We start from the raw sequence: 57,671 nt of genomic DNA, 5'->3' as shown, positions 1-57,671 counted from the left end.
GCCCTCGCCTACTACGAGAACAACCTGCACCCGGACGAGAAGCGCCGCGCCGAGATCGCCGAGCACGTGCGCCGCAACATCGACACCGCGCAGCTGCTCGGCGTCCCGTACGTGGGCACGTTCATCGGCCGCGACCCCGGCCGGTCGGTGCGCGAGAACATCGAGCTCGGCAACCAGGTGCTGCCGCCGCTGGTCGAGTACGCGGGCGAGCGCGGCGTGAAGCTCATCATCGAGAACTGCGTGATGGAGGGGTGGCACCCCGACGGCTACCCGGGCAACCTCGCCTACTCCCCCGAGCTGTGGGAGTGGATCTTCTCGCTCGGCTTCTACCTCAACTACGACCCCTCGCACCTGATGTGGCTGGGCATCGACCCGGTCGAGGCCCTGCGCCCGTACGTGGACCGGATCCCGCACGCCCAGGCCAAGGACGCCCAGCTCGACCCGCGGGCGCGCAACCGCTACGGCTTCTTCGGCAAGGCCGCCGAACGCGACGACCCGTGGGACATGGGCTGGTGGCGCTACCGGGTGCCCGGCCTCGGCGACGTCGACTGGCGCTCGGTCGTCGACACGCTCTACGAGGGCGGCTTCACCGGAACCCTCTCCGTCGAACACGAGGACCCGGTCTGGGGCAGTGACGAGGAGAAGGTCAAGCAGGGCCTCGTCATCGCCCACCGGACCCTGCGTCCGCTCATCGTCGCCTGATCCACCCCACGAGGAGACACCCTGATGGCACGTCCCCTGTCGGTGCAGCTCTACACGGTTCGCGAGGCACTGGCCGGCGATCGCGACGGAGTGCTGCGCCGCATCGCCGGCCTCGGTTACGGAGCCGTCGAGCCGTTCCAGCCGACCGCCGACCCGAAGGGCTTCCGCACGGTCGCCGACGACCTGGGACTGACGGTCTCGAGCGTCCACGCCATGGACCTGCTCGGCGACGCCCCGGGCGAGGTGTTCGAGGCCGCGGCGACCCTCGGCACCGATCTCGTGATCCTTCCCGCCGGTATCCCGGACGAGGACTTCACCACCCGCGACGGGCCGGCCCGGGCCGCCGACCTCCTCAACGGCCTTGCCCAGCAGGCCTCTTCGTACGGTCAGCGGATCGGTTACCACAACCACTGGTGGGAGGTCGAGCCCGTCGTGGACGGCAAGCACGGCCTGGAGGCCCTCGCCGAGCTGCTGGAGCCCGAGGTGTTCCTGGAGGTCGACACCTACTGGGCGTACGTCGGCGGAGCCGACGTCCCGGCCGTCCTGGAACGGCTCGGCGACCGGGTGCTCGCCCTGCACGTCAAGGACGGGCCGGGCGTCAAGGGCGAACCGCACACCGCGGTCGGCGCCGGCACCCTCCCGGTGCCGCAGATCCTCGCCGCCCGCCCGGAGGCGTGGCGGGTCGTCGAACTGGACGAGTGCGCCACCGACATCTTCGAGGCCCTGGGCGAGAGCCGCACCTACCTCACCTCGCTGGAGGGCGCATGACGACCGGAAGCCCGGCCGCATCGGGGCCGGTGGGCGTCGCCCTGATCGGTGCCGGGGTCATCAGCGACCAGTACCTGCAGGCTCTCACTTCCTTCCCGGACGTCCGGGTGGTCGCCGTCGCCGACCTGGACAGCGCACGGGCCGAGACTCAGGCCGAGAAGTACGGGGTGGAGGTGGCCGGGGACGTCGACCGGGTGCTGTCCCTGCCCGAGGTGGAGATCGCCGTCAACCTGACGGTCCCGGCCGCGCACGGAGTCGTCGCGCAGACCGCGCTGCGCGCGGGCAAGCACGTCTACGGGGAGAAGCCGCTGGTCCTCGAGCACATCGAGGGCGAGAGCCTGCTCGCCGAGGCAGCGCAGCGCGGACTGCGGGTGGGCTGCGCGCCGGACACGTTCCTCGGCGCGGGCATCCAGTCGGCCCGCCGGGCGATCGACGCGGGTTCGATCGGCACACCGATATCCGCGGCCACCGCCACGCTCAGCCCGGGCCCGGAGAGCTGGCATCCCAGCCCGGAGTTCCTCTTCCAACGGGGAGCGGGGCCCCTGTTCGACATCGGTCCCTACTACCTGACGGCACTGGTGTCGCTGTTCGGCCCGGTCGAGCGGGTGGCGGCGACGGCTCGCCAGGGCAGGGCGCAGCGGGTCATCGGATCGGGGCCGAAGGCGGGCACCGCCTTTCCGGTCGAGGTACCGACGCACGTCACCGCGCTGCTGGACTTCGCGACAGGGGCGAGCGCGTCGTCGGCGTTCAGCTTCGACTCGGCCCTGCCCCGGACGATGATCGAGATCACCGGTACCGAGGGGACGTTGTCGGTCCCCGACCCCAACACCTTCACCGGCGCCCTGAAGATCCGCGGTCCCGGAGACGAGGACTGGCGCGACCTGCCGGTCGAGGGCACGGACGCCGGGCGCGGCATCGGTGTGCTGGACATGGCCCGGTCGTTGCGGGCCGGTACCGGTCACCGGGCGTCGGGCGACATGGCGCTGCACGTGCTCGACACCATGTCGGCGATCGAGGCGTCGGCGGAGTCGGGCGAGTTCTGGGCGGTCGCCTCGCCCTGCGACACCCCGGAGCCGCTGCCCGCGGACTGGGACCCGCACGCGAAGACGCTGTGAGCAGACGGCGGGGCCACAGTCCTGGTGGCCCCGCCGGAGCCGGCTCCGGCTTTCTCGCCCTGATGTGCCCTCGGTCTGGTGGAGTCAGCTCAACAAGTCCGACTGCGGGGGTTCGGCAGCCGGGCTGTCAGCCGGCTTTCGGAGCGGTGCCCGGTCGGTGCATGGTCCGGACCGGGGTGCTCAGGTGCATGACGATCGTGAGCGCCGCGGCCAGGGCGGCGAAGAGGAGGAACGTCGGCGCCTGCCCGGCGTTGTCGAGCAGCAGCCCGGCGAGCGGCGGCCCGGCGGGCCCGGCGACCCCGGCCGCGAGCATCGCCGCGCTGACGACCCGGCCTTGCAACTCGGGCGGCGTGATGTCGATCTGCGCCGCGAAGAGCGTCGCGTTGGCCGGCGTGGCGACGAAGAACATCAAGGCCAGCAACGCGCCGATCACATAGGTGTCCTGGACCTGTCCGAGCAGCACGAGCGCGACGCAACAGGTCCAGCCGAACACATACACCAGCACGGCAGGAGTCAGGCGCTTGGTCAGTTGGGGCGAGGCCCACGCCCCGAGGATCCCACCGAGCGCCCCCATGCTGAGCGCCGCGCCGACGTGGAACGCGGCGTCACCGCCGGTGCCCTGCAGGGCGATGACGGCGATGGTGAGGCCGGCGAAGACGACACTGAAGCCGACGGCACACGCCAGGGTGACGCGCAGGAACGGGGACGACGCCACGTACCGCAGCCCGACGGGGATGTCACGCCAGAGCGTACGGAGACGCTCCGGCGCCTGGCTGCTCCGCATCGGGCTGCGCACCAGCGAGGTCAGACCCGCGCACGCGAGGTAGGAGACGGCATCCGCCAGGACCGGCACGGCGGCGCCGACGCCGTACAGATACCCGCCCGACGGCTGCCCCGCGAGACCGGCGAGGTGACCCCGGGCCTCGTTGTACGCAAGCGCGTTCGGCAGCTGCTCGGCCGGGACGACGTGACGGACCGCGACGGCCTGCGCCGAGTCGAAGAGCGCGCCGCAGACCGAACCGAGCACGGCGGCGACGAGCAGGTGCGCCAGGGTGACGTGCCCGGTCAGGATCACGACCACGATCGACAGGGTGGTGGCCGCGCGCGCGAGGTCGGGCACGACCATCAGCGGCTTGAGGGGGTACCGGTCCGCCAGGACCCCCGCCGGCAGCCGCATCAGCGCGGCGGCGGCCATGCCCGCGAAGCCGACCACCCCGGCCATCGTCGCCGAGTGGGTCGCGCCCAGGGCGAGCAGCGGATACACGACCGTGGTCATGCTCGATCCCAACGAGGACAGGGCCTGCCCGGTCCACAGCAGCCTGAAGTCCCGATTGCGCCGTAGTGGGCGCGCTTCTCCGAGCGCACCCGGCGACGTCGCGGGCTGCGACACCACGTCACCTTGCCCGGGCATCGGCCGCCTTCCCACCATGTCCTGATATCGAGGCCGTCCCCGCAAACCTGTGTGGTCCCGGCCGAGGCTCGGCCGGGGACCGCGCCGCCGGGAACGTGTTCGGGCGCGCCAGGCCCGTGCTCGCCACGATCCGGTCCCGAACGGCAGGGTCGGCGGGCAGGCCGCCCTCGGCCAGGGCGTCAAGCAACGCCCCTGCCACCGGCGGCAGTTGGGCCCGGTGCACGACGGCATGCGGCACGCACTCGCCCAGGTGCTCCAGCAGCGCGGTCACCACCGGCGAGCCCGGGGCCTGGAGCACCGAGCCTGCGAGCACGACACCAACCGCCTGGCCCGTGTCCAGCAGACCGACCTGACGGGCCGCGACCCTCGCGTAGCGGGCGAAACGTCTCCCCTGTTCGCCCACGATCGCCCGGGCCACCGGGTCACCGGCCGTCGCCGCATCGGTGACGGCCGGCGCGCAGCGCACTCGCTCCGCGAACCCGGGCGAGCCGACCCGGCGGGTGAACCAGTGCATCAGCTCGCGCACCGACTCCAGACCGTAGAAGGCCGGCAGGTCCTGCGTCAGCCGGGTGGCCGGGGCTTCGCCGAGCTCCGCCAGCGCGATCGCCCGGACCGCCTCGTGGGCCAGCCCCATGGCGCCCATCGCGTGCTGGCTCCACATGCCGAGGTCCCACAGCCGGCCGTCGTCCCCGCGGGCGGCGACGGCCGCGGCGGTGCCACCGACGAGCGCGACACCCCGGCCCGACGGCTCGCCGCAACGGATGGCGGCATAGCCGTCGTTGAGGATCGAGCAGGGCAGCCTGCACCGCCAGCGTTCCGCCAGCGCTGCCTGCCAGAACTCGCGGTCCTCAGGCCAGTCCACGCCCGCCAGCCGCAGCGCCGCTCCCGCCAACCGGTCCGGCCCCGCTCCCGCTTCGGCGAGGGCGTCGCCGACGGCTGCCAGCACCGCGGCGACCGCTGCCTGCGGGGTCTCGGCGCCGTAGATGTCGCCGCAGCCGGCCCGGCCCGCTCCCACTATCTCGCCCGTCGCGTCGCAGACCAGGGCCGCGGTCTTGCTGTTCCCGGCGTCGACGCCGAGGTAGAGGCGCGTCATCGGGAGGGGTGGAGCCGCTGCGGGAGCCAGGCGGCCTGAGCGGCGGCCATCTCGTCGTAGAGCGCCTCGGCGACGGGCAGCGACGGGACGAGCGGGTGCGCGGCCATGGCCCGTACGGCGTCCGTCCGGTCGCCGTCCCATGCGGCGTCGGCGGCGAGCATCTGGTACTGGGCGAGCTGCTGGGTCAGACCGAGGCCGGAACGCGGCAGCGGCTTCTGCGGTTCCGGGTGGAAACCCTTCGCGTCGACCGTGCCCCAGAGTTCGACCACGGTTCGCTCCTCGAACCCGGGGAGGACGCCACCGGTGTTGGGGACGTTGAACGGCAACCGTGCGCCGGTGTCGTTGTAGAAGGCGTTCATCGCGTCGATGGCCAGCTCCAGCTCGTGGATGCCCCCGCGGGAGCGGGCCGGGTCGAGCTGCGGCGCGGCGGAGGCGGCCTGGTCACGGTAGTGCGTCCAGTAGTCCGGGAGCTCGGCCATGATGTCCTCGGACCGGGTGGTGGGCGCGAGTTGGAGCTGCCGCAGGATCTCGTCCCGGTAGTAGTAGTAGCCGAAGTAGTCGGCGGGGATGGCGTTCATGGCGACGGCGAGGTGCAGCACGCGCTTGAGGAAGGGCTCGGCGGCCGGGTCGTCCTTGAGGGCCTGCCAGCGCTCGCGCAGGATCGGGAAGGCGTCCTCGCCGTCGTAGCTGGCCTCGGCGGCCCAGCAGTTGTGGTTGAGGCCGGCCATGGTGGCCTTCAGGCGGTCCGGTTCCAGTCCGGCGGCCCGCGCGACCGAGTGCGGGAAGAAGATCGGCCCCTCGCAGAACGACACCACGGGGATGTCCGTGTGGTCGGACACGGCCTGCGAGACGATGTTGACCGGGTTGGTGTAGTTGAAGATGCGGGCGCGGGGGGCGACGTCGGCAAGGTCCTCGCACAGGCCCTTCATCACCTGGACCGAGCGCAGGGCCATCATCATGCCGCCGGGACCCTGGGTCTCCTGGCCGATCACGCCGTACTTGAGCGGGATGCGCTCGTCGAGAGCCCGCGCCTCGAAGCCGCCGGGGCGGAAGCTGGAGAGCACGGCGTCGACGTCGCGTACGCCCTCCCGCCGGTCGGTCGTGGCGGTGACGGTGATGTCCAGTCCGGCGTGGGCGGCCATCTTCTCGGTCATCGTCCGCACCACCTCCAGACGGTCGGGGTCCAGGTCGATCAGGACGAACTCCGAGCCGTCGAACTCCTCCCCGTGGTGGACGAACGAGGCCATGGTGCCGGGCGCGCGCGAGGAACCGCCGCCGAGATATGCGATCTTGATGCGGGCCATGATTCTCCTTGGGGCTGCGATCTGCGGGGTCAGGAGCGGGCGGCGGCGAGGTCGACGTACAGCAGGGGGTCGGCGCACTCGGTGACGACGGTGGCGGGCCAGTCGGGTTCGTAGTGCTCGGCCGCGGTGAGCCGCCGCACCGCTTCGGCCTTGTGTGCGCCGTGCGCCACCATCACGACGCTGTGCGACTGCGCGCGGATGGTTCCGGTGCCGACGGTGACGCCGTGGCGCGGCACGTTCTCCAGCCGGCCGCCGAAGCCGGCGAAGGTGGCCAGGTTGTCCCGGCGGGTCTGCTCGGCGAGCGCGACCACGCGGGTGGGGGCGTCGCGATGGGTTCCGGCCGGGTTGAAGGCGATGTGTCCGTCGCCTGCTCCCGAGGCGAGCAGGAACAGCTCGACGCCGCCGAGTTCGGCGATGCGCCGGTCGAACGCGGCGGGATCGGCCGGATCGGGCACCAGGAAACGGTCGGGGTTGATGCCGGTGCCGAGCGCCGCGGCGTTGAGGCGCCGGAGGATCTCGTCGCGGCCGAAGCGCACGCAACTGTGCGCCGCGGACGGGTCGACGTGCCGGAACGTGCCGTCGGGCTGCGGCTCGGCGTACTCGTCCATCATCGCGACCACCAGGTGTCCGAGGGGCAGCCGCCGGGCTCGCACCTCGTCGGCCAGGGCGTGGTAGGTGGTCAGCAGACTGCGGCCGCCGGGGCAGCCCAGCACGTAAGGGCGGCGGCCGGCCGATGCGGCGGCGATGCCGTCGGCGATTCGTGCGGCGAGCGCGGCTCCCAGGCTCTCCGGGTCGGGGAACACGGTCGGGGTCACACGCACGGCAACTCCTTTGCGAACCAGTTGTCAACGGGAACACTGTCGGTCTGACCGGTCTGGTCACGGGCTGCGGGCGCCGGAGCTCGGGCAGTCGGCCTCCGACATCCCGGCATGTTCCGGTGCCGCCCTGCGCGGACCGTCTCCTGCCCGGCCGAGCCGCGGCCCCGGGCGCCCCGTTCGTCCGTCAGGTCACGAGCGGGGAGCCCGGGCGGTTCAGGAGGAGCGCGGGTCGTGCTTCGCGCGGTCGTTCCCGTCCTCAGCGGTCTCGGCGGCGTAGACGAAGTCGGGGAAGGTGCTGCCGATCTCGACGACGCGCCCCTCGGCCGCCGACCGCTGGGCAGCCAGCATCACTTCGAGCGCGTGGTAGGCGTGCTCGGGGCGGGTTACGGTCGGCGTGCCGTTCTCGATGCACTCCACGAGGTGACGCAGACCGTCGGTCCACGGCCACTGCGGGTTCGACTCGGGGACGATCTCCCACGAGCCGCGCTCGTTGGACCACTGCTCGAACCCGTCGGGCGCCCAGTCGTCGCCCAGCATCTGCAGCGTCCCCCGGGAGCCGTACAACTCCACGGCCGGCGACTTGTACTTCTGCATGGTGAAGCCCGTGGCGATCGAGGCGAAGCGGGCGTCGCCGAAGTCCAGCACGACGTGGGCGTTGTCGTCCGCCCGGACCGGGACCATCTCGCCCTCGGCCTCGCGCTTGGCGACGGCCGTGCCCACCATGGCGGTCACGCGCCGCACCGGGCCGAAGAACCCGCACAGGCTGGTGAGGTTGTAGACGCCGAGGTCGAACAGCGCGCCGCCGCCGGACTCGTAGAACCAGCGCCCCCACCACGGGCCCGACCAGCCGTACCGGGACCGGCCCAGGTGGAGATCGCCGATCTCCCCGTTCCGCACCCGCTTGTGCATCTCCTGGTAGGTGGGCGACAGGGCGACGTGCGGGGCGCAGACGAGCAGCCCCGGTGCGGTCTCGGCGGCCTTCATCAGCTCGGCGGCCTCCTCGAGGGAGGTGGACATCGGCTTCTCGACCAGGACGTGCTTGCCCGCCTCGAGCGCGGCGCGGGCCAGCGCCCCGTGCTCGTTCATGCTGGTGAGGACGAGCACGATGTCGACGTCGTCGCGGTCGATCAGGCCCTGGGGACCATCGATCGAGGTGTCCATCCCGAACCGGTCCGCCGCCGCCTCCCGCTTGGCGGGATCCGGGTCGTAGCCGGCGACCAGGCGTACCCGGTTCTCCTGGGAGAGACGGGTGATCAGTGCTGCGTACGGACCGGAGAACACGCTGCCGAGTCCGAGCACACCGAGGCTCAGGGTCATGGCGTCAACTTCCTTCCAGGGGTGGGGTGCCGGGGCGTGGGGTGGTGACGTTCAGGACGACCACTCGGGACGCTGCCAGGGGAAACTGCGGGGCTCGTCGAGCGGTTCGGACGGACACGCGAAGGACATGATCAACGCGCGTCTCGGCTCACTCGTGGCGTTCGGCCCGGCGTAGTGCAGGGTGCGGGCGTCATGGACCGTGGCGCCGCCCGGCTGCAGCGGGCAGACGACCGGCCCCGTGACCGCACCGGTGTCGGCGAGGACCAGCCCGTGCGCGTCCGGATGGATCAACCGGTGCTCCAGCACGGGCAACCGGTGGCTGCCGGGCTGGAACTCCATGCAGCCGTTGTCCTCGGTGGCTTCCTGGAGCGGCATCCAGATGCTGAGGGCCCGGTGGCGTCGGGCCGGGTCCCAGTACGCCTCGTCCTGGTGCCACGGGGTCTCCACGCCGTGGTGCGCGGGCTTGCGGATGGCATGCATCCCGGTCGGGACGGCCTCGGGGCCGAGCAGACTCCGCGCCACGAGAGCGGCGTTGCGGTACGCCTCGGTCTCGCGGAGTTCGGTGGCGTAGCTGTCGGGGCTCAGGATCTGCGGCAGCAGGGGCGCGCCGTCCGGGTCGCCGGCGAGTTCGAGGTGGTCCCGCTCGGCGATTCCCGAGCCGGGCTCGAACAGCCGGTCGTAGACGTCCTGGAGCGACGCGGCCTCCGCCGCGGAGGTCAGGCTCTCCAGGACGAGGAAGCCGTCCCGCAGGTACGCCTCGCGCTGCACGTCGTTCACCGGCGCGGCATCGTGCACGGTCATCGACCGCTCCTTCCTGCGTGGACTCGGGGGCGAGGACTCCACCGTCGCCGACCGGGGGCCCGCCGGTCTTGTCCCGGAGGCTCATCCCGTTGCCTGCAAGGAGGACTCCTGGGCCGGCCGGCCATAGGCGGGCGCGCCGCTCGACGAAGCCGACAGCCTGCGGAAATGGGTGGGGGTGAGGCCGTAGGTGCGCTTGAAGGCGCGCGAGAAGTGGGCGGCGTCGGCGAAGCCGTGCTCGACCGCGATGGCCGTCGCGGTGCCCCGGGTGGTGGCCAGCGCCGCGCGGGCGCGGCTGAGCCGCAGCGCCTGCAGGTAGGCCATCGGCGGGACGCCGACGACGTCCTTGAAACAGCGGGCGAAGTGCTTGGGCGACAGGTTCGCCGAGCGGGCCAGGGTGGCGATGTCGAGATCCTCGGACAGGTCCCGCTCCATCAGCCCGAGTGCCGCCTCGATCTCCGGACGCCGACTGCCGGGTACGGTGCCCACGTCGCCGTGCCGGTCGACGAGTTCGGCGGTCGCGAGTTCCGCGTGGCCCCGGGCCCGCAGCGCGGACCCGGGGCTCGGGGACCGGCCGCTGCGGACCGCCTCGTGCAGGAGGCGGACCGCGGCGCCGTCGGGGGCGGCGATACGGATCGGGAGACCGAGCAGACCCGAGAGCTCGACGGCGCCGAACAGTTCGACGCGGAAGCCGAACCCGGCGAAGCGCAGCGGCTCCCCGCCGACCGCGATCGTGGACCGGGCTACCCCGGGGAGCAGGATGCCCAGCTCCCCGGGGCCGACGTCGGCCGACTGCTCGCCCAGGACGAACCGGCAGCAGCCGGAGAGGACCTGGACGATCTCGCCGTACGGCTGCACGTCCAGGTCGATCCGCCAGTCCGCGCCGACCGTCACGTCGTAGGTCTCGACGAGCCGGAACGACGCCTCGTGCCAGGTACCGACGTGGTCGACATGCGCCATCGGTTCTCCTCCTCCCCAGGGCCGGGGCACTTCCGCAACCGCCCCGGCCACCGCCCCCGCACGGTCAGTTGAGCCGGATCCGCAGCCGTGCGCCGTCCTCGCCGCCCGGCCAGGTCACCAGCCGTCGGCCGTTCTCCGCCTCGCTCACCTCGGCGCCACTGCCCTCGTCGACCAGAACCTCCCGGCCGGTCTCGAGCAGCGCGCTGCCGGGGCCCTCGTCACGGCGCAGCAGGATCGTCGAACCGTCGCCGGCACCGTCCGGTTCGGCGGTCGCCCACCGCAGGACGGCGCCGTCCAGGGGGATGTCGAGCGGCAGCATCCGTCCGCTGCGCACCGGCAGTTCCAGCTGGGCACCGCCGGCGAAGGGCACGCCGTCCACGTCCAGCGTGAATTTCTGCGGGACCTGGGCGACGTTGACGAGGTGGACGATGCGCCGGCCGTGCGCGTCCGCCGTGCTGGTGACGACCAGGCCCGGTGCCTCGCCGCGCGCGACCAGGCGTCGCTGCACGCCGAGCCGGCCGACCAGGGCTCGCCAGAAGTCGAGGTGGCACGGGTAGTCGCAGGCCATGACGATCGCGTGGCCGCCGTCCTCGGTCCGCACCTCGAGGGCTACCGGGGAACCGTCGGTGACGTCGACGGCGAGCGGCTGCGCGTCGGTCGCCCCGGTGGCGCGCAGTCGCTGGAGCACGCCGACGCGGACCTCGGGCTGGGGGCCGGCCCAGTCGGTGGCGCGCACGGACGGGAAGTAGTGGACCGTGCCGTCGACTGTCCCGGTGACGGCTACGCCGAGGGCGTCGGCGAGCACCGTGCACGGCGTCCCGTCGTCGTCCAGGACCGGCAGCACACCGTGCAACAGCAGGCGTCCGCCACCCCGGAGGAACGCGGCGAGCCGTTCCTGCACGGCCCGGCCGAGGACGGGCGGTGTGGCGAGGGCCAGCGCCGGTCCGTCCGGGTCGAGGTCGGCGCCGGCCGACGTGGGGGCAGCGGACAGGTCGACGGAGGCGAAGGAGTGGCCGCCGAGCAGCAGGGAACGGGCCAGGATGTCGCGCGGGCCCATGCCGCGGTAGCGCTCGATCTCGTGCACCAGCTCGCGCCGGCGTGCGGCGTCGGGATGGGCGTACTCGGTGAGGTAGTGGTCCTGGACGTAGCCGAGGACGATGTCGTCGTGCTCCTCGTCCATGTCCGCGAGGAGGTGCTCGGCGCCGTGGACGGCACGGACCACGTTCCGGACGGCCGGGTAGGTGGGGCTGAGCCGGCCCTCGGGGTCGACCGGGGCGGCGAAGCCGTGGCGCTCCCCGGTGAAGGCGATCCGGTCGTTGCCGTCCCCGACCGGTTCGTCCAGCGGCGGGTTGTGTCCGCCGGCGAAGAGGTAGTAGCTGATCAGGCGGTTGCCCTGGGCGACGCACAGCCGGGTCTTCAGCTCGGTGGCCTGCGGGCTGGCCTCCCGGCTGAGGTCCTCGCCGTAGTTGCCGGTGCCGGACTCGAACTCCAGGGAGGTCAGGGGCTGGTCGGCGTCGTGGACGGCTGCCATGAACGCGTTCATGACGTACAGGTCCGGCACGTTCTCGACGGTCAGTTCGTGGATGTAGTGGTCGGAGCCCGAGGTGGTCTGGGGCACGCCCGCGTACGACTTGGAGAGCTGGCTGATGCCGATCGGGAAGGTGCGGCCGCGGCCCTCGGACGTTCCGTGCAGGTTGATCAGGAACGGGACGTCCCGGATGCCGTGCTGGACGGAGACCTCGCGCAGTCGCAGCAGATAGCGGGCGTACCGGTCGCGGTGGTGGGCGCCGAGGTCGTGGTGCAGAGCGAGTTGCTGTGCCTCGGTGCCTCCCCGGGTTCCTCCGGAGCGCCAGTGGGCGGCCCAAGATGGGGTGTCGCGTGGGTCGGCACCGTACCGCTGCTGCGCGCCGTCGGCTCCGAACTGCTCGACGGCCCAGGAGGCGAGGTCGTCGAGGGTGGGATCGGTCAGCTCCGGGGTGTTGGTGACCCAGGAGAGCATGCCGACCTCGTTGTCCAGCTGCACCGCGGCGACGGGCCCGCCACGGGTGACCAGGTGGTCGGCGAGAACGGGCATGATCTGCGCGAACCAGCGCTCGCACTGGGCGAGATAGCCGGGTTCGAGGTAGTCGAGGGTCTGTGTGGGGCCGCGCTCGCCCTCCCAGCCGAGGGGGAGGGCTTCGGGGTGCTCGCGGTAGATGCGGAAGGGTATGCCCTCGTTCTTCAGCTCGGCCATGACGAACGGGCCGGGGCGGGCGATGACCAGCAGATTGCGCTCGGCCGCCAGCTCGAGGAACCCGACCAGGTCGCGGTACTCGCTGGTGGCGCCGGTCAGGTCGACCTCGCCGGAGGCCGTCTCGTGGACGAGCCACGGCATGTAGCCGGCGACGGCGGTGCATCCGGCGGCGACGAGCTTGTCGAGCCGGTCGGCCCAGTCGCGGCGGTGGAGGCGGAAGTAGTGCACTTCGCCGGCCATCAGGACCCGCGGAACACCGTCGACGAGGAGCCGGCGCCGCTCCAGGCGTACACCTCCGGCGGGCTGTTCGGGGTCGTTCAGGTGGCCGGAAATCGTCGTCGGCGTCGGGTTGTCTGCAGGGGATGTGCTCACGGGAGAGTCCTCACCGGGTGATCGTCAGGGGGCATCGGCTGGACGGCCACGGGCCGTTGGCTCACCGCCGAGGGGGCGTTGACGCGGGTATTGCCACCGATGAAGTCATCTGGTTAGGGTCGTGAAACCGGTCTCTTGAAACCGGTTTCAGGAACATATCGGGAGCCGAGCCAATGGGCAACAGTCGCGTAACCGTTCGATGGGTGGCCGAAAAGGCCGGTGTTTCGCCCGCCACCGTTTCCCGGGTCTCACGCGGTTCCACGCAGGTTTCACCGGAGCTGCGGGACCGCGTGCTGCGCGTCATCGAGGAACACGGCTACCGGCCCAGCCACTTCGGGCGCGCCCTCGCCGAAAAGCGGCACGGCGCACTGGGCCTGGTGTTTCCCGGGCTGTCCGGGCCGTACTTCTCCGAGCTGATCCAGGGATTCGAGTCCGAGGCGCTGGAGACGGGCGACCAGGTGTTTCTGCTGGCCTCCCACTACCGCGCCGACACCGACGCGAAGGTCCTCGACCTCGCCGCCCGGGTCGACGGAATGGCGATTCACGCCGGAACCGTCTCCGAGGCTGCGGTCGAGGAGGTGGCCCGCCAGATCCGGGTGGTGATCATGGCCGGGGAGGCGGGCCCCGCGCAGGCATCCGTGAGCACCGACAACAGCACCGTCGGCGACCTCACCCGGCATCTGATCGTGGACCACGGCTACCGCCGGCTCGCCTTCGTCGGGCATCCCGAGGGCTCCCCCGACGTGACCGCCCGCTGGCTGGCGTTCCTCGCCGCGCACCGGGAAGCCGGGGTGGAACCCCCGGCCGACCCGGTCCGCCTGGGTCTCGCCCAGTCCGACGGCGCGATCGCCGCCCGCATGCTCCTGGACGAGGGCCGTCCGCCCGAGGCCGTGGTGTGCGCCAACGACGAGACGGCCCTCGGCCTCACCCTCGGCGCGCTCGGCCGGGGGCTGCGGGTCCCGGAGGACATCGCGATCACGGGCTTCGACGACATGCCGATGGCGGCGCTCGTCCGGCCCGGCCTGACCACCGTGCGGCAGCCGGTCCGTGAACTGGCCACGACCACCGCCCGGTTGCTCCACGCCCCACTGACCCAGAAGGACGGCGACACCGTCCTCGACACCGAGCCGGTGCTGCGCGGATCGTGCGGCTGCCCCGACGGCGCGACCCGCCCGACGGCACGTACCGGCGGCGACGGCTGACCGTCACCGCTCATCCGGGGGGTCCCGGGCACCGCCGCCCACAACCTGCGGCGCGCCCGGCACGTATGTGACCAATCACCGAACACCGGCATGCCTGCCGGGCCGCACCCATGGAGACCTCAATGATGAGACGACCCCGGAGCACGACCGCCCTCGTGGCGGGTATGGCAAGCCTGAGCCTGTTCCTCACGGGCTGCACGGGCACGGAGAACGCGGACGCCTCCGCAGGCTCCGACGGAATGATCAACTACCTCAACTTCGGCGACTTCGGCGGTGGTACGGCCCCGAAGGCCAACTACAACCCGTACCTTCCGGCCTTCAAACTCAGCGCCACGGACTACGTCCACGAGCGCCTCATGATCGTCGAGGGCACGAAGTGCCGCGAGGTCCCCTGGCTGGCGACGTCCTACGAGTGGACCGACCCCAAAACGCTGGTGTTCGACGTCCGCCAGGGCGTGAAGTGGAACGACGGCAAGCCCTTCACCGCCGAGGACGTCGCGTTCAGCTTCAACCTGCTCAAGAAGCACAGCGCTCTCGACTCCGTCGGCGTCTGGGACTCCGATCTGACGTCGGTGAAGGCCACCGGCGGCAACAAGAAGGTCACCTTCTCCTTCGACAAGCCCGGTGCCACCGCGTTCACCAGAATCACCGAGACGGCGATCGTCCCCGAGCACATATGGTCGAAGGTCAAGGACCCCACGACCTTCACCAACGCCAAGAACCCCGTCGGCACCGGCCCGTTCACCGTCAAGTCGCTGAACCCGCGCCGCCTCGTCATCGAGCGCAACCCGGACTACTGGCAGGCCGACAAGGTCAAGGTCAAGGAGATCCGGTTCAACAAGGCCGACGCCGGAGGCCAGGTCGAGCAACTCAAGCTCAGCCGCGGCGAGTACGACCAGCAGGGCATGTTCATCCCGGACATCAAGAAGTCCTACGTCGCCCGCGACCCGGAGCACCACAAGTACTGGTACGCCCCGGGCGGTTCGATCAGCGTCTACATGAACCTCACCGAGAAGCCCTTCGACGACGTGAAGTTCCGCCGCGCCCTGACCACGGCCTTCGACGACAAGACGGTGATCCGCAAGGCGCAGCTCGGCTACGTCAAGGAGGCCAGCCAGACCGGGCTCGTCGTCCCGGGCCAGGAGAAGTGGCTGCCGAAGGGCATCGAGGACCAGGGCCGTATCGCCTACGACCCGAAGGCCGCCGACAAGGCGCTCACCAAGGCCGGTTACGAGAAGGACTCGCAGGGCCGGCGCCTGGGCAAGGACGGAAAGCCGATCTCGTTCAGCTTCAAGGTCCCCGGCGAATGGACCGACTGGGTCGCCTCCGCCGACATCGTCATCAAGAACCTGAAGTCCCTCGGCTTCGAGGTCGAGAAGGAGACGCCGAGCCCGGACGCCGCCATCGAGGACCGCCAGACCGGCCGCTACGACATGACGTTCGGCGTCCACGGCGGCAGCTGCAACATGTACAACAACTTCTCCGACCCGCTGAACAGCGACCGCACCGCGCCCATCGGCAAGAAGGCCATGAGCAACGAGGTCCGGTGGAAGGACGCGAAGACCGACGAGCTGCTCGCCGACCTGAAGTCCGCCACCAGCGAGAAGGACCAGAAGAAGGCGGTCGCCGGACTCACCCGCGTCATGACGGACGAGGTCCCGATGATCCCGATCTGGTACGGCGCCAAGTGGTTCCAGTACAAGACCACGAAGGCCGTCGGCTGGCCGAACGCGGAGAACCCGTACGCCTCGGCTGCCGACCCGCTGCTGTGGATGACCCACCTCAAGCCGGCCAAGGACTGACCCATGACCTATTTCGTCCGGCGTGCCGGCTTCTTCCTGGCCACTCTGTGGGCGGCGGTCACGCTGAACTTCCTGATCCCCCGGCTCCAGCCGGGGGACCCGGCCCAGGCGATCCTGTCCCGTCTGACGGGCAAGTCGCAGGCGGTGGATCCGGCTCAGCTGGAGGCCGTCCGCAAGATGCTCGGCGCGCCGGACGGAAACCTGCTGGCCCAGTACGGGGACTACCTCGGGGCGCTCGCCCACGGCCAGTTCGGCATCTCCTACACCTACTACCCGTACACCGTGACCGACGTGATCGGCGACGCGATCCCCTGGACCCTGGTCCTGGTCGGCGTCACCCAGATCCTGTCGTTCTTCATCGGCACCGTGCTCGGCGCCTGGGCCGCCTACCGGCGCAACACCCGGGCCGACTCCTGGATCACCCTCGGATCCACCTTCGTCGGCACCCTCCCGTTCTTCTGGCTCGCACTGCTGCTGATCTTCGTCTTCGCGATCACGCTGCGCTGGTTCCCCGACGGCGGCGGCTACGGCGGCGGCAGCCAACCCGGCTGGAACTGGCTGTTCTTCTCCGACGCCTTCCAGCACAGCGTGCTGCCCGGCCTGTCGCTGCTGATCACCGGGCCCATCGGCTGGATCCTCGGCATGCGCAACAACATGGTCCAGACCCTCGGTGAGGACTACGCGCGCCTCGCCCGCGCCAAGGGCCTCTCCCGCCGCCGGATCGCCCTCACCTACGGGGCACGGATCGCGATCCTGCCCAACGTGACCGGCTTCGCCATCGCGCTGGGGAGCATCCTCGGCGGCACGGTCCTCGTCGAAACCATCTTCAACTACCCCGGGATGGGGCGGCTGTTGCTGGAAGCCGTGTCCAACAAGGACTTCCCGCTGATGCAGACCCTGTTCCTGTTCACGACCGTCGGCGTGCTCATCGCCAACTTCCTCGCCGATGTGGCGTACGGATTCCTCGACCCCCGGGTCCGGCGGACGGAGGCAGCATGACCACCCCGAGCAGTACGTCCATGACCGCGCCGGCACCCACGGGGGCCGGCGACACCGAAGGCGTGCGCGTCGCCGCGATCGCCGCCGGCCGGTCGAACCGCCTTCCCGGCTGGTTCGTCATCCTCTGGCGCAACGGCAAGTGCCGGTTCGGGCTGTGGATGCTCCTGGCCTTCGTCCTCGTCGCCGTGTTCGCCCCGGTCATCGCGCCGTACGGCCCGCGGGTGGACGACTTCGGCCTCTCGGAGGGCCCCACGGGCGCCCACTGGCTCGGCACCACCGCGCGCGGCGAGGACGTGTTCTCGCAGATCGTCTACGGTGCCCGCACCTCCCTGCTGGTGGGAACGGTCGCCGGGGTGCTCAGCACGATCGTCGCCACGGCCGTCGGCCTGACCGCCGGCTACCTCCAGGGGACGGTGGACGAGGTCCTGTCGTTCTTCATCAACCTCGGTCTCGTGGTGCCCGTCCTGCCCCTGATGATCACCCTCGCCGCGTACTCGCCGGTGAAGGGACTCGGACTCATCATCGCGGTGATCACGGTCACCGGCTGGGCGTTCGGCGCCCGCATCAAGCGGGCCCAGATCATCACGCTGCGCACCCGCGACTACGTCACCGCCGCCAAGTTCGCCGGTGACGGCACCGCGCGGATCATCGCCTACGAGATAGCACCCAACATGATGTCGCTGATCGTCGTCGGCTTCATGGGCTCCGCGCTCGGAGCGATCGGCGCCGAGGCCGGTCTGGCCTTCCTCGGCCTCGGCGACCCCGCGACGACGAGCTGGGGCACCATGCTCAACCAGGCCAGCATGGGCGGTGCCATGACGACCGGTCAGTGGGCGTGGCTGGTGGCCCCGGGAATCGTCCTGGCGCTGCTCATCACCGCTTTCACGCTGATCAATTTCGGCGTCGACGCGCTGAGCAACCCGCACCTGAGGGAGGACTGAGATGACACTGCTCGAGGTCGAGAACCTGAGCGTCACGTACAGTCCGCGCGACTCGGCGGCCGTCCGCGCGGTCGACAAGGTCGACTTCGGGATCGAGGAGGGTGAGTTCGTCGGCCTGCTCGGCGAGTCCGGCTGCGGCAAGTCCACCCTCGGACACGCGATCCTGCGGCTGCTGGAGAAGCCGGCCGCGATCACCGGCGGCTCGATCACCTTCGACGGCCGCGACATCACGCACCTCGACGAGGACGAACTGCGCCCGCTGCGCTGGGCCGACCTGTCCACCGTCTTCCAGTCCAGCATGAACTCGCTCAACCCGGTGATCACCGTCCGAGAACAGTTCGCCGACACCTTCGCGGCCCACCCCGAAGCGGCGGGCGACCGGCCCGACGTGGACGCGCGGGCCGGGGAGCTTCTGGAGATGGTCTCGCTCGGCCGCGACGTGCTGCGCCGCTACCCGCACGAGCTGTCGGGAGGCATGAAGCAGCGGGTCGCCCTCGCCCTGGCCCTCGCGCTGCGGCCGCGGTTCGTGCTGCTCGACGAGCCGACGACCGGCCTCGACGTCGTCGTCCAGCGCGACATCCTGGACCGGCTGCGGGAGCTCCAGCGCAAGCTCGGGTTCGCCGTGCTGTTCATCAGCCACGACCTCGGCACGGTCATGGAGATGGCCGACCGGGTGATGGTGATGTACGCGGGCGAGATCGTCGAGGATCAGCCGGCCGGCGACATGATCGAGTCCCAGCTGCACCCCTACAGCGCCGGGCTGCTCGGCAGTTATGCCGACCCGCGGGACGAGGTCGTGCAGGTGGCGTTCGTTCCGGGCCGGCCGCCGGACCTCTCCCGCGAGCACGCCGGCTGCCTGTTCGAGCCGCGCTGTCCGGTGTCGGTCGACGCCTGCCGGACCGAGCACCCCGAACTGCTGCCCGCAGGCCGCGGGCAGGCCCGCTGCCTGCTCGTCGAACAGTCCCCGGACGACGGCGCCCTGCTGCGGGATGTGGCTCCGACCGACCGGCTCGGCGGGGTGTTCTCCGCGGACTCCGAACCCCGCGCCCGCGGGGCCGCCGACACTGAGCCCGTGATGGTGGTCGACGGGGTCGGCAAGACGTACCGGACCAAGCGGGGCGTGCGCACCACGACCACCCGGGCCGTGGACGACGTCTCGTTCGCGCTGCGCCCGGGCCGGGTCAGTGCGCTGGTCGGCCAGAGCGGCTCCGGCAAGACCACCATCGCCCGGCTGATCACCGGCGTGGAACGGCCGAGCAGCGGCACCATCCGGTTCAAGGACACCCGGGTGGACACGTTGCGGCGACGCGCCATGCGGCGTTACCGGCGCCACGTCCAACTGGTCTTCCAGGACCCGTTCTCGGCGCTCAACCCGACCCGGACCATCGCCTATGCGCTCGGCCGCCCGCTGCGCAACCATCTGGGCATGACCGGCGAGCAGGCCCGTCAGCGGGCGGCCGAACTGCTGGAGACGGTGGGCCTGAGCCCGGCGGAGCAGTACCTCGACAAACTCCCGGGCCAGCTCTCGGGCGGGCAGCGCCAGCGCGTGGTGATCGCCCGGGCACTGGCCCCCCAGCCCGAGGTCATCGTCGCCGACGAGCCGATCTCGATGCTCGACGTGTCCATCCGCGCCGAGATCGTCGAACTGCTCGACCGGCTGGTGCGCGAGCGCGGCATCGCCATGCTCTACATCACCCACGACCTGCTGAGCGCCCGGCTCCTGGCCGACGAGGTCATGGTGCTCAACCAGGGCGTGATGGTGGAACACGGTCCCACGCTCGAGGTGATCGGGCAGGCCAGGGATGCGTACACCCGCAGGCTGCTGGCCGCGATCCCCCGGCCGGGACGGTCCCGGGAGTCCTGGCCGGACGAGCCCCCGAACGAGGCGGAACGGGTGCCCGCCGGGAGCTGATCCTCCGGCGGAGCCCCGCCGGCATGGGTTCTGTCCGGTGCGCGCCCGGACAGAACGGCGGGGACCGGCAGGCCCGGTGGCGTTCGCGACGTCACCGGTCCTCCCGGTGTTCCGGCCACCGCACCCGGTGGTGTCCCGGGCGGCCCGCCGGCCGCCGCCCGGCACGCGACGGACCGCCGCAGCCCCTCGGCCGCGGCGGTCCGTCGTCGAGCGGTGGGAACGCGCGTGCGCTCAGCCGGTCGCGCTGAACCGCGCGACCACCGTGTGGTTGGTGTCCATGGTGATCTGGTACTGCGGCGTGGTGCCCTCCTGAAGGACCCCGTCGACCGTCCAGCCGTCGAACTGGAACCCCTCGGACGACGTGGCCGTGAGGGTGACCTGCGTGTTGGGGTCGTACGGGCCGAACAGGCTGGGCCTGACGGTCCCTCCCCCGGCAGGGTCGGCGGAGTACGTGAGCGAGGTCCGGTTCGTCACCTGGGAAGCACGGTATCCGGCCACGATCTCGGTGCTCTCCCGCGCGACGGCGGCATTGTTGTTGTCCTCGTCGCCGAGCGGCTGGCCGTCGAACGTGTTCTCCGTGTTGGAGTACTGGTTGACGACCTTGCAGTTCTGGGGCCGGCAGGGAGTGTCGTAGGCCATGATCGTGTGGTTCTGCAGGTTGGGCGTGATCCAGCCGTAGTGGATGGTGTTCGGCGGAGGCGTTCCGCCGTTGTTCACCACGGTCTGCCGGTCGTGCCACAGTCCGAAGTTGTGGCCGATCTCGTGTGCGAGGTTCTCCCACCCGGTCACCGAGTAGATGCTGGTGACCGAGAAGGCCTGGCTGTCGGTCGTCGCGGTGGCCGGCGTGGGCAGATCGGCCTTGCCCGAGCTGTCCTCCGCGGGGATGGAGGCGAGGAGCGCCACCAGGTCGGCGCTGTACGTCTGCCGCGCTGTGGCAGCCTCGGCGCCGAGCGTCTGGTTCGCGGGGTCCTTGATCATGTCCAGCAGGCTGCCGGCGCTCTCACGGGGGATACCGGTCGGCTCGGTCTGGTAGGTGTTCACCACGTGCACGCTGGCCGGCACATTGCTGCTGGCGAAGGCCCTGTTGAGCTGGTTCACGCCGTACTCGATGCGGGACTGGACGGCTGCGACGCTGCCGAGTTCGGTGACGGTGGCCGGGGTGTAGGCGACGACGATGTCGATGCCCGCGGGGTTCTCGGGAGTGGCGACCTGCAGGGCCCGCTTCGAGTCCTTCGGAGGCTTCGGCGGCTTCGGGTGCTTCTTCTTCTCGGTGAGGGTGTCGATGCCCTGTCCGTTGGGCGGCAGCTTGAGGGAGTCGATCTCCTGCAGGCTGTACCAGCCGGGCCGCTTGCTCAGGGGGTCGTACTGGTACTGGCGGAACCCCATCTGGGCGACACCGGACAGGGTGACCGGCCCGCGGCCGCAGGCTCCGAGGACGGACGCGGCGATGGAGGTCCCGGGATGCTTCGGGTCGTGGCCGCTCCAGTACACGGTGCCGTTCTCGTCCCTGCGCAGCACGTCCTGCACGACCTTGATCTTCTTGCCGTCGAAGAGGGGGAACGTCCGGACCGCAGCCTTCCCGTCCTTCTCCTTGCACAGGGAGCGGTAGTCCTTGGCATCGGCGCGCATGACGCCCTCGCGCACGACCCAGGGCTCGCCCTTCCCGCCGTGCGATCCAGTGGCCGCTGCGGGCATCGCCAGGCCCAGTGACAGGGTGGCAAGGGCGGTCGCCGCAGTGCCGGCGGCGAGCAGAGATCTTCGCATGAGGGATGACAGCCTCTCTGGTGTGGGAGTCGCCCAGATCGCACCACGACCTGCCACCGCACGCACGCCGGGCCGGGCAATCGGGGATCACCCGGATACCGCCGTGGCCAGGACTTCGCCCGGCGCACGCTCCCTCGGCGGCCTTACCGCCGGGGCCTCGAGGACATGGCGGGACGCCCCTGCATCCGGCCCGCCCGATGGTCTGCCACCCCGGCTCACGGCAGCCCTCCGGCAGACCCCACCATCCCGGGCGGCCCCTGGGTCTCTGCGGACTGCTCGGGCATCGCCGAGGGCCGGGACCACCCGCGGGCGTGTGCCTGCCCGGCGCTCGGCGCCGGTCCACCGTCACGGGCTGCCGGCCAGGGGCGAGGCAGCACCCGGGGCTCGGCTCGGGGGGGCCGGCGACCGTCCCCGCCCTACGGAACCCGCGGCTCGCCGTGCCAGGAACGCCACAGTGCCGCGTAGGCACCGCCGGCGGCCACCAGGTCGTCGTGCGCGCCGAGTTCGGTGAGCCGCCCGCCCTCCATCACGCCCACCCGGTCCGCGTCGTGTGCGGTGTGCAGACGGTGGGCGATGGCGATGACGGTCCGCCCTTCGAGGACAGCGGCGAGCGCGCGTTCGGTGCGCCGCGCCGTGCCCGGGTCCAGGAGCGCCGTGGCCTCGTCGAGGATCAGTGTGTGCGGGTCGGCCAGCACGACCCGGGCCAGGGCCAGTTGCTGGGCCTGGGCGCCGTCCGTCGGATGGCCCCGGGCTCCAAGCTCGGTCTCCAGGCCGTCCGGCAGCTCGTCGGCCCAGTCCGCACCGACGGCCGCGAGAGCCGCGCGCAGTTGCACATCTGAGGCGCCGGGCGCAGCGATCAGCAGGTTGTCCCGCAGGGTGCCGAGGAAGACGTGGTGTTCCTGGGTGACGAGCACGATCTGGCGCCGCAGCTGTTCCGGGCCCAGCTCGGCGACCGGGACTCCCCCGACGGTGATCGTTCCGGTTCGGGGCGCGTCGACGCCGGCGAGCAGCCTGCCCAGGGTCGTCTTCCCGGCGCCCGAGGGCCCGACGAGCGCCAGCCGTTCGCCCGGCCGGAGGGCCAGCCCGACCCCGTGCAGCACGTCAGGACCGCCGTCGTAGGCGAAGTGCACACCGTCGACCTCGATCCGGTCGTCCGCCGGCGCCGGAGAGCCGGCCGGTGCGGATTCCGGGGCGGCCCGCGACAGGCCCTCGACGCGTGCGAAGGACGCGCCGCTGCTCTGCAGTTGCTCGATCCCCATGAGGACGGTGTCGAGCGGCTCGGCCAGCTGCTGGAGATACAGGGCCGCGGCCACGACGGCGCCCAGGGTCACCGCACCGTGTCCGTGCAGCACACTGCCGACGAGGAGCACACCCGCCACCGGGGCGATGGAGGAGATCCCCACGGCGGTGAAGAACACGCTGCGCAGGAACAGCGTCCAGGTGCGGGTCCGCCGGGACTCCTCGATGGCCTCCCGGCTCGCCGCGATGCGGCGCTGCTGGAGCCCGAAGGCGTCGACGGTGCGTGCCCCGGTGGCGGTGGCCGTGAGGATCTCGGCGAGCGCCGAGGTGGCGGCGCCCTCGGCGAGGTAGCCGGCCGGTGCGCGGCGCATGTACCAGCGCAAAGCGACATGGACGCCGGTCAGGCCGAGCACTCCGCAGACGCCGAGCAGCGGGTCGAGCACGAACAGCGCACCCAGGATGAACAGCACCTGAACCGACGCGATGAGCACTTTCGGGCCCACGTCCCGCAACGTGGTGCCGACGGCGGCGACGTCGGCGGTGCCACGGGCCGTCAGGTCGCCCGTACCGGCGCGCTCCACGACCGGGGCGGGCAGGGCGAGCGCCCGGTCGACGAACTGCTCGCGCACCCGGGCCAGCGTCCGTTCCCCGAAGCGGTGCCCGAGGAGGCGTGCCCAGCGGGTCAGCAGCAGCTGTCCCAGCGCGCAGACCAGCAGGACCGCCGCGAGCCGGTCGACGGCTCCGACGCCTCCACCGGTGCGGACCGTGTCGATGATGCGGCCGAGCAGCCACGGTCCGGCCAGCCCGGCGCCCGCGGCCAGCCCGTTGAGGGCGAGTACGGCGGCGAAGGCGCGGCCGTCGGCCCGGACCAGGCCGAGGGCCGCGCGGCGTACCCGGGCCGGCTCGGCGACGGGCAGTGGGTACGCGGTCATCGGACGGCCTCCTTCGACGAGCGTGCCCCGCCGTCCCCGGCGGGTGTGGCGTCGCCCTCCGCCTCGTCGCCGGTGTCGTCGTCCCTGTCCCGGATGACGAGGCGCCGGTATGCGGGATCGTTGCGCAGGAGTTCGGCGTGGCTGCCGACTGCGGACACCTTGCCGTCGGACAGGTGGTACACCGTGTCGGCCTGTTCCAGCACGAGCGGTGAGGTGGTGGTCAGCACGGTCGTGCGCCCGGAGCGCGCGGCGCGCAGTCGCTCCGCGACGGCGGCCTCGGTGTGGGCGTCGAGTGCGGAGGTGGGGTCGACGGCCAGCAGCACCTCCGGGTCGGCCAGCAGAGCCCGCACCAGGCGGATGCGCTGGCGCTGGCCGCCGGAGAGGTTCCGGCCCTGCGCTTCGAGAGCCGAGTCCAGTCCGTCCGGGAGGGCGTCGACGATGTCCTGGGCGACGGCCGTGTGCAGGGCCCGGCCGATGGCCGTGTCGTCCCGGTCCTGACGCCCGCAGACCGCCTCCCTCAGGGTGCCGGCGAACAGGTCGGCCTCCTGGTCGGCGACCAGGATCCGGGCCCGGATCTGCGGCAGCGGGATCTCGTCGAGCGGTGCCGGGCCCCAGGTGGCCGTCGAGTCGGCGAGCCGCCCCAGGCGGTCGACGACGGCCGCGGTATCCGCCGGCCGGGCGCCGGCCAGGGCCGTCAGCCGGCGGGGGATCACCTCGACGCCGGATTCCGGATCGCGCAGGGTGGAGGGCTCACCGGGCGCGTCGCGTGCTTCCTGGCCTCGGGATTCGGGTTCCAGGACGAGGAAGGCGACGATCCGCCGGGCCACGACCAGGCCGCGGCTGATCTGGTAGCTGCATTCGATGAAGAACGACACGGGCACCACGAGCACGGCAACGTATCCGTAGACGGAGACCAACTCGCCTGTACTGATGGTGCCTTGGGCGGTCATCCGCGCGCCCAGCCAGGTCACCGCGGCGAGGAACAGCGTGGGCAGGCCGACGCCGAACGACTGGATCCAGCTGGTCACGGTGCCCACTCGGTAGCCCTCCGCCCGGAGCATGCCGGACTCACGGCGGAAGTTGCCGGCGTACAGCTCCTTGCCGCCCAGACCGTTGAGGACGCGCAGACCGCCGCCGAGGTCCCCGATCCGTGCGGTGAGCGCCGACTGCCGTTCGCGGTAGGCCGACTCGGCGCCCTGCAGTCGCCCCAGCATCGGGCCCACGAGGAGCACGATCAGTGGCACCCCGAGCAGCACGACGGCCGAGAGCAGCGGCGAGACGGCCAGCAGCTGGAAGGCCACGACCGCGTAGGCGATGGCTCCGCCCACCCCGGGCCCGGTGACGGTCAGGGCGGCGGCGATCTGCTGGACGTCGCTGACTCCGATGGTGACGACCTCTCCGGCGCCGGTGCGGCGCGGCAGGGCGGCGCCGAGCCGGGTGGCCTGCCCCATCACGACCTTGACGGTGCGGAAGTTGGCGTCCATCCGGATCCGGGTCATCGTCCGGTGCCGCATGGTTCCCACCCAGGCGTTGAGCACCCCGGCCCCCAACAGGGCGGCGGCCCAGCCGGTGAGCGCGGTGGTGTCCCCGGGCACCAGCCCGTCGTCGATGGCCCGGGACAGCAGGTAGGGCGTGAGCGCCAGGAGGAGCATCCACACCGTGCCCAGCAGCGCACCGGCGACGGCCCGGTGCGTCTGCCGGGTCAGCAGCCACCACAGGTACCGGCCTGCGCTGCGGTGGTCCGGGGTGCCGGGGTCTCCGTACGCGTCGATCACCCCGACAGTATTCCGGCCGGGTGTGACAGTGTCCCCGGTCTCCGGAAGTTCGCCGGCCGTCGACCGGAAAGCACCCGTGTGCGACGAGGGCACCGGACCGGCCCCCGAGTCCCGGCCCGCCAACAGGTCCGGATCAAATGCCAGTTGGTGCTGCTTCCTGATAACCATGACGGATGCCCGAGCCCCGCATCCGTGTCGCCGCCTATGCCGTCCGGTCGGAACCCGTTCCCGAACTGCTCGTGTTCGATCACGTCGGCATGCCGGAGGCGGGTACCCGGATCCCGGCCGGTGGTGTGCAACCGGGAGTGGACCTGGAGCGAGCGGTCCTGCGCGAGTTGGCCGAGGAGACCGGGGTGACGGACGCCGTCGTGGTCCGGCCGGTCGCGCTGGACCGCAGTCCGCACCCCACGACGGGTATGCCCCGGAGGACCACCTTCTTCCTGCACCGGGTGCCGGCGAGCATCCCGTCCGACTGGACTCACCGGGTACGGAGCGACGGTGAGGACGACGGGCTGACGTTCGCCTGCCGCTTCGAGCCGCTGCCGCTGACAGTGCCGCCGGCGGACGGCCAGCACGCCTGGCTGGGACAGGCGGACCCGAGCTGGGCGACGGCCGCCGGACGGACCCGGAGCGAGATGTCACCTGACACCCGATCGAGGCCGAGAAGTTGACCACAGCACACCCCGTCGACCACGAACTGATCCAGGCTGCGGCTCACCTCGCTCGCACCCGCTGCCGGGGCGACAACCACACCATGGCAGCCGCAGCCCGCGCCCGGGACGGCCGGATCATCACCGCGGTGAACGCCTACCACTTCTCAGGAGGCCCCTGTGCCGAACTGGTCCTCATCGGCGCGGCAGCCGCCCAGGGCGCCTACGAGCTGGACACCGTCGTCGCCGTGGGCGACCGCGATCGCGGGGTGGTCCCGCCCTGCGGCCGGTGCCGTCAGGTCCTTCTCGACTACTTCCCCACCCTCAAGGTCATCGTCGGCAACGAGGACCGCACCCGGGCCGTTCCCGTCGCCGACCTGCTGCCCGAAAGCTACGTGTGGGCCGACCACCAACTCGAGGCCGGGTAGACGCGCCATCTGTCGCGTGGCCGCCGGGCAGCCGGCGTCTTGCGCGTCACCGATCGGCGGGACAGGTACCCGCCGAAATCTGCTGTCCCAGGGGCGGCCGAGGCGGAAAGACTGTCAGGTATGGAGTTCTTCTGCTACCACCGTGATCGGTCCGGTTCGCCGGCGCTGCGCCAAGAGTTGCTCGAAGAGCACTGGTCCTACATGGATCGCTATGCGTCGGAGATGATCGCCCGGGGGCCGACGTTTTCCGGCAGCGACGGGGTGCCCACCGGCAGCCTGCATATCGTCGACCTGGCCGACCCGGCAGCCGCCCGTGCGTTCGTCTTCGACGAGCCGGGCTACCAGGCCGGTGTGTACCGGGATGTGCTGTTGCGGCGGTGGCGCAACATGCTGGGGCGCACGATGTGGGAATTCCCAGGAGGACGAACCGGTGGCGATCGATTCCTGGTGCTCGGCATGGGCTCGGGTGAGGCCGCCGACGTCACCCTGCCGCCCGATCACGAGTTGATCGCCTACGGGCCACTGCTGTCCGACGACGGCAGCATCTGGCTGGGCACAGCGGCACTGGTACGAGCGCAGAACCCGGAGACTGCACGCGCAGTCCTGATCTCGGACCGGTACGCGCACATCGAGGTCCACAGTTGGCAGTTCGGCGGGCGGCCCTCATGAGCCGCCCGCGTTGTCGACGGAAGCGGCCCGAGGTGTTCTCCGTATGAGGTGGCGGTTGCCCGGCGAGCGATCTCGGGGGACTGATGCACCCGGGGTCGCTGAGTTCCGAGTCGCCGAGCCGATTTCACCGATTGGCGTCCATCACTGCCGCGAGGCCATCCTGCAGGTCTTTGACGAAATACTCGGGAACCTCCAGCGACGGGAAATGTCCCCCGGCCTCGGGTGACCTCCATCGGACGATTTGTCGGTACCGCTCCTGCGCCCAGGGGCGCGGACACTTCTCGATGTCACGGGGATACATACTGATTGCCGACGGGACGTCGACCCGTAGTTCCGGGTCCAGCGAGTTGTGGCTTTCGTAGTAAATGCGGGCCGCCGATGCGCCGGTCCGCGTCAGCCAGTACAGGGTGACGTCGTCGAGAATGCGGTCTCTGGAAATCGTCTCGAACGGGCTGTCTTCGGTGTCCGACCACTCGGCGAACTTGTCGAGGATCCAGGCGAGAAGCCCGACCGGCGAGTCGACGAGCGAGTAGCCGATGGTCTGCGGCCGGGTCGCCTGCTGCTTCGCGTACGCCGCGCGGTGGCGCCAGAAATCGCGGGTCTCCTCGGCCCATTTGTGCTCGACCGTCGTCAGCCCGTCCGTTGTCAACCCGGGCGGCGCCTCCGCGAACAATGTGTGGATGCCGAGAACGTGCGCGGGGAACCTGCCGCCGAGAACCGTGGTGATGTTCCCTCCCCAGTCACCGCCGTGGGCTACGAACTTGCTGTAGCCGAGCCTTTCCATCAGATCGACCCATGCGGCCGCGATCTTCTCGGTTCCCCACCCGGTGGTGGCCGGCTTGTCGCTGTAACCAAAACCTGGCAGCGACGGGGCCACGACGTGGAACGCCGGCGCGTCCGCCTCCTTCGGATCCGCCAGCTCGTCCACTACATCGACGAACTCGGCAATGCTGCCCGGCCAGCCGTGCGTCATGATCAGAGGAGTGGCATCTGCACGTGTGGATCGGCGGTGCAGGAAGTGGATTCCCAGATCGTCAATGGTCGTGCGGAACTGGCCGATCCGGTTGAGGCGCTCCTCGAACGGCCGCCAGTTGTACCCGGTGCGCCAGTAGTTCACGACATCGACGAGGTCGGCGAGGGGAACGCCCTGTTCCCATCGGCGAGGGCCGGGTGCGGCGCGATGAATCGTCTCGGCCTCCGGCAGCCGCGCCGCTGCCAGTCGCGCGCGCAGATCGTCGAGGTCGGCGTCGGTTGCGTGGGCTTCGAATGCCTGCACGTCGCCGGCTGGACGGGGCATGAGACCTCCTGGCCATCGCGGAACCGGCTACGACCGTGAACCGGCTGTGGCGGTTCTACTATGCCTTCATGCTGCGCGCAACCAGCTAAGGTGGTTCCATGCGTACCGCATTCCCTGACTTTCGCCTCGGTGCCGTGCTGGCGACCAGTTTCACGGGGACTTTGTCGGAGCGTCATGGCGACGCTGTGGAGCGCATCCCCACGCCGCACCGACTCGTCGACTGGCTGGCGGTGTACGGCCTCACCGTGGAGTCCTGCACCACTGCCCAGCTCGACCTCGCGCGGGAACTGAGGGAGTCGATTCACACCGCCGCGACAGCGGCCGCGATCCAGGACGCTCTCCCTGCGTCCGCCGTCCAAGCCATCAATGACTGCAGCGTTCAGGGTCAGGCGGCGGTGATCCTGACGCCCGAGGGCAAGCGGCAATGGAGGCTCAGCTCGGCTTCCTGCGTGGAAGATGCCCTCGGCGTGATCGCCGCCGACGCGATCAGCATCATCGCGGGCGAACGAGACGGAAGCTTGGCCTTGTGTGCATCACCAACCTGCCGAGCCGCCTTCTTCGACACCAGCCGAAGTCGCACCCGCAGATGGTGCGATATGAACACGTGCGGGAATCGTCAGAAGAAGGCGCGTTTCGCTGCCAACCAGCGCAAGAACGCCGGGTCATCGGAGTGATCGTTACGCTCGGTACATCCAAATTGGCCCCACGCCTGCGACACATCTGTCACGTGGGGTGCACCCCAACCGGCACCACCGGGGCCTGTATCGAAAGTGGCTGGTTGTGACTTGTGGTCTGTGTTCCCATGCCCCAGTGAACATCGAAAGCTCCGGGGTGCCGGACGAGAGGCCGAGCCGCTGGGTCCGGCAGAGGTCTCATGGCTACGTTGAGGAGTGCGTGCGGGTCCTCGCGGAGGTCCATGCGCGCGACGGCTGTCCAGTGAACTGGCCGGATCAGCCCGGCGAGTGGCTGTCACGCGGTCCCCTGCTGGGCTCCTGGGTAGCGCCTCCACCCTCCTACCGGACCCTGTCGAACGTCCGGGATCCGCGTATCGGTGGCTGCCCGACCCCCGCGTCCTCGTGCCACTGGGCCGGGCATCGCCTGCGCCGCCCCTACCGCAGCCAGGCGGTACCCGGGCCAGGCAGTCGCCCCTGTCCGTCCAACGCGCGGCTGGAGCAGAGCAGTTCGGAGCCGTAGCCGTCCAGGTCCAGCGGCCTGTCACCGGTGTTCAGCACACAGGTGACGTCTCCCCGGCGGAAGGCGAGGACGCCGTCCTCGATGGGCAGCCACTGCGGCCACGGGGCGTCGCGCAGATCCTTCCGGGCCGCGATCGCCGCCCGCACGGTGTGCAGGGGTGAGACCGGATCGGCGCACTGTGCCTCGACGGCGAGATCTCCCCAGCCGGGTGGCTGCGGCAGCCAGGCGGGGCTGTTCGACCCGGCTGGGGAGAAACCATGGCTGCCGTCCCGGCTCCGGGCCCAGGGCAGCGGGACGCGCGCGCCGTCCCGGCCGCGCTCGGCGCCGCCGGAACGCCACCAGGTGGGATCACACAGATCCTCTTCGGCGAGCTCGACCTCCGGCAGAGCAAGTTCGTCACCCGCGTAGAGGTAGGTCGCGCCGGGCAGGGCGAGCAGCAGGAACAGCACCGCCAGGGAACCCTCGCGCCCCCAGCGGGTGGCGGCGCGGGTGACGTCGTGGTTGCCGTGCGGCCAGGCCGGCCGCCGCCCCTGCCGGGCCGCGGCGTCCAGGTAGTCGCGGACCACCAGGCCCATCGCCCCGGCGTCGAGCCGGGTGAACACCAGGTCCATGGCGAACGCCTGCTGAAGTTCGTCCGGGCGAATGTAGGGCTCGCCGATCCAGGCCGGGCCCCAGGTCTCGGCGACACCGAACCGATCCGGGTACTCGGCGAGCAGCCGGGCGAACCGCCGGTGGATCTCGTGCACTTCGGGACGGTCGCTGTAGGGGTGGTCGTCGCCCGGGTGACGCTCCCCCGGTGGCAGCGGCGGGTAGCCGGAGGCCTTGGCGAAGGCTCCGGCCGCGTCGAAGCGCAGCCCGTCGAAACCCCGGTCGAGCCAGAAGCGGACGGTCCGCTCGATGTCGGCGATCACCTCGGGGTGGTCCCAGTTGAGGTCGGGCTGCTCGACGTCGAAGAGGTGCAGGTACCACTCGCCGTCGCCGAACGGCTCCCAGGCGGGCCCGCCGAACAGCGACGGCCAGTCCGAGGGCGGTCCGCCGTCCCGGCCGGGCGCCACGTGGTAGCGGGCGCGGGCCGGATGCCCGGGGCCGCCGCACCGGGCCTCCTCGAACCACGGGTGGTGTGCGGAGGTGTGGTTGGCGACCACGTCACCGACCACCCGCAGGCCGCGGGCGTGTGCCTCGGCCAGCAGTTCGTCGACGTCGCCGAGGGTGCCCATGGCGGGGTCGACGGCCCGGTGGTCGATGACGTCGTACCCGGCGTCCGCCTCGCCGCTGACGTAGAACGGGTTGAGCCACAGCGCGTCGACGCCGAGCTCGACGAGGTGGTCCAAGCCCGCGATCACACCGCGCAGATCACCGGTTCCGGTTCCGTCGGAGTCGGCGAAGCTGCGCAGGTACACCTGGTAGATCACCGCGTCGCGCCACCAGGGCGCGGTTCCGCTCATGCCGTCGCCTCCGGGTCGACGGGGATCAGCTCGATGAGGCTGAGGGCGCTGGTCGGCAGGTCCAGCTCCAGCATCGCGGTCCCGTCGGAAGCAACCTCCACGGGCTCGTGCGGAAGTTCGGCCATGACGTCGCGTGCGACCAGTTCCTTCCACTGCTGCTCGTCCGGCCACTGCTCCACCCCGAGGTCGGCGGCGTGCCGGGCGAGGTGCGAGTGGTCGGGGTCGACGCGGCGGTGGCGCACGGCGTACCGGCCCGCGGGCAGGCCCGCCGCCTCGATGCGGACGACGCGGCGAAGGTCGTCGCGTTCCTCGGCCCAGTCGTGCTGCTGGAGGGTGCCGTTCCAGACGGTGACCGCCAGCCGGCCGGTGCCGTCCGCGGCGGCCGGATCCGCACCGGCCCAGCCCTGCACCAGCGAGTCGGCGCCGTCACCTGAGACCCGCACCCCGATCTCCTCGTCGCCCAGCTGCTCCAGCGCGTAGAGCGCCCAGAAGCGGGGCTTGGCGAGGTTGCCGACGCTGAGCAGGCCGAACCCTCCGTGCACCAGGCCCGGCGGGCGGCCCAGCTCCTCGAAGTGGTCACTGGAGACCCAGCAGGCCACGGACGCCCCGGTGCGGGCGGCGGTCAGCATGCCGCGGGCGGTGAACGGCACGGTCCAGGGGTGGTCGTTGACGGGTGCGAAGTGGGTCGGGGTCGGTCCCCATTCGGTCCACCACACGGCGGTGTCCGGCTTGCCGTGTCGCTCCAGGACGGGCCGCAAGTCCAGCGGCGGGATGCCGTAGGCGTGCGGGGTGACGATGTCGAGGTCCGCGCCGGAGTTCCCGACGTGCTCCAGGACGGCGTCGAGCCAGCCGACCGCCGCGGTCGCCGGACCGGCGAGGGGCAGCGTCGGGTGGGCCCGGCGCACGGCGGCGGCGGTCGCGTCGTACAGGCGCAGGTAGTCGTCCTGGTCACCGGCCCAGAAGCAGCCGAGATTCGGCTCGTTCCAGACCTCGAGCACCCAGCCGCGGGCGAGTTCCTCGTCGCCGTACCTCTCCCGGAGGTGGGTGACGAAGGCCTCCACGAGGCCGGTCCAGTGCTCCAGGTCGCGGGGAGGGTTCGAGAGTCCCGCCGCGGTGATCTCGTGGTGCGGCCGGTCGGCCAGCGCCCGTGGTGTGAAGCCGAGTTCGAGAACGGGCCGCATGCCGGTGGAGAGCACGGTGTCCAGCACCGTGTCGAGGCCGGTGAAGTCGTGGAGCGGCGTGCCGTCCGTGTCCTCGCGATAGACACCCATGTCGTCACCGAGGGTGCCGTGCGCCCGCACCCGGCGGACCCCGAGCTCACCGTGCACCCGGACGAGCGCAGCGACGGACTCCGCGCCGATCGGGCGCCCGCCGCTCTCCTCCTCGCACAGCAGGTGGCTCAGGTGCTCGCTGCCGATGCAGGTCCGCCAGGGACGCGGCAGCTCGCCGCGGCGGTCGGCGACGTCCACCCGGACGACCACCTCGGGGGCGGGCCCGGACGGATCACGGGGCAGCGGCTCGGCGAACACGGGCTCCCCCGGCGCACCGCAGCCCTCCTCGATGCTGCGGACACTCGCCACCGCGTACCAGCCACCCGCCGTGCGGCGGGCGTCGGCATACGGCCGGCACGGGACGACCAGCAGGTCACCGCCCCCGTGGTCGAGGGGCGCCAGCGTGTCGGGGCTCTCGCCGTGGTGCACGACGTAGCCCACCGCGTCGTCGGCGGCCGGCCAGGTCAGCGTGACCTGGCCGACGCCGGAGACGACGTGCACGGAGGCCGGCGGTATGGCGCCCCCGGACATCAGACGCTCACCCTCACCAGCACCGCCGAGGGCTGGGCCAGGGCGACCTCGATGACGGCCGCGCCATCGGCCTGCTCGAGGGCCGCCGGCTCGGCCGTCAGCGTGTCGGCGGCGCGCAGGGCGTCCCACTGCTCGTCGGTCGGCCAGTCGCCGACACCGAGCCGTGCGGCGAGGGTGGTGACGTCGCCGTGGTCGGCATCGAGCCGGGTGACCTCGGCGGTGGCGCCGGCACCGAGCCCGTCCAGCCGCAGCCGGACCGTGCGGGCGAGGGCGGCGTCGCCGGCGGACTTGCCCTGGTCGAGGGTGTGGTTCCAGAGCAGGACGGTCAGCGAGCCGTCGTCGTGGCGGGAGGCCCAGCTCTGCACGAGCCCGTCCGCGCCGTCGCCCTCAGCGGTCACCGGAAGCTGGGTCTCGCCGAGCCGGGACAGCAGGTACAGCGCGTGGTAGCGGGACTTGGCGATGCCGCCCACGGTGATCAGGCCGAAGCCGCCGTGCAGCATCCGCGGCGGACGGCCCAGCTCCTCGAAGTGGTCGCTGGCCACCCAGTACGACAGGGCGTCGAGCCTTCCCGCAGCCGAGCGCATGCCGTGCAGCAGGAACGTCGCGGAGGACACGCTGTCGTTGACCGGGTTGAAGTGGGTGGGCGTGACGCCCCACTCGGTCCACAGGATCCGCGCGGTGCTGCCGTAGCGCGCCAGGGTGGGCCGCAGGTCCAGCGGGGCGTTGCCGTAGGTGTGCGTGGTGACGAAGTCGACGGGCGAGCCGGAGCGGCTGGTGTGCTCGAGGAGTTCGTCGACCCAGCCGGCCGCGGCCGAGGACGGTCCGCCGACCGCGAGCCGCGGGTCGACGGCCTTCACCGCGGCGGCGGTGACGTCGTACAGCTTCATCCACTCGTCGCGGGTGCTGGACCAGAACACCTCGAGGTTGGCCTCGTTCCAGACCTCGAAGTCCCAGCCGAGCACCTCCTCCTCGCCGTAGCGGTCCATCAGGTGCCGCACCAGGGCGCTGATCAGGCCGGCCCAGCGATCCCAGTCCTTGGGCGGGGAGATGAGGCCGCCGTACTCGAAGACGATGCGCTCGGGGTCGCTCGCCAGGTCGCGCGGCATGAAGCCGAGTTCGACGCACGGGCGCAGGCCGATCTCCATGAGCTTGTCGTAGACCTGGTCGATCCGCGTGAAGTCGTGGACGGGCTCGCCGTCGACCTCGCGGTAGACACCGAGGTCGTCGTGGAGGATCGCGTGCGCGCGAACGGTGCCGACACCGATCTCGTCGTGCACCCGGCGCAGCGCGGCCTCGAGTTCGGCGCCGATCTCCCGGCCACCGGACAGATCCGTGCACAGCAGCTGGCTGAGCCGCTCGCTGCCGATCATCGGCTGCCACGGGCGGGGAAGCGGCTCGCCCGCGGCGCTGGTGTCGACGCCGAGCACGACCTGCGGGGCGTCCCCCTCCGCCTTGAGGGAGGCGCCGTTCACCGTCTCGCCGACGGCGCAGGTCACGGTGACGGTGGGCACCGAGGCGACGGCGTAGTCGTAGGAGACGCCCGGCTCGCCCGTGGTGTCGACGTACCAGGTCTCGGGGACGGAGAGCACGTCGCCGCCGAGGTGGTCGACGGGCTTGAGGTCTTCACGCGGCGACCCGGCCGGGGCCCGGTGCACCATGTAGCCGACCGCGCCCTCGACGGGTTCCCAGCGCAGGGTGACATGGCCGGTTCCCGGAACGAGCGCCAGCCCGCCGGGAGGTGGCAGGTCGGGGATGGGTGCGGTCTCGCGGAGGTCGGACCGGGTGGAGATCCGCTGCTCCCAGTCCTCGCGGGCGGTCGGCCGGTTCCCGTCGTCCGCTCCGGTCTCGGCGGTGTGCTCGGTGCTGGTGCCCATCGGTCCTCCAGGGGTCGTTCACAGACGTCTTCCTCGGTCCCGGACGCTCACGAAGGCCAGCTGTTTCCTGCCGTGAAACCGGTTTCTGGAGTACCCCACCCCACCGCAGGCGGCGTGTCAAGAGAGCTGCGCGGGGCAGATGTTGCGGTTCGGAGGGCGGCTCCCGTCCCGGGAGAGGACCGGCAGAAGCCCTCAGGACCTGCGGTATTCGCGCGGAGGGACACCGAAGTGCGCCCGGAACCTGCGGGAGAGGTGGAACTCGTCGGCGAATCCGAGGGTTCGTGCGATTTCGCGGTGGGTCATGTCGGTGAGCCGGAGCAGTGTGGCCGCCGTCTCGAGCCGGCGCGCGCTGCGGAACGCGGACGGCGTCTGACCGACCTCGGCGGCGAACCGGCGCCGGAAGCTGTCATAGGTCAGGCCCGCTGCGGCCGCGAGATCCCGCAGGCCCACGCTGCCGGTCAGGTCGTCCGCCAGCCGGCCGACGGCTTCCTCGATCTCCGGGCTGAACCGGCCGCCGGAGGGGCCCTCGCCGGCGTCCTCGGTGTCCAGCAGCCAGTCGGTGAGCGCGAGAAGCTGGTGCTCGGCCGCCCGCCGCGAGCGGGGCGGCGTCCGCAGCACGCCGCGCAGCGCCTCGATCGGGGGAACCGGGCGCGGGTAGCGGGGGCCGGCGACGTCGAGCCCGGCCGCACCGGCCAGGGAGTCGAACAGCGGCCCGGTGAACACCACGAACAACTCCGTCCACCGCTGCCCGGGAGCCGTCCCGTAGGTGTGCGGGACACCGGGCGGAACGATCGTGTGCGCCCCGGGCCCGATCCGCTCGTCGCGGCCCTCGGCATCGCGGTACCGGCCCTCCCCGGCGAGCAGCACGGACAGGACGTAGGCGTCCATCACGCGCAGGCTCGACGGCATGATCGGCTCGTCGTCGACCACCTCGCCGGCCAGGACGAGCCGGCCGAGTCTCGTCACCGGCCCGTCGGACACGGCGACCACCGTCCGGTTGCTCACACGACCGACCCTACCCGCGCCACAACGTTCATGCCCGAGCCGCAAACGTCCATTCCGACTGCCCCGGAGCCGCAATAACGTCCATCCCGACCGAAGGAAACCCGCGGGTCCGACCCCGCTCCCGCCCCTGCACCGGAGGACCCCCATGGCACCCACCGAGACCGACCGCGCGTCGCTCGTCACGCCGGAAATGCGCGAACAGTACGAGAAGGAGGGCTACTTCGTCCTCGAGCGCGTCCTCACCGACGAGCAGCTCGAACTGCTCCGCGGCGGCGCGCAGTACTCCATCGACAAGCTCGACGCCGCCATGGACGCGGCGGGCGTCGACACGATCGGCATCAACCACCGCGGCAAGCGCTACTTCAGCAACATGATCTACGAGGACCGCCCGGAGCTGCGGTCCTTCCTGTTCAGCGACACGACGGCGCAGATCTGCAAGGCCACCCTCGGCGAGGACGCCTACCTGTTCTGGGAGCAGTACGTCATCAAGGCGGGCGACCCGGACACCGCGTTCGCCTGGCACCAGGACTCCGGTTACGTCCACGAGGACCACGACCCGTACGTCACCATCTGGATCGCGCTCGATGACGTCACGCTGGACAACGGGCCGGTCCACCTGCTGCCCTACTCGCGGTCCGGCATCAAGTCGTACGTCAAGCACATCACCGACCCCGTCACCAACGACCGGGTCTGCTACTTCGGTTCGGACCCGGGCGTCCCGATGACCGCGCCAGCGGGCTCCATCGTCGTGTTCTCCAGCGTGGTGATGCACCGCAGCGGGCCCAACCTGACCGACCGCAACCGACGGGTCTACATCGCGCAGTACTCGCAGGAGGTCATCAACGCGAAGAACGACACCGCCCCGGCAGGCTCGTTCGAACACTTCCTCGACGGCGGCCGGATCGTGGCCGAGGTCTGAGCGCTCCTCCGCCCCCACCCCTGCACGGGCACGATTCCGAGAGGTTCCCCATGAGTTCGGTGCGACGGCCGACACCGCGCCCCACCTACGACCACCCGACCGTCATCCGGCACCAGGACGCCGCCCGGCACCTGTGGGGCGACCCGGGGGGATCCGGATACGTCAGCGACCAGGTCTACGTCTCCTCGGCGGACCTGCACGTCCTGCAGTTCACCCTCACCCCGCGCGGACGTTACGTCCACTCCGAGATGAACCCCACCGTGTTCGCCGCCGACGTCGCCTACGTCGTGCTGTCCGGAGAGCTGATCCTCATCGACCCGGAGCACGGCGAGGTGCGCCCGCTCACGGCCGGTGAGGTCGGCTTCTTCCGGCGGGACACCTGGAACCACGCCGTCAATCCCGGCCACGAGCCGGTACGCGTCCTGGAGTTCTTCTCCCCTCCGCCGTCGCGCAACACCGCCTCCCCCTACGCCCGCAGCAAGCCGCTGTTGCAGGAGACGCACTACCGCGACGAGCGCTGGACCGGCCGGTGGCCCGAGGCGCGCGCCGAGCGGGACGCGACGGCGCGGATCCACGTGGCACGCGAGGGAGATCTGCTCCACTGGCTCCCCGAGGAGGACGGCGGGCATCTGGCGGGCACGGCCGTCGACACCGAGTATCTGACCGTCACCCGGGGGCGCATCTCCCCCGGGCACGCCGGAACCGTGCACACCGCCCAGGACGAGACGGTCGTCTACGTCACCGAGGGCAGCCTGTATCTGCACCTGCCCTCCTTCGAGGGCCCGGCCTGGCACCGGGTCGAGCCGGACGACGCGGCCTACCTGCCCGAGGGCACCGACTACCGACTGGTCGACGTGGAGGGCAAGGGCGCCCGCTACTGGTCCGGGGCGGGACGGGTCCCGGAGGGATGGCAGCCGTGAGCGACCGGGCGGTGGTGGCCCTCGACGTCGGGGGCACCACCATCCGTTCCGGACTGATCGCCGAGGACGGCACCGTCCTGCATGCGGCCGCACGCCCCACCGTTCGCGACGGCCGGCGCGACCCGGGGCTCACCGGGACCGCGTCGGCGGTGCGCGACGTGCTCGAGGCCGCCCGTGAACGGGACGTCCGGGTGACGGGCATCGGCGCCGGGTTCCCCGAATACGTCGACGTCACGGGGCGGTTGACCAGCAGCGAGGTGCTGGAGCGCACCGGGCAGCCGGCCGACCTGCTCGCCTCGCTGGCACCCGGACTTCCGCTGGCCGTCGAGTCCGACGTCCGCTGCGCGGCCCTTGCCGAGGCCCGGCTCGGCCGGGGCCGCGGGCTCGGTTCGTTCCTCTACGTCTCCCTGGGGACGGGCCTGTCCGCCGCATTCGTGCAGGACGGGACCGTCTGGCGTGGGCACCGCGGCGAGGCGATCGCGCTGGGCAACCTCGAAGTGCCGGCCTCCGTCGACCCCGGGTTCTCCGCCGGTACGGCCGGCGGACCGCCGGGGACCCTCGAGGAGTACTCCTCCGGCGCGGGCATCGCCGCCCGTTACACCCAGGGCACTGGCATCAAGGTGAGCGAGACCCGCGATGTCGTGCGCAGGGCCACCGACGGGGATCCGACCGCGCTCCGGCTGCTCACCGGCGCCGGACGCGCCCTCGGCACCGCACTCGGCTGGACGGTGTCGCTGCTGGACCCGGAAGCGGTCGTCGTCGGCGGCGGACTCGGCGTCTCCGGGGGGCTGCTGCACGAGGAGTTGCGCAGCGCCTACGCCGCGGCGTGCCTGCGCCCCTCGCCGCCACCGGTGCGGTACGCCCAACTCGGCCAGCGGTCCGGGCTGTTGGGGGCTGCGCTGGCCGTCCGGCATTGACGCGGCCCACACGAGACAGAGTCCGGGATTCCGCCGTCGGGCGGTGAACACGGCCCATACACTCCCGAATCATGAATACCGCACCAGCCGCCATCACCGGTGACCTGGCGCCGAGCGGCGTGCTGCGCGCCGCGATCAACCTGGGCAATCCGGTCCTGACCCAGGGCACGCCGACGGCGCCGGCCGGCGTCACGGTCGACATCGCACGGCAGCTCGGCGCGCGGCTCGGCATCCCCGTGGAGTTCCTCTGCTTCGATGCCGCCCGCAAGTCCTACGAGGCGATGGCGGCGGGCCGCGCGGACGTCTGCTTCCCGCCGTCGAGCCCGCACGCGAGGCCGAGGTCGCCTTCACTGCCCCGTACGTCGTCATCGAGGGCGTGTTCGCGGTCCCTCGCGGATCGGCCCTCACCGCACCGGCGGACGTCGACCGGGCCGGCGTGCGGATCGGCGTGAAGCGCGGTTCCGCGTACGACCTGTTCCTCTCCCGCACGCTGCGTCACGCGAGTGTGGTCCGGGGAGAGGAGGGGGCCGCCGTCTTTCTCGACCAGGGCCTGGAGGTCGCGGCCGGCATCCGGCAGCCGCTCACCGAGTTCGTCGCCCACCGTCCTCGACTCCGCCTGATCGAGGACCCGTTCATGCAGATCCGGCAGGCGGTCGGTACGACCAGGAGCCGGAAGCCGGCAACCGTCCGGTACCTCCGCGACCTCATGGAGGAGCTGAAGGCCGGCGGCTTCGTCGCGGAAGGCCTCCGGCGGTCGGGCCGGCCCGCCTCACTCGTCGCCCCGCCCGAGCAGCCGGGTTCCTGACTCCTCCCGGCAGCAGGGGGGCTGAGTCCAGGCCGGACATATGCGGACTGAGCAGCGGTTTGTCCCCGACTCGCGGGTAACCGGATCGTCAAATCCGCGCTGCTGATCTTTCCCGGCGGGCCTTTCAGTGGGAATCTCTCCACCAGCTCTTCTCGCGCCACGGGGAGGGCCTGTGCGCATGTCCGCTTGTTGCACCGACTCCCCCCGTACATGCATCACTTCAGCTCTGCCAGGGCGAGTCGTCCCGACCGTCCGTCAGCCGGGCCGCTCCCCCGCGGCCCCGATCGAGGAGAGACCGCGTGACTTCTCCCAGCATGCACCGCCGCTCCACTCTTCGTGCCGCCGCACTCGTCGCCTCGGCGGCCATGGTGGTCGTCAGCGTCCAGGCCGGTTCGGCCAGCGCGGGCAGCGAGCGGTCGAGAGCCTCCGCCGTGCCCCTGAGCGCAGGTGAGTACCGTACGGCCGTCGAGGACGCTCAGGAGCTCGTCTCCGCCACCGCCGACTCGCTCGGGCTCGGAGGCCTGGAGAAGCTGGTCGTCCGCGACGTGATCAAGGACGCCGACGGCACCGTGCACACCCGCTACGAGCGCACCTACGCCGGGATGCCGGTGCTCGGCGGTGACCTGGTCGTCCACGAGAAGAAGGACGGCGCCCGCTCCACCACCAAGGCGACGAACGCCCGAATAGCCGTGGCCTCCACCACGGCCGAACTGCCCGCGGCGAGCGCGAAGAAGAGCGCCCTGAAGGCCGCCGAGGGCAAGAAGACCCGTAAGGCGGAGGCCGGCAAGGCCCCCCGCAAGGTGATCTGGGCCGCCGACGGCAAGCCCACCCTCGCCTGGGAGACGGTCGTCACCGGTGTGCAGCACGACGGCACGCCCAGCCGGCTGCACGTCGTCACCGACGCGAAGACCGGTGAGACGCTCTTCGAGCACGAGGCCATCGAGGCCGGCACCGGCACGGGTGACTACAACGGCACCGTCACCCTGGGCACCAGCCCCGGGGGCAGCGGGTACACGATGACCGACAGCGGTCGCGGCGGCCACAAGACCTACGACCTCAACGGCGGCACCTCCGGGACCGGAACCCTGTTCACCGACGCCGACGACGTCTGGGGCGGCGGACGGCAGAGCGCCGCCGTCGACGCCCACTACGGCGCGGCCCTCACCTGGGACTACTACAAGAACGTCCACGGCCGCTCGGGAATCCGCGGCGACGGTGCCGCCGCCTACTCGCGCGTCCACTACGGCGACAACTACGTCAACGCCTTCTGGGACGACGACTGCTTCTGCATGACCTACGGCGACGGTGAGGGCAACTCCAACCCGCTCACCTCGATCGACGTCGCCGGCCACGAGATGAGCCACGGCGTCACGTCCAACACCGCAGGCCTGGTCTACAGCGGAGAGTCCGGCGGCCTGAACGAGGCCACCTCGGACATCTTCGGCACCTCCGTGGAGTTCTACGCGAACAACACCGCGGACAAGGGCGACTACCTCATCGGCGAGAAGATCGACATCAACGGCGACGGCACCCCGCTGCGCTACATGGACAAGCCCAGCAAGGACGGCAACTCCGCCGACTCCTGGTCGCTGCTGGTCGGCCTGAAGGACGTCCACTACTCCTCGGGTGTCGCGAACCACTTCTTCTACCTGCTCTCCGAGGGCAGCGGCGCCAAGACCATCAACGGCGTGAACTACAACAGCCCGACGTCCGACGGCTCCACGGTCACGGGAATCGGCCGCGGCAAGGCCGAGAAGATCTGGTTCCGGGCGCTGGCCACCTACATGACGTCCACCACCAACTACCAGGGCGCCCGTACGGCCACCCTCAACGCGGCGGCCGACCTCTACGGCAGCTCCAGCACCGAGTACCAGACCGTGAACGCGGCCTGGAAGGCCGTCAACGTCAAGTAACCCGGCATCCCGTCAGCGGGCCGTCCCACCGTTCCTCCGGCGGGACGGCCCGTTCCGTTTCCGGCACTGCTGCGCGGGCCGCCGGTCCGGCGGCCCCCCGCGCCTGCTGCGGTGCGACAGGCGAGACTGCCCGGCCGTTGCCCCGGCGCCGGGCGGAGCGTAGGGACAGTGAGTGGGCCCCTCTCCGCGGAGAGGGGCCCACTCACTGTCCGTACGCCGGGTTCGCGCGCCGGGAATCAGCCGAGGGCGGCGAGCGCCTCGTTGAAGATCTTCGACGGACGCATGACCGCCGCGGCCTTCTCGGGGTCGGGCTGGTAGTACCCGCCGATGTCGACCGAGGAGCCCTGCACCGCGATCAGCTCGTCGACGATGGCCTGCTCCTGCTCGGACAGCGTCCGGGCGAGGCCGGCGAAGGTCTCGGCGAGCGCGGCGTCGTCGGTCTGCTCGGCCAGCTCCCGGGCCCAGTAGAGGGCGAGGTAGAAGTGGCTGCCGCGGTTGTCGATACCGCCGAGCTTGCGGCTCGGGGACTTGTTCTCCTCGAGGAACGTCGCCGTCGCGCGGTCCAGGGTGTCAGCGAGGACCTGGGCACGCGGGTTCGCGGTGGTCTGCGCCAGGTGCTCGAAGCTGACCGCGAGCGCGAGGAACTCGCCCAGGCTGTCCCAGCGCAGGTAGTTCTCCTTGACCAGCTGCTGGACGTGCTTCGGCGCGGAGCCGCCGGCGCCCGTCTCGAACAACCCGCCGCCGTTCATGAGCGGCACGACCGACAGCATCTTGGCGCTCGTGCCGAGCTCGAGGATCGGGAACAGGTCGGTGAGGTAGTCACGCAGGACGTTGCCGGTGACGGAGATGGTGTTCTCGCCGCGGCGGATGCGTTCGAGGGAGAACGCGATCGCGTCGACCGGCGCCATGATCTCGAGCTGCAGGCCCTCGGTGTCGTGCTCCGGGAGGTACTGCTTGACCTTGGCGATGAGGTTGGCGTCGTGCGCGCGGCCCTCGTCGAGCCAGAACACGGCCGGGTCGCCGGTGGCGCGGGCACGGGTGACGGCGAGCTTGACCCAGTCCCTGACCGGCGCGTCCTTGGTCTGGCACATGCGGAAGATGTCGCCGGCGCTCACGGTCTGCTCGAGCACGAGGCTGCCGTTGCCGTCGGTGACCCGCACGTTGCCGGTGACCGGGATCTCGAAGGTCTTGTCGTGGCTGCCGTACTCCTCGGCCTTCTGCGCCATGAGGCCGACGTTCGGCACCGAGCCCATGGTGGAGGGGTCGTAGGCGCCGTTCGCACGGCAGTCGTCGATGACGACCTGGTAGATGCCGGCGTAGCTGCTGTCCGGGATGACGGCGAGGGTGTCGGCCTCGTTGCCGTCCGGGCCCCACATGTGGCCGGAGGTGCGGATCATGGCCGGCATGGAGGCGTCGACGATGACGTCGCTCGGCACGTGCAGGTTGGTGATGCCGCGGTCGGAGTCGACCATCGCGAGCTCGGGGCCCTCGGCGAGCTCGGCCTCGAACGACGCCTTGATCTTCTCGCCCTCGGGCAGCGAGTCGAGGCCCTTGAGAATGCCGCCGAGACCGTCGTTCGGGGTGAGTCCGGCGGTGGCGAGCGCGTCACCGTACTCGGCGAAGGTCTTCGGGAAGAAGGCGCGCACCACGTGGCCGAAGATGATCGGGTCGGAGACCTTCATCATCGTGGCCTTCAGGTGCACGGAGAACAGCACGCCCTCGGCCTTGGCACGGGCGACCTGCTCCTTGAGGAACTCGCGCAGCACCGCGACGCGCATGACGGACGCGTCCACGACCTCACCGGCGAGCACCGGCACCGACTCGCGCAGCACCGTGGTGCTGCCGTCGTCGCCGGCCAGCTCGATGCGCAGGGAGTCGTCCTGCTCGATGACCACGGACTTCTCGGTGGAGCGGAAGTCGTCGCCGGTCATGTGTGTGACGTTGGTCTTCGAGTCCGGCGTCCAGGCGCCCATGCGGTGCGGGTAGGACCGGGCGTAGTTCTTGACCGAGGCGGGGGCACGCCGGTCGGAGTTGCCCTCGCGCAGGACCGGGTTGACCGCGCTGCCCTTGACCTTGTCGTAGCGGGCGCGGACGTCGCGCTCCTCGTCGGTCTTCGGGTCGTCCGGGTAGTCCGGGAGCGCGTAGCCCTGCTGCTGCAGCTCGGCGATCGCGGCCTTGAGCTGCGGGGTCGAAGCCGAGATGTTGGGGAGCTTGATGATGTTGGCCTCGGGCCTCTTGGCCAGCTCACCGAGAGCGGCGAGCTCGTCGTCGATGCGCTGCCCCTCCTGGAGATGCTCCGGGAACTGGGCGATGATGCGCCCGGCCAGGGAGATGTCGCGGTACTCGACGCCGACCCCGGCCGTCGACGCGTAGGCCTTGACCACAGGCAGGAACGAGTACGTTGCCAAGGCCGGGGCCTCGTCGGTCTGCGTATAGATGATGGTCGAGTCAGTCACCGCTACTCCTGCTTCACGTCTACATCGTCTCGATATCAAGATATCTCGTGTCCGTGCCCCTCCGACACCGCCCCCCGCAGCGGATCGCGTCGCAGGCCGGGCCCCGTCGGCGGCGGACACGCAACCGCTATCGGCAACCGGCATCAGCGGCCCGGCCCGCCCCGCGCACCGGCACCCCCGCCCGGTTCGGAGCCGGGACAGGCGGACGACGGCCGAGAAGCCACGCCACGGCTTCCGACGGTACCCGCAGGCCGGTCCGCCTGCCCGGGGCCCGGTACCGGACGCGACCACGGGTGCCCGGTGCGTGACCCCGGAGAAAAGGGCTCGCCGCGGAGGCCGTGGGCGACGACGATGAGCGCGTGCGCATCCGACCCGTCCGCAGCGAGGACATCCCGGCCCTGCAGCAGATCGAGCGGGCCGCCGGGCAGCAGTTCGACGAGGTCGGCATGCCGGAGATCGCTGCGGACGAACCTTTTTCCGCGGCGGAGTTCTTGCCCTACCTGCGTGCCGGGCTGGGCTGGGCAGTCGTGGACGGACGCGACGTCCCGGTGGCCTACGCCGTGGCGGAGCCCGTCGACGGCAACCTGCACGTCGAGCAGGTGTCGGTGCATCCGGACCGTGCCCGCCGCGGCATCGGACGGGCGCTGCTGGACCACGTGGCCGAACACGCCGCGGCGTCGGGCATGCCCGCGCTGACCCTGACCTCGTTCGCCGACGTGCCGTGGAACGCGCCGTACTACGCTCGCTGCGGCTTCCGGGTTCTCGGCGAGAGCGCGATCGGGCCGGGGCTGCGTGCCGTCCGCCGGCGGGAGGCGGATCGTGGGCTGGACCGATGGCCGCGTGTGTGCATGCGCCGGGAGGTGTGACGGCCGTCCGGCTGTCCGTAACGCCCGACGGAGGCGCGATCACGTCCAGCGGCCGAGGTCCGAAGCATCGTGGCGCGGGAATGCGGGTTCGGTGGAGCACGGCGAGACCATCGGTGGGCCCCGGCCGTCGATGCACCTTTGTACAGGTGGCGGGACACGATGGAGGCACCGTCCGGCCGGAGCAGTGGTCGGGGACTGAGAGACTGCCCGGCATGGATATCGTCCGCAGGAACAACGTCACCGTCACCGGTAACCCGCACGGGCCGTCGGTGGTGCTGGCTCACGGGTTCGGCTGCGACCAGAACATGTGGCGGCTGACGGTGCCGGCCCTGGCCGAGGACTACCGGGTCGTGATGTTCGACTACGTGGGTTCGGGCCGATCGGACGCCTCCGCATTCTCGGAGGATCGTTACTCCTCCCTGGACGGCTATGCGCGCGATGCGGTGGAGGTGTGTGACGCGCTCGACCTGCGCGACGCGGTCTTCGTCGGCCATTCCGTGAGCGCGATGATCGGTGCACTGGCCGCCGACGCGGCCCCGGAGCGCATCGGCGCACTGGTGATGGTCGCCCCGTCTCCGCGCTACGTGGACGACGACGGCTACCGGGGCGGGTTCGGCGCCGACGACATCGACGAGCTGCTGGCATCGCTGGAGTCGAACTACCTGGGCTGGTCGGCGGCGATGGCTCCGGCGATCATGGGCAACGCGGAGCGGCCCGAACTCGGCGAGGAGCTGAAGAACAGTTTCTGCGCCACCGATCCGGACATGGCGCGAGTCTTCGCCCGGACGACGTTCCTGTCGGATTCCCGGGAGGATCTGAAGAGGGTGCGGGTGCCGACGCTGGTGCTGGAATGCACCCAGGACGTCATCGCTCCCCAGGGTGTCGGAGCCTTCGTCCACGAGGCGATTCCCGGCTCCGTGCTGATCACTCTGGAGGCGAGCGGGCACTGCCCGCATCTGTCCGCGCCCGCAGCCACCAACCAGGCACTCGTGGAGTTCCTGGCGGGTCTGCGATGATGTGCCGCGCCGACCAGCAGCCCGACCCGCACCGTGCCGGCGACGAGACGTCGGACGCGGTATTCGCCGCACTGTTGGAGGACAGCGCCGAGGAACTGTACGAGTCCGCGCCGTGCGGCTATCTGTCCACGCTGATGGACGGCACCATCGCGAAGATCAACGGCACGCTGCTGGGCTGGCTCGGCCTGGAACGCGAGGCGGTCGTGGGCCGGATGCGGTTCACCGACCTGCTGACCGTGGGCGGCAAGCTCTACCACGAAACCCACTTCGCGCCGTTGCTCCGGATGCAGGGCGAGATCAGCGGGATCGCCCTGGAGATCAAGCAGACCGGCGGCGGCCGGATACCGGTGCTGGTCTCCTCGGTGGTCAAGCACGGCAGTACCGGCGAGCCGCTGCTGATCCGCGCCACCGTCTTCGACGCCCGGGACCGCCGCTCCTACGAGGAGGAACTCCTGCGGCGCCGGAAGGCGGCCGAAGAGGCACGCAAACAGGCCGAAGCCGACCGCGCCCGGCTGCAGAATGCCCTCGCGGTGCTCCAGCAGTCACTGCTGCCCGACATCCTGCCGTCGATCCCGGGCATGGAAGCGGCCGCCCATTACCACGCCGCCTCGCCCGACCGGCTCGGCGGCGATTTCTACGACGTGTTCCCCCTCGACGGCAACCGCTTCGCGTTCTTCCTCGGCGACGTGTGCGGCAAGGGGCCGCAGGCCGCAGCGCTCACGTCACTGACCCGCTACACCCTGCGTGCCGCCGCCCTGCACGACCCCGATCCCGTATGCGCCCTGAGCACACTCAACAGCGTGCTCCACGAGCGCTACACCGGCAGCGGCGACCCGCGCTACTGCACCGCCGTCTTCGGCACGCTCGAACCGGACCCCGCGACCGGGCAAGTCACCGTCCACCTCGCCGCAGGCGGTCATCCTCCGGCCCTGGTGCTGCGCGCCGACGGCACGGCGGACTACTTGCCCACGCCCGGCGGCCTCTTCGTCGGCATCCTGCCGGACGCACACTTCGCCACCGCCACCACCACCCTCGACGCCGGCGACACCCTCCTGCTCTACACCGACGGGCTCACCGAGGCCCGCACCGGCGAAGACCGCACCGCGCTGTTCGGGGAGGACAGCCTGCTCGCCTTCGCCGCCCACCAGGCCGGCCGATCCCCGCAGGCCGTCATCCATGCCCTGACGGGTCTGCTGAACGGCTTCGGCGACGGCCTCGACGACGACACCGCCCTGCTCGCTCTCGGCGTCCCCGTACGCCCCGCCACCTCCCCTGCGACGAGAAACCCGGAATGAGCCCGCTGAAGATCACAGCCCGAGACGCCATGACCGGTCCCGTTCTGGAGGTCATCGGCGCACTCGACTATGCCAACGCCACCGAACTGCGCGAGCAGGTCACCACGCTCGCCTTCCGGCCGGGCCAGCGCCTCGTACTCGACCTGGCCGGCATGGAATTCTGCGACTCCAGCGGCATCACCGCCCTCATCGCAGCCCGCAACCACGCGTACTCCGCCGAGGCCGACATCGCACTGGCCGCGGTACCGGCCCACACCCTGCGCGTTCTGCGCATGATCGGCCTCGACCAGATCCTGCCTCTCTATCCGGACAGCGAGACGGCCGTCCGGTCCTGACGTATCCGGCGGAATTCCTTTGGACACCTCCCGGCCGACGGCCGGTGGAGCACCACTGGTCGCGCCGACCACATGGCCCGGGCCGACCTCGCAGAACGACGGCCCGGGGCACGCCCAGACCCGTGGCCGCACTGCAGCGGAGGGCGGTCGGGAGCACGAGCCCGGCCACGTCGAACCGAGGCCGAGCTCGCTCGATCACGGCTCGTTCACGGCCGAGCAGCGGACGCCTTCACCGGGACCTGCAGCGCGACGGGGGTCTGCTGTCCGTCCCAGCTGGCCAGAAGTTCCTGTTCCAGCGGCTTGTCGACCGAGCCGGCCATCACGAAGTCGATGGTCTCGTCGCGCTGCAGACTCACCTCGCCGGCGGCCCGGACGAGGAAGACGGCAGGCAGCCGCTCCTCGTCGAAGACGATGTTCACGGCCGGCACGCTGCCGTTGTTCCTCAGACGGTAGAGGTCGTTCTCGACGTGCTGCACGTCGAGCTCCACACCTTCCTGCGCAGGATCCCCGTCGGCGGGCCCCGTCTCGCCGCCTGCGGCAGGCCGCGCGCCCTCGGCCGCCGCCGTCACCGCTTCGGTCTCCGCAGCCTCCGGCGCGCCGGGCCGCTGCGACTCGGAGGACTTCTCGGGCAACGTTCTCGGGCGTTTCGCGTCCGCAAGGGCCTTGATGCTGATCACCAGTGCCAGAAGGGACAGACCGAGCGCCGCCGCGCATCCCCAGTTCATGGGCCACCTCTCGTAGACAAGGGCCACACCGTACGAAATCCGATCGGCATCTCGGCACTTCCACACAAGATCGACAAGACCCCGTCACATCCCCCGCAAGTCCGGTGCCGAGGGCCGGCCACGACGCCCGCCGGGGCGGCGGTCAGACCGGGCTGTCCGGGTCGCGATGACGCAGACAGGAGGCGACGACGGCGAAGGGCCACAGCGACTGAGCCGTCGTCAGGGCGCGTTCGGCGAGGCCGGCCGCCCCGTGAAGCTGCAGTTCCAGCAGGAACCACGCTCCGCCGGCCCCCATCAGGACGCTCACCGTGACCGACACCGCGGGACGGAGTCCCCACGGCGCCGAGCCTCTGCGCACAGCGGCCATGACCGGCCACACCGCGAGGAGCGTGAAGCCGATCGTCACCACCGTGCCGTGCCACAGGGAGCCGCCGCTGCTCGGCGCCGGGGAGAAGGCCAGCACCACCGCCGTCACTCCCCCGGCGCCCAGAGCAACCCGCCCGGCGACCGCCGCCGGACGCAGCCCCCAGGCCGTGAGGAGGTGGCAGGCGCCCAGGGCGATCAGCACTCCGGTCATCACCCAGTAGCCGGGAGCGCCGACGACCGCCAGGAGGCTGATCGTCTGGGTGGTGGGCTCGTAGCCGGGCCCATGGAGCAGCGTGGCGGTCATCCAGCCGCTAACCAAGAGGAGAGGCGCACACCCGGACGAGAGCAACGCCCACCAGGGGACAAGTCGCATCCGAACACCGTAGAGCGGCATTCGTGGAGCAGGCGGGCGAACCGCCGACACGCTGGGAACGCGGCGCGTGGGCCTCCCTTCGGCAGAAGGAAGGCCCCCGCAGGTTCCGGCGCCGGGCGGTCCGGGCCCGGCACGGACTCAGTCGAGCTCGACGATGAGGTCGCCGCCCTCCACCTGCTGGATGGAGTTGATGGCGATCCGGGCCACGGTCCCGCCGGTCTGAGCGGTGATGGTGGCTTCCATCTTCATGGCCTCGATGGTGGCCACGGTTGCGCCGGTCTCCACGTGGTCCCCCTCGGAGACCGTCAGCGTCACGACTCCGGCGAACGGCGCGGCGACATGGGCGGGGTTGGTCCTGTCCGCCTTCTCCGTCGCCGGGATGTCGGACGCCACCGACCTGTCGCGCACCTGGATCGGCCGCAGCTGCCCGTTCAGCTTGGCCATCACGGTGCGCATCCCGCGTTCGTCGGCCTCTCCGACGGCCTCCAGCTCGAAGAGCAGCCGGACGCCGGGCTCGAGGTCGACCGGGTACTCCTTGCCGGGATTGAGCCCGTAGAAGAAGCCCTTGCTCTCCAGGACGCTGGTGTCGCCGAACTCCTGTCGATGCGTCTCGAACTCCTTCGTGGGACCGGGGAACAGCAGCCGGTTGAGCGTGGCCCGCGGCTCCGTCCGCAGCTGTTCGCGGTCCTCCGCCGACAGTTCCGACATCGGCTTGGCATCGGCGCGGCCCTCCAGCGCCCTGGTGCGGAACGGCTCCGGCCATCCGCCCGGCGGAGTTCCCAGCTCACCGCGCAGGAAACCGATCACCGAGTCGGGGAGGTCGAATTTGTTCGGCTCGTTCTCGAAGTCCTCCGGGGAGGCTCCGGCACCGACCAGGTGCAGCGCGAGGTCACCCACCACCTTCGAGGAGGGGGTGACCTTCACCAGGTGGCCGAGGATGCCGTCGGCGGCGGCATACATCGCCTCGATCTCCTCGAAGCGGTCGCCGAGGCCGAGTGCGATCGCCTGCGTGCGCAGATTGGAGAGCTGCCCGCCGGGGATCTCGTGGTGGTACACGCGTCCCGTCGGCGAGGAGAGGCCGGCCTCGAAGGGCGCGTAGATCTTGCGCACGCTCTCCCAGTACGGCTCCAGGTCGCCGACCGCCCGGAGATCGAGCCCGGTGGGCCGCTCGGAGTGGTCGGTGGCGGCGACGAGTGCCGACAGCGACGGCTGCGAGGTGGTGCCCGCCATCGAGGCGACCGCGGCGTCCACCGCGTCGGCCCCGGCCTGGACGGCCGCGAGGTAGGTGGCGAGCTGGCCGCCTGCCGTGTCGTGGGTGTGGAGGTGCACCGGCAGGTCGAACTCCCGGCGCAGTGCGGAGACGAGCTTGACCGCGGCCGGAGCACGCAGCAGGCCGGCCATGTCCTTGACCGCCAGAACGTGCGCCCCGGCGTCCACGATCTGTTCGGCCAGCCGGAGGTAGTAGTCCAGCGTGTACAGGTCCTCCGACGGGTCCATGAGGTCGGAGGTGTAGCAGAGAGCGACCTCGGCGACCGCGGATCCGGTCTCGCGCACGGCGTCGATGGCGGGCCGCATCTGCCCGATGTCGTTGAGCGCGTCGAAGATCCGGAAGATGTCGATGCCGGTGGCGGTGGCCTCCTGCACGAAGGCGCTGGTCACCTCGGTCGGGTACGGCGTGTAGCCGACGGTGTTGCGTCCGCGCAGCAGCATCTGCAGGCAGATGTTCGGCACGGCTTCGCGCAGGGCGGCCAGGCGCTCCCAGGGATCCTCGGCGAGGAAGCGCAGCGCGACGTCGTAGGTGGCGCCGCCCCAGCACTCCAGGGACAGCAGTTCGGGCGTGGTCCGCGCCACCACCGGGGCGACGGCGAGCAGGTCCTTGGTGCGGACGCGGGTCGCGAGGAGCGACTGGTGCGCGTCGCGGAAGGTGGTGTCGGTGACGCCGATGGTGGGCGATTCACGGAGCCTGCGGGCGAACCCGTCCGGGCCGAGTTCGGTGAGCAGCTGCTTGGAGCCGGCCGGCGGCTCGCTGCCGTCGATCCGCGGCAGCTTGTCGGTCGGGTCGATCACCTGGGGGCGCTCGCCGTTGGGCTTGTTCACCGTGACGTCGGCGAGGTAGGTGAGCAGCTTCGTACCGCGGTCGGCGGAGTGCCGGGCGGTCAGCAGGTGCGGCCGTTGCTCGATGAACGAGGTGGTGACCCGCCCGGCCTGGAAGTCCGGGTCGTCCAGCACGGCCTGGAGGAAGGGGATGTTGGTCGACACACCGCGGATCCGGAACTCGGCCACGGCGCGCCGGGCGCGGCCGATGGCGCCCGCGAAGTCCCGGCCGCGGCAGGTCAGCTTGACCAGCATGGAGTCGAAGTGGGCGCTGATCTCGGTCCCGGCGTGGGTGGTGCCGCCGTCGAGGCGGATCCCGGAGCCGCCGGGGGATCGGTAGGCGCTGATCATGCCGGTGTCGGGGCGGAAGCCGTTCGCCGGGTCCTCGGTGGTGATCCGGCACTGCAGGGCGGCGCCGCGTACGTAGACGGCGTCCTGCGTGAGTCCGAGACCGCTCAGGGTCTCGCCGCCGGCGATGCGCAGCTGGGACTGGACGAGGTCGACATCGGTGATCTCCTCGGTCACCGTGTGCTCGACCTGGATGCGCGGGTTCATCTCGATGAAGACGTGGTTGCCGTCGCGGTCGAGCAGGAACTCGACCGTTCCCGCGTTGCGGTAACCGATCTGCCGGGCGAACTTGACGGCGTCGTTGCAGATCCGCTCGCGCAGCTCGGGGTCGAGGTTGGGGGCCGGGGCGAGTTCGATGACCTTCTGGTGGCGTCGCTGCACCGAGCAGTCGCGCTCGAACAAGTGGATGACGTTGCCCTCGGCATCGGCGAGGATCTGCACCTCGATGTGCCGGGGTTCGACGACGGCCTTCTCCAGGAAGACGGTCGGGTCGCCGAACGCGGACTCCGCCTCGCGGGTCGCCGCCTCGATGGACTCGCGCAGTGCCGCGCGGTCCTCGACCCGCCGCATGCCGCGGCCGCCGCCGCCGGCGACGGCCTTGACGAAAACCGGGAAGCCCAGGTCGTCCGCGGCCCGGACCAGCTCATCGATATCGGTGGACGGCTCCGAGGAACCGAGGACGGGGACACCGGCCTCACGGGCCGCGGCCACGGCGCGGGCCTTGTTGCCGGTCAGTTCGAGGATGTCCGCGCTGGGGCCGACGAACGTGATGCCGGCCTCCTCGCACGCCCGCGCCAGGTCGGGGTTCTCGGAAAGGAACCCGTAACCGGGGTAGACCGCGTCCGCGCCCGCCTGCCGCGCGGCGTTGACGATCTCCTCGACCGAGAGGTAGGCACGCACCGGGTGGCCCGGCTCGCCGATCTCGTACGCCTCGTCGGCCTTGAGCCGGTGCAGCGAGTTGCGATCCTCGTGCGGGAACACGGCCACGGTCCGCGCGCCCATTTCATAGGCGGCGCGGAACGCCCGGATGGCGATCTCCCCACGGTTGGCGACTAGCACTTTGCGGAACATGCCCGATCCCTTCCATGTGCCCGGCACCGAGACGCCAGGTCTCCGACGTCACTGCTGTGCAGTTCAAGTGCTGTGCACCGGTTGTCCGATTCGATTGGAGCCTCCGGAAAACGCGCTCCGCGACCCCCTCGTCCGGCCCGATGACACGGCTGGAAGCGGGATGCCGGCGCAGCTGGCGAGCACCGGGCCGGTGGAACTGCAAACCGGTGCCGGACGACCACCTCGGTTAGGACTACCCGAGGACGGCGGCTGATCACCTGTGCCGGTCGTCACGTAGGGAGCCCGCCCACGCCATACCGTCCGCCCTTCCGTCGCGAGCGGCATCCGTGGTGGGCGCCGCAGCCGGTGATCGGGCGGTCCTGCCGCGAGAAACGGCGAGGTGACGCAGAGCGCGCCCGGCACGCGTGCAGAGGCGAGAGGGAGCAGGACGTCACCCACGCACCGGGCGGGACGCGGATCCGCCACCGCTCCCCACCCCGGGAATTCACCCGGCGGGAAGTTGCCCGTCGGTTTCCGTCCCTCCGCCTCGCGCAGGATGCCCGAGGCCCGTACCGCGCTACCAGGAGTCTTCGCCATGCGTACTCGTCTCGCGCTCGCCGCGACGCTTTCCCTCGCCGTGATCGGGGGCACGACCGCGATCGCCACGGCGACCCCGCCCACGCCGTACCGTGACGGCAACAAGCTCACGCCCGCTGCCCAGTCCTTCACGAAGGTCACCAGGGACACTCAGTGGAAGCTCACCCGCAAGGTGCGGCTCGACTTCCCGACGTATCACCCTCAGGGGTTCGCCCTTGCCGGCGACCTGATCTTCATGTCCAGCGTGCAGATCGACGAGAAGCCGGAGAAGTACCCCGAGCCCGTCGACGGCTACGACCGCAGCACCGGCAAGGGTGTCGGACACGTCTTGGTGATGACCAGAGAAGGCAAGCTGGTCAAGGACATCGTGGTCGGCGAGGGCACGATGTACCATCCCGGCGGCATCGACTTCGACGGCGAGTCCGTCTGGGTGCCCGTCGCCGAGTACCGGCCGAACAGCCAGTCGATCATGTACCGGATCGACGCGAAGTCCCTCCAGGTCAGGGAGGCGTTCCGGCATCGCGATCACGTCGGCGGCGCGGTGTTCGACCGCTCCTCGGGCAAGGTGCACGGAGTCGGATGGGGTTCCCGGAAGTTCTTCACCTGGACGCAGAAAGGTGACTTGCTCAGGTCGGCGGCCAACCCGAGCCATCTGATCGACCATCAGGACTGCGACTACGCGGGCGCCGGCAACCAGCTCTGCTCGGGTGTCACCGAGCTGCCGACCGCAGACGGCGGGAAGTACGAGCTCGGCGGCCTGGCACTGATCGATCCGGCAACCGACAGGATCAGGCACGAGGTGCCGTTCCCGCACTTCTCCGCCGCGGGCCACGCCGTGACGAGGAACCCTGTGGCGCTGGAAACCCAGGGTTCGACCCTGCGGCTGCTCGCAGCACCGGACGACGCCGAGGAGGCTTCCGGCACCGATCTGCTCGTCTACGAGGCCACCCCGTAACGACCGGTGGGGCGGCCGGGCGTCCGCGAGCGAGCGAACACCGCCCAGCCGGCCATCGGGTCGTTCCATCACGAGCGGTTCGCGGCTGGAAACCGGGGCCCGGGCGGCAGGTCGGTGCGGCGGCGGCCCGTCCTCAGCGGCTGCGGGCCGGTCGGATCGCGCCGGGCCTGGGCGAGCCGAAGCGCGCCAGGCAGTGCCAGACCTTCTTCAGCGCCTGAGGGTCGTGGCGGCCGGCTCGGGCCGCGTCCCCGATGGCCCGCGGATCGAGGATCCTGCCGACGGCGATGGCGGCGCCGAGGTCGACGTACTCCTGCCCGCGGTAGCCGGCGTGGCGGCGCAGACCCTCGACACTGATCCGGAAACCGCCGTGCCACGCGACCGGACAGGGCAGGCTCCGTGCCGCCGCCTCCACGTCGGAGCCCCGGTAGGCGGGGTCGAGAACGAGGGCTTCCACATCCCGGTCGAACCGGGATCGAGCGGCCCGCCGGACGACAGGGCGGCGACGTGGCGCAGAGCTCGCTCTCCGCGGGCGTGCAGGAGGGGGAGGGCATCGGTGCTCACCCGCACAGTGTGCCGGTGTACGGCCCGCTTCCACGTCTCTCCCGGAGAATCGGCCGGCGGCGCGACTCAGTGGTTCGACGGGGAAGCACCCGGCACGCGTGCACGTCGGTGAACCCGAGACGACATCCGGTCCCGTGCCGGACACGTCATCAGCCGCCTTCCTGCTCGGGCAGCCCGCCCGGCCCGGCCCCACGGCGCAGCCGGACGGGTCGCTCGGTCGTCGCCGCACCTCAGCGTGCTGTCCCCTCCTCGGCTCCGGCGCCGGCACCGGCACCGCGCTCGTACTCCGCGCGCACCGACGGGTCCTTCAGGGCGGCCAGTTGGTCGGGCACCACCATCCGCTGCCACCAGGGACGCAGCCGGGCCGGCAGCAGCGCCGAGACGAGCGGAACCAGCCCGACCTGCCGGGGCAGAGACACCTCGGGCCGGGGCCGGCGGACGACGCTCAGGACAGTGTCGGCGACGTCCTGCGGGGCCAGACGGCGGATCAACCCTGCGCTGGTACCGACCGCCAGCTCGGTGTCCACGACGCCCGGCATGACGACGGAGACGTGGACACCGGTGCCGCGCAGCTCGGCCCGCACGGCGGTGCTGTAGCCGTGGACGGCGTGCTTGCCGGCGGCGTACGTCGCCTCCCCCGCGGGGGCCAGCTTGCTGGCCGCGGAGGCGATGTTGACGATGTGCCCGGCCCCGCGGGCGCGCATCCGGGGCGCTGCGAGCTTCATGCCGCGCAGCACCCCGTGCACGTTCACGTCGAACTGCCGCAGAGCTGTCTGTTCCGTCTCGTCCGCGAACGGACCGACCCACATGATCCCGGCGTTGTTGACCAGGACGTCGAGCGGGCCGAACCGTTGCTCGGCCCGGTCCAGGAATCGCTCGAACGAGGCAGCGTCGGTGACGTCCAGGGCGAAGCCCGCGGCCCGGCCGTCCGTCGAACGGGAGATCTCGTCCGCGGCGGAGCGGGCCGCCGCCCCGTCGAGGTCTCCGAGGGCGACCAGGCCTCCGGCCCGTGCAAGGGTCTCCGCGACGGCACGGCCGATGCCACGCCCGGCACCGGTCACCGCGATCACGCGGCCGGCAAGCGTCGATCCGGCCGAGGGCGCCGCCTGCCTGTTCGCCGAGGGGGTTGCGGGTTCGTCCGTCATGCGTCTCCGTCCTTGCGCGTGCCGCTCGGTGGGCCGGCCGCCGATTGCAGAAGTGACAGGTGGAGACTCGGATCGGGGCGGCACGCAGTCAAGGCCTCCGACAAGGAATCTGCGGGCGGCCGGCGGAACCCGCGGCGCTCCGGCACAGCGGGCGTGAGGTGCAACTCCGCTGCGCCGCGGACGGCGACGGGGTCCCGGCAGGGCATCCGGCCCCGCCGGGACCGGCTGCCCCCACCACCGCCCCGCCGGTCGCGCGGACGGCGCGAACGGGCTCCGGGGTCAGACCACCGGAGCGGGGAACGTCGGGTACTCCACCCCGGAGACGTGCTGGACGACTCGGATGACCTGGCAGGAGTAGCCGAACTCGTTGTCGTACCAGAGGTAGAGGATCGCGTTGTCGCCGTCGACCTTGGTGGCGCCGGCGTCGACGATCGAGGCGTGGCGCGAGCCGATGAAATCGCTGGAGACCGCGTCGGGAGCGCTGATGAAGTCGATCTGGCGCTTGAGCGGCGAGTTCAGTGACACGTCGCGGAGGTGGTCGAGGACCTCCTGCCGTGTGGTCTCCCGCCCCAGCCGCAGGCTGAGGATGGCGATCGAGACGTCCGGCACGGGGACACGGATCGAGCTGCCGGTGATCGGCGCCTCGAGGTCGGGCAGCGCCTTGGCCACGGCGGAGGCGGCACCGGTCTCGGTGATCACCATGTTCAGGGGCGCCGAACGGCCACGACGGTCGGCCTTGTGGTAATTGTCCAGCAGGTTCTGGTCGTTGGTGAACGAGTGCACGGTCTCCACGTGACCGCGCAGGACGCCGTACTCGTCCGCCATGGCCTTGAGCGGCGGGACGATCGCGTTGGTGGTGCAGGACGCGCAGGACAGGATCTGCTCGTCCGGCTTGATCATGTCGTGGTTGACGCCGTGGACGATGTTGGGAACGTCGCCCTTGCCCGGAGCGGTCAGGACGACCTTGTCGATGCCGGGGCGGAGGTGCTTCGACAGGCCCTCGCGGTCGCGCCACTTGCCCGTGTTGTCGATGAGGATGGCGTCCTTGATGCCGTACGCCGTGTAGTCCACCTCGGACGGGTCGCCGGCGTAGATCACCTTGATCTCGTTGCCGTTGGCGATGATCGTGCTGTTCGTCTCGTCGACGGTGATCGTGCCCTGGAACTGGCCGTGGATGGAGTCGCGGCGCAGCAGCGAGGCGCGCTTGACGATGTCCTGCTCACCGCCCCGGCGGACGACGATGGCACGGAGCCGCAGGCCGTTGCCGGAGCCGGCCTTCTCGATCAGCAGGCGGGCGACGAGACGGCCGATGCGGCCGAAGCCGTAGAGGACGACGTCGCGGGCCTCGCGGCGCTCGATCTTGTTGGCGCCCGTGGCGCCGGCGACGGCCTCGGCGGTGAACTGCTCCACCGAGAGACCACGGTCGTCGGTGCGGTACGTCTCGGCGAGAAGGCCGATGTCGATCTGGGAGGGACCGAGGTCGAGCGTGGTCAGAGCCTGCAGGAACGGAAGCGTGTCGATGACCGAGAGCTCCACACCGGCGATCTGCCGGGCGAACCGGTGGGTCTTGAGGATGCTGACCACCGACTTGTTCACCAAGGAGCGGCTGTGCAGCAGGACTGTGACGTCCCGCTCCCGTTGCAGCTTCCCGATGATCGGAATCATGGACTCCGCGATCTCCTCGCGGTTCTTCCAGTTGGTGAACGAGTCGTCGTTGACAGTCACAGGCGTATCTTTCGAGCTAGGCGGTGCTCAGATGCTAACGTCCCGGGCCTTTGATCATTCAAACGGTCCCGCTCGACGGGGCACTGCGGCGGACGTCACGGCCGCACCACGACGGAATTCCGGCCACCCACCGGCGGATCGATGCGCCATTTCATGCGGGTTTGCCACCCTTGGCCGTGGCGTGATTCCCGCCGGCCGGGGCCCGACGTGATCTGCGTCAAACCGCCCGGGAACCCGCCCGGGCGAGTCCCGGACCACACCCCCGGTCCTGCCCGAAGCGCCTCGTCCGACGCCGGCCGCGGCCTGACCCCTGTCCGGCCCCCGAGTTCCGGACAGGGCACCACCGGCCGCACCGACGGCTTCGACCCGTCACGCAGTGCTTCATGTCATGTCATGACATGAGCCGTCGTCCCTGAGCAAGTCACCCTGGTTCGGGCGCTGTTCGAGGACCTAGCCTCGCCGTTTCGGT

At 71.0% G+C, this 57,671-nt stretch carries 45 protein-coding genes and 1 pseudogene (1 of these 46 running past the window's edge); 23 read left to right on the top strand and 23 right to left on the bottom strand.

Features of this window, described 5'->3' with window-relative positions; genetic code table 11:
- The 3 genes in view from M1E25_RS07330 to M1E25_RS07320 are tightly spaced (at most 24 nt apart) and all read left to right on the top strand, a layout consistent with a single transcriptional unit that may run on beyond the window.
- Window positions 1–702, top strand: partial view of a sugar phosphate isomerase/epimerase family protein gene (locus M1E25_RS07330; protein ID WP_251411512.1) — the 3' portion only. Its footprint begins 219 nt before the window's first position; 702 of the gene's 921 nt are visible here — the last part of the coding sequence; the start codon falls outside the window, past its left edge; the stop codon is at window positions 700–702.
- 24 nt (window positions 703–726) lie between these two features.
- Entirely contained in the window at window positions 727–1,470 is a 744-nt protein-coding gene (locus tag M1E25_RS07325) for a sugar phosphate isomerase/epimerase family protein (RefSeq protein ID WP_251411510.1), read from the top strand.
- Window positions 1,467–2,585, top strand: coding sequence for a Gfo/Idh/MocA family protein (locus tag M1E25_RS07320; RefSeq protein WP_251411507.1), 1,119 nt, complete (start codon window positions 1,467–1,469; stop codon window positions 2,583–2,585). The genes M1E25_RS07325 and M1E25_RS07320 overlap by 4 nt, the downstream gene beginning before the upstream one ends.
- 127 nt (window positions 2,586–2,712) lie before the next feature.
- Here the strand turns inward: M1E25_RS07320 and M1E25_RS07315 are convergent, their stop codons facing one another.
- From M1E25_RS07315 to M1E25_RS07280, 8 genes are all read right to left on the bottom strand, one after another.
- On the bottom strand, window positions 2,713–3,996 hold the full coding sequence (locus M1E25_RS07315; RefSeq protein ID WP_251411506.1) for an MFS transporter: 1,284 nt from the start codon (window positions 3,994–3,996) through the stop codon (window positions 2,713–2,715).
- A complete protein-coding gene (locus tag M1E25_RS07310) occupies window positions 3,980–5,089 on the bottom strand; it encodes an N-acetylglucosamine kinase (RefSeq protein ID WP_251411503.1) in 1,110 nt (369 codons plus the stop codon). The genes M1E25_RS07315 and M1E25_RS07310 overlap by 17 nt, the downstream gene beginning before the upstream one ends.
- Window positions 5,086–6,393 carry a family 4 glycosyl hydrolase gene (locus tag M1E25_RS07305; protein ID WP_251411500.1) on the bottom strand — a complete coding sequence of 436 codons (1,308 nt, stop codon included), beginning with the start codon at window positions 6,391–6,393 and terminating at the stop codon, window positions 5,086–5,088. Before M1E25_RS07305 ends, M1E25_RS07310 begins: the two co-directional genes overlap by 4 nt.
- A 29-nt stretch (window positions 6,394–6,422) precedes the next feature.
- A complete protein-coding gene (locus M1E25_RS07300; protein WP_251411497.1) occupies window positions 6,423–7,208 on the bottom strand; it encodes a 6-phosphogluconolactonase in 786 nt (261 codons plus the stop codon).
- Window positions 7,209–7,424: 216 nt separating this feature from the next.
- The gene (locus tag M1E25_RS07295; protein WP_251411494.1) at window positions 7,425–8,528 is read right to left on the bottom strand and encodes a Gfo/Idh/MocA family protein; all 1,104 of its coding nucleotides are present in this window, start codon (window positions 8,526–8,528) and stop codon (window positions 7,425–7,427) included.
- A gap of 51 nt (window positions 8,529–8,579) precedes the next feature.
- Complete coding sequence (locus M1E25_RS07290) at window positions 8,580–9,329, bottom strand: phytanoyl-CoA dioxygenase family protein (RefSeq protein ID WP_251411490.1); 750 nt, start codon at window positions 9,327–9,329, stop codon at window positions 8,580–8,582.
- Between the two features lie 81 nt (window positions 9,330–9,410).
- Window positions 9,411–10,286 carry an AraC family transcriptional regulator gene (locus M1E25_RS07285; RefSeq protein WP_251411487.1) on the bottom strand — a complete coding sequence of 292 codons (876 nt, stop codon included), beginning with the start codon at window positions 10,284–10,286 and terminating at the stop codon, window positions 9,411–9,413.
- 64 nt (window positions 10,287–10,350) lie between these two features.
- Complete coding sequence (locus M1E25_RS07280) at window positions 10,351–12,891, bottom strand: beta-galactosidase (RefSeq protein WP_251411484.1); 2,541 nt, start codon at window positions 12,889–12,891, stop codon at window positions 10,351–10,353.
- 203 nt (window positions 12,892–13,094) lie between these two features.
- Between M1E25_RS07280 and M1E25_RS07275 the strand changes: the two genes are divergently transcribed.
- The 5 genes from M1E25_RS07275 to M1E25_RS07255 all read left to right on the top strand — a co-directional run bounded on the left by M1E25_RS07275 (window position 13,095) and on the right by M1E25_RS07255 (window position 19,747).
- A complete protein-coding gene (locus M1E25_RS07275; RefSeq protein WP_251411481.1) occupies window positions 13,095–14,093 on the top strand; it encodes a LacI family DNA-binding transcriptional regulator in 999 nt (332 codons plus the stop codon).
- Window positions 14,094–14,215: 122 nt separating this feature from the next.
- Complete coding sequence (locus M1E25_RS07270; RefSeq protein WP_251411478.1) at window positions 14,216–15,895, top strand: ABC transporter substrate-binding protein; 1,680 nt, start codon at window positions 14,216–14,218, stop codon at window positions 15,893–15,895.
- Window positions 15,896–15,898: 3 nt separating this feature from the next.
- Window positions 15,899–16,894: an ABC transporter permease gene (locus tag M1E25_RS07265; RefSeq protein ID WP_251411475.1), complete on the top strand. Its 996-nt coding sequence runs from the start codon at window positions 15,899–15,901 to the stop codon at window positions 16,892–16,894.
- Complete coding sequence (locus tag M1E25_RS07260; RefSeq protein ID WP_251411472.1) at window positions 16,891–17,835, top strand: ABC transporter permease; 945 nt, start codon at window positions 16,891–16,893, stop codon at window positions 17,833–17,835. The genes M1E25_RS07265 and M1E25_RS07260 overlap by 4 nt, the downstream gene beginning before the upstream one ends.
- A 1-nt stretch (window position 17,836) precedes the next feature.
- A complete protein-coding gene (locus tag M1E25_RS07255) occupies window positions 17,837–19,747 on the top strand; it encodes an ABC transporter ATP-binding protein (protein ID WP_251411469.1) in 1,911 nt (636 codons plus the stop codon).
- 231 nt (window positions 19,748–19,978) lie between these two features.
- Here the strand turns inward: M1E25_RS07255 and M1E25_RS07250 are convergent, their stop codons facing one another.
- The 3 genes from M1E25_RS07250 to M1E25_RS07240 all read right to left on the bottom strand — a co-directional run bounded on the left by M1E25_RS07250 (window position 19,979) and on the right by M1E25_RS07240 (window position 25,457).
- Window positions 19,979–21,511, bottom strand: a complete 1,533-nt coding sequence (locus M1E25_RS07250; protein WP_251411466.1) for a M12 family metallo-peptidase — start codon at window positions 21,509–21,511, stop codon at window positions 19,979–19,981.
- A gap of 416 nt (window positions 21,512–21,927) precedes the next feature.
- Window positions 21,928–23,682, bottom strand: a complete 1,755-nt coding sequence (locus M1E25_RS07245; RefSeq protein WP_251411463.1) for an ABC transporter ATP-binding protein — start codon at window positions 23,680–23,682, stop codon at window positions 21,928–21,930.
- Window positions 23,679–25,457 carry an ABC transporter ATP-binding protein gene (locus M1E25_RS07240; RefSeq protein ID WP_251411460.1) on the bottom strand — a complete coding sequence of 593 codons (1,779 nt, stop codon included), beginning with the start codon at window positions 25,455–25,457 and terminating at the stop codon, window positions 23,679–23,681. Before M1E25_RS07240 ends, M1E25_RS07245 begins: the two co-directional genes overlap by 4 nt.
- Window positions 25,458–25,630: 173 nt before the next feature.
- On the opposite strand from M1E25_RS07240, the gene M1E25_RS07235 reads away from it, so the two are divergent.
- From M1E25_RS07235 to M1E25_RS07225, 3 genes are all read left to right on the top strand, one after another.
- Entirely contained in the window at window positions 25,631–26,128 is a 498-nt protein-coding gene (locus tag M1E25_RS07235) for an NUDIX hydrolase (protein WP_251411457.1), read from the top strand.
- A complete protein-coding gene (locus M1E25_RS07230) occupies window positions 26,125–26,535 on the top strand; it encodes a cytidine deaminase family protein (protein ID WP_251411454.1) in 411 nt (136 codons plus the stop codon). Before M1E25_RS07235 ends, M1E25_RS07230 begins: the two co-directional genes overlap by 4 nt.
- 120 nt (window positions 26,536–26,655) lie before the next feature.
- Entirely contained in the window at window positions 26,656–27,204 is a 549-nt protein-coding gene (locus M1E25_RS07225; RefSeq protein WP_251411451.1) for a YciI family protein, read from the top strand.
- Between the two features lie 124 nt (window positions 27,205–27,328).
- Here the strand turns inward: M1E25_RS07225 and M1E25_RS07220 are convergent, their stop codons facing one another.
- A complete protein-coding gene (locus M1E25_RS07220) occupies window positions 27,329–28,501 on the bottom strand; it encodes an epoxide hydrolase family protein (RefSeq protein WP_251411448.1) in 1,173 nt (390 codons plus the stop codon).
- A gap of 98 nt (window positions 28,502–28,599) precedes the next feature.
- Here M1E25_RS07220 and M1E25_RS07215 point away from each other — a divergent pair, with 98 nt between their 5' ends.
- Window positions 28,600–29,175: a CGNR zinc finger domain-containing protein gene (locus tag M1E25_RS07215; RefSeq protein ID WP_251411445.1), complete on the top strand. Its 576-nt coding sequence runs from the start codon at window positions 28,600–28,602 to the stop codon at window positions 29,173–29,175.
- Between the two features lie 435 nt (window positions 29,176–29,610).
- Here the strand turns inward: M1E25_RS07215 and M1E25_RS07210 are convergent, their stop codons facing one another.
- The 4 genes from M1E25_RS07210 to M1E25_RS07195 all read right to left on the bottom strand — a co-directional run bounded on the left by M1E25_RS07210 (window position 29,611) and on the right by M1E25_RS07195 (window position 35,821).
- Window positions 29,611–31,140 (bottom strand): alpha-amylase family glycosyl hydrolase, encoded by a 1,530-nt coding sequence (locus M1E25_RS07210; RefSeq protein WP_251411441.1) that lies wholly within the window; start codon window positions 31,138–31,140, stop codon window positions 29,611–29,613.
- Window positions 31,137–32,942, bottom strand: coding sequence for a GH39 family glycosyl hydrolase (locus M1E25_RS07205; RefSeq protein WP_251411438.1), 1,806 nt, complete (start codon window positions 32,940–32,942; stop codon window positions 31,137–31,139). The genes M1E25_RS07210 and M1E25_RS07205 overlap by 4 nt, the downstream gene beginning before the upstream one ends.
- The gene (locus tag M1E25_RS07200; RefSeq protein WP_251411435.1) at window positions 32,942–34,816 is read right to left on the bottom strand and encodes a GH39 family glycosyl hydrolase; all 1,875 of its coding nucleotides are present in this window, start codon (window positions 34,814–34,816) and stop codon (window positions 32,942–32,944) included. Before M1E25_RS07200 ends, M1E25_RS07205 begins: the two co-directional genes overlap by 1 nt.
- Window positions 34,817–35,008: 192 nt before the next feature.
- Window positions 35,009–35,821, bottom strand: a complete 813-nt coding sequence (locus M1E25_RS07195) for a helix-turn-helix transcriptional regulator (RefSeq protein WP_251411432.1) — start codon at window positions 35,819–35,821, stop codon at window positions 35,009–35,011.
- A gap of 145 nt (window positions 35,822–35,966) precedes the next feature.
- On the opposite strand from M1E25_RS07195, the gene M1E25_RS07190 reads away from it, so the two are divergent.
- From M1E25_RS07190 to M1E25_RS07170, 6 genes are all read left to right on the top strand, one after another.
- Window positions 35,967–36,740: a phytanoyl-CoA dioxygenase family protein gene (locus M1E25_RS07190; protein ID WP_251411429.1), complete on the top strand. Its 774-nt coding sequence runs from the start codon at window positions 35,967–35,969 to the stop codon at window positions 36,738–36,740.
- A gap of 50 nt (window positions 36,741–36,790) precedes the next feature.
- Entirely contained in the window at window positions 36,791–37,660 is an 870-nt protein-coding gene (locus tag M1E25_RS07185) for a hypothetical protein (protein WP_251411427.1), read from the top strand.
- Window positions 37,657–38,577, top strand: a complete 921-nt coding sequence (locus M1E25_RS07180; RefSeq protein ID WP_251411424.1) for an ROK family protein — start codon at window positions 37,657–37,659, stop codon at window positions 38,575–38,577. Before M1E25_RS07185 ends, M1E25_RS07180 begins: the two co-directional genes overlap by 4 nt.
- Before the next feature lie 71 nt (window positions 38,578–38,648).
- Window positions 38,649–39,029: a type 2 periplasmic-binding domain-containing protein gene (locus M1E25_RS25745; protein ID WP_308290399.1), complete on the top strand. Its 381-nt coding sequence runs from the start codon at window positions 38,649–38,651 to the stop codon at window positions 39,027–39,029.
- Complete coding sequence (locus M1E25_RS25740; protein ID WP_372500536.1) at window positions 39,026–39,382, top strand: type 2 periplasmic-binding domain-containing protein; 357 nt, start codon at window positions 39,026–39,028, stop codon at window positions 39,380–39,382. The genes M1E25_RS25745 and M1E25_RS25740 overlap by 4 nt, the downstream gene beginning before the upstream one ends.
- 314 nt (window positions 39,383–39,696) lie before the next feature.
- The gene (locus M1E25_RS07170) at window positions 39,697–41,295 is read left to right on the top strand and encodes a M4 family metallopeptidase (protein WP_251411682.1); all 1,599 of its coding nucleotides are present in this window, start codon (window positions 39,697–39,699) and stop codon (window positions 41,293–41,295) included.
- Between the two features lie 236 nt (window positions 41,296–41,531).
- Here M1E25_RS07170 and M1E25_RS07165 read toward each other — a convergent pair whose 3' ends face one another.
- Window positions 41,532–43,751: an NADP-dependent isocitrate dehydrogenase gene (locus M1E25_RS07165; protein ID WP_251411421.1), complete on the bottom strand. Its 2,220-nt coding sequence runs from the start codon at window positions 43,749–43,751 to the stop codon at window positions 41,532–41,534.
- Window positions 43,752–44,110: 359 nt separating this feature from the next.
- On the opposite strand from M1E25_RS07165, the gene M1E25_RS07160 reads away from it, so the two are divergent.
- The 4 genes from M1E25_RS07160 to M1E25_RS07145 all read left to right on the top strand — a co-directional run bounded on the left by M1E25_RS07160 (window position 44,111) and on the right by M1E25_RS07145 (window position 47,263).
- Window positions 44,111–44,617, top strand: coding sequence for a GNAT family N-acetyltransferase (locus tag M1E25_RS07160; RefSeq protein ID WP_251411418.1), 507 nt, complete (start codon window positions 44,111–44,113; stop codon window positions 44,615–44,617).
- A 212-nt stretch (window positions 44,618–44,829) separates the two neighbouring features.
- Entirely contained in the window at window positions 44,830–45,633 is an 804-nt protein-coding gene (locus M1E25_RS07155) for an alpha/beta fold hydrolase (RefSeq protein WP_251411415.1), read from the top strand.
- Entirely contained in the window at window positions 45,633–46,928 is a 1,296-nt protein-coding gene (locus M1E25_RS07150; RefSeq protein WP_251411679.1) for a PP2C family protein-serine/threonine phosphatase, read from the top strand. The genes M1E25_RS07155 and M1E25_RS07150 overlap by 1 nt, the downstream gene beginning before the upstream one ends.
- Window positions 46,925–47,263, top strand: a complete 339-nt coding sequence (locus tag M1E25_RS07145; protein ID WP_251411413.1) for an STAS domain-containing protein — start codon at window positions 46,925–46,927, stop codon at window positions 47,261–47,263. The genes M1E25_RS07150 and M1E25_RS07145 overlap by 4 nt, the downstream gene beginning before the upstream one ends.
- Window positions 47,264–47,469: 206 nt before the next feature.
- Here the strand turns inward: M1E25_RS07145 and M1E25_RS07140 are convergent, their stop codons facing one another.
- From M1E25_RS07140 to M1E25_RS07130, 3 genes are all read right to left on the bottom strand, one after another.
- Window positions 47,470–47,988 carry a hypothetical protein gene (locus M1E25_RS07140; protein WP_251411410.1) on the bottom strand — a complete coding sequence of 173 codons (519 nt, stop codon included), beginning with the start codon at window positions 47,986–47,988 and terminating at the stop codon, window positions 47,470–47,472.
- Between the two features lie 142 nt (window positions 47,989–48,130).
- The gene (locus M1E25_RS07135; RefSeq protein ID WP_251411407.1) at window positions 48,131–48,727 is read right to left on the bottom strand and encodes a DUF998 domain-containing protein; all 597 of its coding nucleotides are present in this window, start codon (window positions 48,725–48,727) and stop codon (window positions 48,131–48,133) included.
- A gap of 138 nt (window positions 48,728–48,865) precedes the next feature.
- Complete coding sequence (locus M1E25_RS07130; RefSeq protein WP_251411405.1) at window positions 48,866–52,240, bottom strand: pyruvate carboxylase; 3,375 nt, start codon at window positions 52,238–52,240, stop codon at window positions 48,866–48,868.
- A gap of 574 nt (window positions 52,241–52,814) precedes the next feature.
- On the opposite strand from M1E25_RS07130, the gene M1E25_RS07125 reads away from it, so the two are divergent.
- Entirely contained in the window at window positions 52,815–53,771 is a 957-nt protein-coding gene (locus M1E25_RS07125) for a DUF6454 family protein (RefSeq protein WP_251411402.1), read from the top strand.
- A gap of 133 nt (window positions 53,772–53,904) precedes the next feature.
- Here the strand turns inward: M1E25_RS07125 and M1E25_RS07120 are convergent.
- The 3 genes and pseudogenes from M1E25_RS07120 to M1E25_RS07110 all read right to left on the bottom strand — a co-directional run.
- Window positions 53,905–54,240: pseudogene (locus M1E25_RS07120) on the bottom strand (DUF3626 domain-containing protein); the annotation flags it as partial.
- Between the two features lie 322 nt (window positions 54,241–54,562).
- Window positions 54,563–55,477, bottom strand: a complete 915-nt coding sequence (locus tag M1E25_RS07115; protein WP_251411399.1) for an SDR family oxidoreductase — start codon at window positions 55,475–55,477, stop codon at window positions 54,563–54,565.
- Between the two features lie 279 nt (window positions 55,478–55,756).
- On the bottom strand, window positions 55,757–57,202 hold the full coding sequence (locus M1E25_RS07110) for a glyceraldehyde-3-phosphate dehydrogenase (RefSeq protein WP_251411396.1): 1,446 nt from the start codon (window positions 57,200–57,202) through the stop codon (window positions 55,757–55,759).
- Window positions 57,203–57,671: the final 469 nt, after the last annotated feature.

This window comes from Streptomyces meridianus (assembly GCF_023703325.1).
In the GTDB taxonomy this organism is placed as follows: domain Bacteria; phylum Actinomycetota; class Actinomycetes; order Streptomycetales; family Streptomycetaceae; genus Streptomyces; species Streptomyces meridianus.
The sequence above is the reverse complement of the archived record's forward strand: the minus strand, read 5'-3'. Positions and strand labels throughout refer to the sequence as shown.

Coding starts and splice junctions, on each gene's coding strand:
- M1E25_RS07325 (WP_251411510.1), top strand. CDS start 727: ATGGCACGTCCCCTGTCGGTGCAGCTCTACACGGTTCGCGAGGCACTG.
- M1E25_RS07320 (WP_251411507.1), top strand. CDS start 1,467: ATGACGACCGGAAGCCCGGCCGCATCGGGGCCGGTGGGCGTCGCCCTG.
- M1E25_RS07315 (WP_251411506.1), bottom strand. CDS start 3,996: ATGCCCGGGCAAGGTGACGTGGTGTCGCAGCCCGCGACGTCGCCGGGT.
- M1E25_RS07310 (WP_251411503.1), bottom strand. CDS start 5,089: ATGACGCGCCTCTACCTCGGCGTCGACGCCGGGAACAGCAAGACCGCG.
- M1E25_RS07305 (WP_251411500.1), bottom strand. CDS start 6,393: ATGGCCCGCATCAAGATCGCATATCTCGGCGGCGGTTCCTCGCGCGCG.
- M1E25_RS07295 (WP_251411494.1), bottom strand. CDS start 8,528: ATGACCCTGAGCCTCGGTGTGCTCGGACTCGGCAGCGTGTTCTCCGGT.
- M1E25_RS07290 (WP_251411490.1), bottom strand. CDS start 9,329: ATGACCGTGCACGATGCCGCGCCGGTGAACGACGTGCAGCGCGAGGCG.
- M1E25_RS07285 (WP_251411487.1), bottom strand. CDS start 10,286: ATGGCGCATGTCGACCACGTCGGTACCTGGCACGAGGCGTCGTTCCGG.
- M1E25_RS07270 (WP_251411478.1), top strand. CDS start 14,216: ATGATGAGACGACCCCGGAGCACGACCGCCCTCGTGGCGGGTATGGCA.
- M1E25_RS07265 (WP_251411475.1), top strand. CDS start 15,899: ATGACCTATTTCGTCCGGCGTGCCGGCTTCTTCCTGGCCACTCTGTGG.
- M1E25_RS07260 (WP_251411472.1), top strand. CDS start 16,891: ATGACCACCCCGAGCAGTACGTCCATGACCGCGCCGGCACCCACGGGG.
- M1E25_RS07255 (WP_251411469.1), top strand. CDS start 17,837: ATGACACTGCTCGAGGTCGAGAACCTGAGCGTCACGTACAGTCCGCGC.
- M1E25_RS07250 (WP_251411466.1), bottom strand. CDS start 21,511: ATGCGAAGATCTCTGCTCGCCGCCGGCACTGCGGCGACCGCCCTTGCC.
- M1E25_RS07245 (WP_251411463.1), bottom strand. CDS start 23,682: ATGACCGCGTACCCACTGCCCGTCGCCGAGCCGGCCCGGGTACGCCGC.
- M1E25_RS07235 (WP_251411457.1), top strand. CDS start 25,631: ATGCCCGAGCCCCGCATCCGTGTCGCCGCCTATGCCGTCCGGTCGGAA.
- M1E25_RS07225 (WP_251411451.1), top strand. CDS start 26,656: ATGGAGTTCTTCTGCTACCACCGTGATCGGTCCGGTTCGCCGGCGCTG.
- M1E25_RS07220 (WP_251411448.1), bottom strand. CDS start 28,501: ATGCCCCGTCCAGCCGGCGACGTGCAGGCATTCGAAGCCCACGCAACC.
- M1E25_RS07215 (WP_251411445.1), top strand. CDS start 28,600: ATGCGTACCGCATTCCCTGACTTTCGCCTCGGTGCCGTGCTGGCGACC.
- M1E25_RS07210 (WP_251411441.1), bottom strand. CDS start 31,140: ATGAGCGGAACCGCGCCCTGGTGGCGCGACGCGGTGATCTACCAGGTG.
- M1E25_RS07205 (WP_251411438.1), bottom strand. CDS start 32,942: ATGTCCGGGGGCGCCATACCGCCGGCCTCCGTGCACGTCGTCTCCGGC.
- M1E25_RS07200 (WP_251411435.1), bottom strand. CDS start 34,816: ATGGGCACCAGCACCGAGCACACCGCCGAGACCGGAGCGGACGACGGG.
- M1E25_RS07190 (WP_251411429.1), top strand. CDS start 35,967: ATGGCACCCACCGAGACCGACCGCGCGTCGCTCGTCACGCCGGAAATG.
- M1E25_RS07185 (WP_251411427.1), top strand. CDS start 36,791: ATGAGTTCGGTGCGACGGCCGACACCGCGCCCCACCTACGACCACCCG.
- M1E25_RS25745 (WP_308290399.1), top strand. CDS start 38,649: ATGAATACCGCACCAGCCGCCATCACCGGTGACCTGGCGCCGAGCGGC.
- M1E25_RS07170 (WP_251411682.1), top strand. CDS start 39,697: ATGCACCGCCGCTCCACTCTTCGTGCCGCCGCACTCGTCGCCTCGGCG.
- M1E25_RS07155 (WP_251411415.1), top strand. CDS start 44,830: ATGGATATCGTCCGCAGGAACAACGTCACCGTCACCGGTAACCCGCAC.
- M1E25_RS07150 (WP_251411679.1), top strand. CDS start 45,633: ATGTGCCGCGCCGACCAGCAGCCCGACCCGCACCGTGCCGGCGACGAG.
- M1E25_RS07145 (WP_251411413.1), top strand. CDS start 46,925: ATGAGCCCGCTGAAGATCACAGCCCGAGACGCCATGACCGGTCCCGTT.
- M1E25_RS07140 (WP_251411410.1), bottom strand. CDS start 47,988: ATGAACTGGGGATGCGCGGCGGCGCTCGGTCTGTCCCTTCTGGCACTG.
- M1E25_RS07135 (WP_251411407.1), bottom strand. CDS start 48,727: ATGCGACTTGTCCCCTGGTGGGCGTTGCTCTCGTCCGGGTGTGCGCCT.
- M1E25_RS07130 (WP_251411405.1), bottom strand. CDS start 52,240: ATGTTCCGCAAAGTGCTAGTCGCCAACCGTGGGGAGATCGCCATCCGG.
- M1E25_RS07125 (WP_251411402.1), top strand. CDS start 52,815: ATGCGTACTCGTCTCGCGCTCGCCGCGACGCTTTCCCTCGCCGTGATC.
- M1E25_RS07115 (WP_251411399.1), bottom strand. CDS start 55,477: ATGACGGACGAACCCGCAACCCCCTCGGCGAACAGGCAGGCGGCGCCC.